The organism is Pareuzebyella sediminis (genome assembly GCF_008367235.1).
GTDB classification, from domain to species: domain Bacteria; phylum Bacteroidota; class Bacteroidia; order Flavobacteriales; family Flavobacteriaceae; genus Pareuzebyella; species Pareuzebyella sediminis.
Genome location: NZ_VTZS01000006.1, coordinates 288,358 through 332,057 on the forward strand (window position 1 = coordinate 288,358; position 43,700 = coordinate 332,057).

The window sequence follows — 43,700 nt, forward strand, 5'->3', positions numbered from 1 at the left end:
CTTAAAGATTATGGAGATTGCATTTCCCTAATTATTAGAGCCGCTAGGGCCAGCTTCATCTAATGAAGGAAAATTAGGGAGTCATCGCATTGCCGTCAGCAAGAATGCTATGATAACGAAATATATTCATTGCTTGAAGATGTCTGGGAAGAAGCCCTGCCCTCGTTCTTTGAGTAGAGGTCTTGTAAGGCAACGCAAATATTGGGATGGGTAAAAACGAACCCCTCCTCCTCTATTTTTTTTGAGCTCACACGCTGACTGACAAATAGGATGTAAGCCATTTCACCCAATATGGTTTTCATCACAAATTTTGGAATATTGGGTAAAAGCAAAGGCTTTTCGAGTACATTGGCAATTTCCTTTACGAGTTTGTTGTTCGTGACCGGATTTGGCGCCACCCCATTGTATACTCCGTTCAATCGATGGTCAAGGGTGAATAAAAAAATACGTGCAAGGTCTGCAATATGTATCCATGATTGCCATTGTTCTCCACTACCGAAAGCCGCTCCCACATAATTTTTAATGGGTTTGGCCATTTCAGGCAGTGCCCCACCTTCTGTTGACACTACGAGGCCGATCCGAATCTTTGCCACACTAAAATCGAATGCTTTAAAGGCATCGACCTCTGCTTCCCATTCCTCCACCACCTTTCCCAAAAAACTATCATCGACGGCCTGTTCCTCTTCCGAATAGTAGTTTGATAATGAATCAGGATAAATACCTATGGCAGATGCCGAAACAAACGAAGTTATACTTTTGGCATTCTCTTTAAGCAACCCCTTCTTAAGGGTCTTTAGCGTATTCACTCGACTAGAGCGTATTGTTTTCTTATAAGAAGAAGTCCATCTTTTTGATATACTTGCTCCGGCCAGATTGATGATCGCCGTTACGCCTTCGAAACAATTGGTATCAATTTCCTCTGTTTTCGGATTCCAATAGAAGCCTTGATACCCTGGTTTTGACACCATCTTATCCTTGCTTGTTGTCAAATAATTGACCGGAATATTTTGGTTCATGCAGTGAGTAACAATTTCACTACCCACTAATCCTGTTGCTCCGGTAATCAATATTTTCATAGCACAAAGATAGTATAATGCTTTACCAAGTGAATGGCATTTAATTTCGATTTAACACTATTGGAACAAGCCCAGAGCAAGTAAAAAATCTATTTACAGGCACGCAACATTTCCCGCTTTCCCGGGGGACCCTCTAACCGTTCAACCCGAAAACCTACATCTTGCATTGCCCTTCTTACACTACCTTTTGCGGCATAGGTTACCAAAACTCCACCTTTTTTCATCGCCCTATACATCTTTGAAAATAAGTCTTCCGTCCATAACTCAGGCTGTACCCGGGCACCAAACGCATCAAAATAGACTAAATCATACATACTTTCATCGTCAATCGCAGTAAAATCAATTCTCCGCTTATGAAGATGAAAGGCCTTCGATATCTTTGTAGCCTCCTCCCATGGTGCTTCATGCATTGCCAAGAATAGCTTATCACTCGTTTCGGCTTTAAGCCGTGCCACGTAGTTTAGTTGCTTTATCTCTTCGATACCTACAGGATATAGTTCTACCCCTGTATAGTGTATCGAAATATTTTTCTTTTGGGCTTCAATAAATGTGATAAATGCGTTTAGGCCAGTACCAAAACCTATTTCCAAAATAGAAAGATCCCCGCTGGGGAAAAGTGAAAGGCCATTCTTAATGAACACGTGATACGCTTCTTGAATGGCACCGTGTTTCGAATGATACTGTTCGTTCCAATCCAAAATCTGAATCGTATGGGAACCATCTGCTGTGGTTATAATCTTTCGTTTCACCCTATTGTTGTATCAAGACTACCCCATCGGCCTCAAAACTCAATATTTTTTTGGGTTCAGAAATCTTGTTGATTTCCGATTCGGCCAGGCCGGCATCTTTTGCATAATGCTTTTGATCCTCGACCGACATGGACTCCACATATGCCAATCCGTTAACGATTACCTCTTTTCCAGCGATGTCCATGGGAACAAAAAAACCGTAATCCTTAAAACGAACCATGGTTTCTTGCCCATTTTTCAACTGTAATTTCATCCAACATCCTTTGGCTTGACATACGTCGGTGACCGTAGCCCTAAACTTTTTTGGGATCGTATCACTTGAAGACAATCTTTGATATACTTCCGTCATTTTGACATCGGAAAGTGCATCATTAAATTGAAAAAACGTCCCAAAAGTAGCATGCTCGGCTGATAGTTCTTTAGAGCCTGTGCCATTCTCCTTATTTTTCTGGGCATAAGAGACAAAAACAAACATCAAAAATGCAACTAAAACGTTAAATCTTTTCATATCTATTAAAAATGAGATCTTGTATACAAAATTGGACAATTTTGAACGAAAAAAGAATAATGGGTTGGGATAAATAATTAATTTTAATACTTCTAAGCTAAAAAAGATGAGTACGACCACAGAAAACATCCACATTGAGCGAATTGAGCATTCGAAAATAGATCAGGTAGATTTTAAAAATCTTGCTTTCGGCAGCGTATTTACCGATCACATGTTGGTCTGCGATTATAAGAACGGAGCTTGGGAAACCCCAAAAATCATTCCGTACCAACCAATTAGCCTAGAACCATCGGCCAAGATTTTCCATTACGGGCAGTCTATTTTCGAGGGAATGAAGGCCTACAAGGACAAAGATGATGAAGTATGGCTCTTTAGACCATTGGACAACCATAAGCGGTTGAACATCTCTGCCAAGCGGATGGCAATTCCGGAATTACCCGAGGAATACTTTATGGAAGGTTTAAAAGCCTTACTCGACCTTGATAGGGAGTGGATCCCGAAAAAAGAGGGGAGCTCTATGTATATCAGACCATTTATATTCGCTTCGGGCAAAGGTTTTCATGCCTCACCGGCCGACGAATACAAATTTGTAATCTGCCTTGCACCATCGGGTTCTTACTTTTCAGGAAAAGTCAAAGTTCTCATCGAGGAAAAATATTCACGCTCTGCAGATGGTGGTGTAGGTTTTGCCAAGGCAGGTGGAAATTATGCGGGTCAATTCTATCCTACCCAATTGGCGGTTGAAAAAGGTTATAATCAGGTGATCTGGACCGATGACCACAACCATGAATACATTGAAGAGGCAGGTGCCATGAACATTTTTATACGCATTGATGACACTTTGCTGACCGGCCCTACAAGCGACCGCATTCTCGATGGTATCACGCGAAAAAGTATTTTGCAGATTGCGGAAGAAGAGGGAATACCTACTGAAGTACGTAAAATTACCGTACAAGAGGTCGTAGAGGCGGCTAAAAAAGGCACTTTAAAGGAAATGTTCGGAGCTGGTACAGCGGCCGTGGTCTCCCCGATTTCGACTTTTGGTTATCGTGGTATCGATTATGACCTGCCCGAAGTTGAAACCAGTTATGCCTCCCGTCTTAAAAAGAGAATCACCGACATTCAGTTTAATCGAGGGAATGATCCGTTTGGGTGGCGTTTGAAAGTATAGCTAAGAAAATGAGAATAACAAAACGCGGATAGTAACTGTACGTTTGGAGCACTGCACCTTTTTCTAGTTATCGTTTACGAATAAACCCATGGGATTTTTGCTCATCTAAGCGGAGAGACTAAACCGACATGGGGCGCCATTTGGCACCCCAGTATTCATATAGACTATTTATCGAGTACGCCCTTTATGTCCGGTTTAAAATAGTTAGGTCCTTTTAAAACCTTACCATCTTCTCTATAAATAGGCCTACCATCACTACCTAATTTGCTCATATTGCTTCGCTGAATTTCGTTGAAAACCTCTTCTATTTTGAACTGCATGCCGTGTTCGAGAATGGTACCGCATAAAATGTACAGCATATCACCCAGCGCATCGGCCACTTCTACAATATCATTGTTGTTCGCAGCTTCCAGATATTCTTTATTCTCTTCGTCCATTAAATTGAATCGCAGTAAATTCTTTTGGGCACCCAGGTCCGCCTGCAAATTATTGGAAACTCCAAGTCCAAATGACTTATGAAATTGTTCAACGGCACTGATTTTGTCTTTCATATCGTATCCTAATTTTTAGTGACGAAAGTATATTTCCCTTTTTAAAATGTAATTTTGCCTAAAAATATGGATAATGTTCAGTACCGGACAAATCATTTTTGCATGCGTTTTCGCTTTAGGTTTCGTTATAATTCTCTTCTATGCCTATCACAAGGACAAAAAATTGCACTTAAAAAATTATAAAGGAGTCAAATGGGTTGCTCTGGTTTTCCTCTTTTTCATAATAATATTGTTCATTCTTAAGTACTTCCTGAAAAATTAGCCCCTTCAATTATACAATCGATAAAAGTTACGTTTTCTAAGACAATCTGCCGTTTTATCACGTATATAACAACAAAACGCATAATTTTGCGTTATCAGTAAAAGGGGCAAATAAAATGACTACTTTCTTTACCATATTACTTATTTTGATCGGGGCCAATGGTCTTTTCATGGTATTCAGCCTCGGAAATTTCCAGATGGGGTTCAAGAGCCATAAGAAACAGGCTTCGGAAACGACTTCCAATTCGAAAGTTTACCCATTGAACGAGCTTTCCTCAAAGTATAAAAAAGCCATATAGTTTCATTTAAATTCATGGACAATCTGACGGATTAATTATGTAATTTGCGCAGATGAAGCCATTTTTACTTGTTTTTTTCGGTGGAGGATTAGGTAGTTTGTTACGCTATATTATATCTAAAGCTTTAAACGGGTATTTTCAACATTTTTTCTTGGGCACTTTTTTGGTCAATAGTATCGGATGCCTACTTATAGGGCTAATTTTAGGGCTTTTCGTCAAGGGCAGTTTTTCAGAAAACCAAATTCTTTTATTTGCCACAGGATTCTGCGGAGGCTTTACTACCTTCTCTACTTTCGCTTTTGAAAAACATTCACTTCTCGATTCAGGCCAACTTCTTTACTTTTCGTTTTACACCCTCTCTAGTATTCTCGTTGGTATTCTGGCAGTCGCTTTAGGGTTATGGCTGTCCAAATTGTTGTAGCTAAAACATTACTTTTTGTTTTTGATAGATTTGTCAAAATATCACCTTTTCCCTAGTAACTACTAACATTTTTTCAAGGTTATTTCATTTTTACCTCATTATTTTTAAAATTTTGAGCATTTTCTTCATTTCAAATCATTAAAAATTCATTTATATCCTTTTTTGTTTCATTACCCTAAAAAAATAGGGGGGTATTATTGTCATAAATATAAAAATACCCATTAGTACCCCTATAAAATTAGGGTGATAATATTATTCATATATATTTGCCCTAGTAATCAATAAAAGTATTATGAAACAAATCGAGGCAATTATTAGAAAATCCAAGTTTGACGACGTCAAGAAGGCGTTGCATGATAACGAGGTCAACTTCTTTACCTATTGGGATGTAACTGGAGTTGGGAATGAGAAACAAGGCCACGTCTATCGTGGTATTTCGTACAGCACTTCTGATATTCAGCGTAGATATCTCTCCGTAGTGGTATCCGACGAATATCTTGAAAGTACCGTTAATGTTATTCTGGAAACCGCTTTTACCGGAAACGTTGGAGATGGTAAAATATTCGTTTGTGACGTTCTAGAAGCATATCGAATTAGAACCAAAGAAAGCGGTCACGCAGGAATCAACTAAACATACTACTAACTAAACTTTTTATAAAATGGACGCAGGATTATTTACGGCAAATAATGTATGGATGATGTTGGCTACCGCTTTGGTATTCTTCATGCATACAGGTTTCGCATTTTTAGAAATCGGTTTGACCAGACAGAAAAACACGATCAACATACTATTTAAGAACATATTTATTATCACCGGTGGGCTGTTGCTATACTACGCTTGGGGCTTCAATATGATGTACCCAGGTTTTGAGGAAGGATCATCCGGTATTTTCGGGTTCGCAGGATTCGGCATCGGTGCACCTGAGGGAGGTATGACACCTGAATACGCCGATGGTGGGTATACATGGTGGACAGATTTTCTTTTTCAGGGAATGTTTGCAGCTACTGCTGCTACAATAGTCTCAGGAGCCGTGGCAGAGCGTATCAAAATAGGATCATTTATGATTTTCACCGTTATCTACGTCGGCTTGGTTTACCCCATAGTGGGTGCCTGGAAGTGGGGCGGTGGATTTTTAGATTCATGGGGCTTTTATGATTTTGCCGGTTCAACCTTGGTACACTCCGTTGGTGGCTGGGCAGCCCTGGTCGCTATATTTTTACTAGGCTCCCGTATCGGTAAATTTGACGACGACGGAAAGCCCAAGGCGATTCCAGGCCATAGTATACCGATGGCCACAGCAGGGGTGTTAATCCTTTGGTTGGGATGGTTCGGCTTTAACGGCGGATCCGTTCTCTCTGCAGATCCTGAATTGACCTCTCTAGTGTTGGTCACTACAAGTTTGGCCGCAGCAGCAGGTGGATTCGGAGCTTTTTTCCTTTCTACGGTACTCTATAAGAATTTAGATCTCACCATGTTCTTGAACGGAATATTGGGTGGTTTGGTAGGTATTACGGCTGGGGCGGATTTAATGTCGCCCAATGAAGCTGTAATCATTGGTTTCTTGGCAGGCCTTATTATCGTACTAGGAGTAGCCTTCATTGACAAATTGAAGCTTGACGACCCCGTAGGTGCCGTAACGGTTCACTTGATCTGTGGAATATGGGGAACGCTTGCCGTAGGTCTATTCGGTGATAAAGCAGGAATGGGTCAATTCATGACCCAATTATATGGCGTTCTGATCATAGGCGCCTTCTGCGTCATTTGTTCCTTCATTATCCTCGGTGGATTAAAAGCCATTATGGGACTACGTGTAAGCAAAGAGGAAGAAATGGAAGGCCTTGATATACATGAGCACGGTATGGATGCCTATCCTGATTTCACTAACGACTAATTAAAAAATAGGAACGGAGCGTTTGGCAGAACGCTCCGTTCTATAACCCTTTCGATTACTAAATACTGACAATACTGTCTTTAAATCGGACAGTTGAATAAATCAACAGGATCGTCCATAAGGACCACTAAAAACAATATAGATGAAAGCGATTATACATACAAATTACGTAAAAATTCTTTTTTTATTTACTTTACTCCTTTCGACCACGGCAATTCTTGCCCAAGATGACGAGGAGAAAAAGAAATTTACTTTCAGTGGCTCTATCGATGCTTATTATCGAGCCAATTTGAATGCACCCAATGGCGAAAATGCCCAAGCTCCTGGAAGTTCGTTCGCCAATTTACCAGGTTTTGCCCTAGGCATGGCCAATGTCATCGCCGGATATGAAGGTGAAAAGGTCGGATTCGTTGCCGACTTGGTTTTCGGACCAAGGGGTACGGATGCCATTTTTGCTTCCCCTATGTACTCGGCTACGGGGAATATCGTAAACCAGTTATACGCCTATTGGAACGTTTCTGAGAGCGTAACCTTGACCTTCGGTAATTTCAATACATTTTTGGGCTACGAGGTTATTTCTCCAGTAGCGAATTTCAATTATAGTACCTCATACCTTTTCTCTTACGGTCCCTTCTCCCATACGGGGTTGAAAGCCGATTTTGCCTTATCAGATGATTTTAGCTTAATGCTTGCTGTGATGAACCCGACCGATTTGACCGAGTTTAACCCAACAGGCCAGTACGCTTGGGGTGCTCAATTGGGTTATAGTGGACAGTATTTGAACCTTTTGATCGACAATGGTTCTTACGAACTGGATTTCACTGGTGGTTTTGATCTTTCAGACTCTTTCTTCCTCGGTATTAACGCTGCATATTTCGACGGCGACGAAGAAGATGGGGTAGGAAGCTTCGCTGGTGTTGCACTCTACCCACAACTGGCCACTTCAGATAACTTTACCATTGGTCTTCGCGGTGAGTACTTTTCTGAAACTGATGAATTTGGCGCCATAGGAGACGTATTCGATACGGATGGAAGCGCAAGTGTATTCGCAATTACCTTAACCGGAAGTGCTACAATAGGAGATTTGATGATCAAGCCGGAATTGAGGTTGGATAGTGCTTCGGAAGAAGTGTTCATAGATTCGGATGGAGTTCCTATGGGAGGATTATCTTCCTTTGTGCTAGCGGCCATCTATTCTTTCTAAGGTATTAAATTAATTGAGTGTTTATAGTTTTTAACAGTTTGAAAGTCCCGTTCATAGCGAACGGGACTTTTAATTTTCACCTGGTTTGAAAGCCTTTACCCCCGCCAAAACTTCGGTGTTCAAAGCATTTACGCTGGGCACAATAGGGCATGAGTATTTCTTATTATAGGCACAATAAGGATTATAGGCTTTATTAAAATCAATTCGTATGGAATCTCCTTTGGGAATGGTTAAATCGATATACCTTCCCCCATCATAAGTCTCCTGACCATTCGTCAGGTCGGTAAAGGGTAGAAAAAGATAATCTCTGTACTTTTCCTGAAGCATCAGTTCTTGGTTTTGATATATCTCCAACCGGTATTCTTTGCCTTTCAAGGTAAAATAAGCTCTACCATAGACCACCTCATTAGATTTTCTTTCCGTCGTCGTAGGCATTAAAAATGGAAGTGCTTCAGGCGTTCTTTCAAATCGTGCCGTAACGGAATAAGTTGTATCGGGAGGAAAAAAATCGAGACCCTCAAAGTTCATTCTATAACGGTCGGGCAAAGGAGATGTTTCAGGGTTCTTATATTCTGCGTTAAGTTCGGATTGGAATTTCAGAATATCGGCCAAAACTTCTGTTTTAGGCATTTCTATTTTGTCTTGAACACGATCATGGTACTTTTTTTCTTCTTTGCAGCCGATAAGACATAATACTATTAAAATTAAGTATCTCATTCTCACTAATTTTTGTTGTAAAAATACGATGGAAGTACCAAATAATCACCTACAGCGGAATACCCGCCTACAAAAAGAACGGTTTTTTCCAAAGTTATCCGAAGCACCTGGAGCTATTCTTCAATAATATCGTATCTCGCCTTTTCAAGGTATTTTTCAACAATTTCATTAAACTCAGGCGTAATTCTTAACAAGGCCGTATCCTCAAGGTTATATAGTTTCAATCTATCGGCGTACCCATTTTTTAAAAGTTCTTCGAGATAAAAGAGTGCGGTACCGTAATCATCAATTTTAGCGTTATACGAAATAATTTTCAGATAATTTTCGTAGGCCTGCGGATCAATAATGGTATTGAGCATCCAAAGAAAATTCAGAGCTTCGGTATCTTGGGGTGCTGTTGCCTTAATCGCATCAATATTATCGGCCACTAGGGCCTTGATATATCCCTCTAAACGCCTCCCCATTTGCTGTTGCAAAATATTTGGGCTTTTCTGAAACTTTTGTAGTTCTTCCATCTGATAGTTCCACCATCCCAAGTTATTGTAATTATAGGTAATTACGTCTTCCTCTAAATAATACTCATAGTCTTCTTTAATAAGCTCTTCTTTAAAAAAAAGAGCATTCTGCTCTCGGCTACGTGTCTTGAACAACCTACTTTTTCTTAAGGTCTTTCTACTGTCCTTTATAGAATCGGTATCCTTGAATGGCCTATAGATCTCGAGCATTTCCCCCAGAAGGTTATCCGCAAGCAAAGGCATGTTGTTGGTATATAACTCATTAACATACGCTAAATCTTTTTGATACTTGTTTTGAACGAACATAGAATCTTTGGGAATATGGCCCCGCGCCATGGCCTCTAGCGTGAAAACCTCCAGGGCATTGGAGATATCCACAGGAGGAGGCCAGGTCTGCCCTCCTTCGAAAATCAGTACTTCGTTCGGAAATTTCATTCGATCAAGTACTTTTTTCGCGACCAATACTTGAGGGTAGTTATAGTCTGAGTTACCGACTATACCCACAAAATGAAAGGGATTTCTACTGCTTAGCACATCAATATTTCCCAAGGTGGCCCCACAAGCCAAAACTCCGGCTATACTGTTCACAAAGGTCGGCACCAGCGTCGAAAATCGACCACCATGCGAAAAGCCTCCCGTATATATTCTCTTCTTATGTATCGGTATGAGAGAAAAGACCGCATCGAACATTCGACTCGTTACCAATAAATTTTTCGATAACGGTACAGAGTCTTGAAGATTATTGGAAGAAGCCAGCACATAGCCCTGCTCTTCGGCCGCCTTTGCAAACATACTCAAGGCCTGCTTGCCCCTTCCCTGCATGTCAAAAACAAAAAGCACCGGCCAAACTTTTGAAACTTCAAAATTAGTAGGCAGATACAACGAAAATGTCTCTGAAATAGAATCGTTTACAGGAAGGGAATCGATAATCAAACCCTTTTTTAAAGTCATTTGCTGGCCTGATACGGAAAGGGCTATACCAACGGCCAGCACGGTAAAAATTCTTTTCATAGCTTTTAAATCATCAAAAATCTAGCCAAAAAACAGCTATTCCCAGTACAAAAGAAACTCAGGGCAAAGCAACTACAATACAAGGTAGTTGCATCATTCATTTTTTTAAACATTGATCTACTGATAAACGTCTCAATCTCCAATTCGGCCGAACTCAACACCTTCGGAGTACGCTATTTCAATATTATGAGTATTAAAAGCCCTTTTTATAGCCGTATGAGCATTAAAAGTAACTTCCCAAAAATCATCTGGTTCTACATAAGGTCGTACAGTAATTACAATGTTGTGGCTATCGAAGGTCAGTATCCCTACCTCCGGTGCTGGGTCTTCCAAAATATTAGAAACTTCTTTTAAGGCATCTAGTAAAATTCGTTGCACCTTGGGAAAACTTTCACTATAGGGCATGCTTATTTCAAGTTCAAGGCGTATCATACCCTTCTCCGAATAATTGGTTACGACCGATTCGGTAACCATTGAATTCGGAATAATCAATATCTTGTTGCCCGGCGTAAGTACATCGGTACTGAAAATTCCTATTTCGACCACCTTACCGAATTTATCCCCAACATCGATCCAATCCCCAATCTTATAAGGTTTTAACGTAAGGATCAATATACCTGAAGCAAAATTTCCTAAACTTCCTTGTAACGCCATTCCGATAGCGAAGGCTGCAGCAGCAAGAATAGCGAATAAGCCGGTAAGATCCGCACCTAAGATCGTTGCGATGATAAAAAGCACGGTTCCCTTCAGGATAATACCAGCGGTGGAGGAGAGAAAGGGACGAATAGTTTCCGAAAAACCCGTTTTCTCCAGGGCTTTTTTAATAACACCTACCACCTTTTCGGCAACCTTGAAACCGATCCAAAAGATAAGACCTGCCAGTATGATACGAGGCAAATAAAATACCGCTTTATCAATCGCAATTTGCAGGTATTCATTAAGTTTTTCCCATTCCATAGGCTAAATTTAATAAATTGAGGGTTTCAAAAAATAGTAGGAATAATTTAATACACTTTTTCTTACTAAAAAACAGCTGTTCAACTTTAGTCAAATCAATACTGGTCTCTGTCGTTCCGCTACTGGGAAGAAACGAAATTTGGGTTTCAAATACTATGCAACACAATGCCCACCATCGGGTATAACCTAAATTTATTTCCTTTAGCCTTCCTTCAAGATCGGGGCATTCGATATGACATTAGATAAAATGATGTGCGTACGTGTCTCCCCATATTGAATTAGTTTGTCGATAAAACCTTCAAGATGAAACTGGTCTTTGAGAATTACTTCCATGATTATATTCTCATTTCCAGTGATGCGGTAGCAATTGATGACCTCGTCAAAAGACTTGACCGTTTCCAAAAAGGGCTTTAATTTACCCATAAATGCCCTTAATGTAATAATGGCCCTCAGCTGATAACCGGCCCTGGCATGCGAGACTTTTGCCTTATACCCTTCAATAATTCCCATATCTTCCATTTTCTTTATTCGTTCGGCCACCGCAGGTGGTGTTAGCCCCACTTTTCTCCCGATTTCCGCAAAGGTTTCCCTCGCATTATTTTGAATGCATTGGAGTATTTTCCAGTTTAATTCGTCAATTTTTACTTTCAATCTTAAAATGGTTTAAAAAAATTACTATCTATAGTAAATATAACAATTTGCCTTGGATTCGAAAGTAAATAATGGCGAACACCACGTAACTTTATATAACTAATGTTTTTTGGAAAAGAAAAATGTCTTATAATAACCTAGGTGCCCTTCCGGTATATAGAAAAGCGCTTGAACTCTGCCGAATGAGCAGGGAAATAGCTTCCTACGTTACTTTTAACAAAGACTTACTTAAGCTTTATCAGTCCAACAGTCTTAGAGATGCTATTGCTGATTCGCTTTTGACCGATTCGATACTCATCCCCCAAAAGATAGCCTCGGCAGAATCTTCCGGTTCCCATAGCGAACGTCTAAAGAGTGCAACCTACATCAATATTATGATACGGAATATAAATTCGTATTGTACAGGGCTTGAAAAAGACGGGGTGAAAGAAAAAGAATACCTTAATCTCTTACGTAAAGAAATAAAAAGCTTTCGCAAATCTTTCATAAAATGGCGTCGCTCTTTTCCTGATGGCGGAGGTAATTACTGGAACTAAATTCCGTTTCTATTCTTGATTACAATAAAGTAGTGCGTTTTTTGTTATAAAGTTCTAATTTTGAACGCTAAAATAACTACTTTGAAAGCCACCATACTCATCCATTGCCCCGATCAATCTGGAATAATAAGTGCTGTTACCGGCTTTATTCATCGGCAAAGGGGAAACATTATTTACCTTGATCAACATGTCGATAAAGAAGCGAACGTATTTTTCATGCGTTTGGTAAGTGATTTTGATGCCGGTAATTTCACTTTGGCTTCATTTAAAGAAAAGTTTCAATTAGAATTGGCCGATCCATACGGTATGGAATGGAGTATTCATGAAGATGGTATACTCCCCAAAATGGCGCTATTTGTTTCGAAGTATAACCATTGCCTCTACGATTTGTTAAGCCGTTTTAGGTCTGGTGAACTGGAAGTCGACATCCCTTTCGTTGTAAGCAACCATGAGGATCTCAAACCCATTGCCGATCAGTTTGAGGTTCCCTTTTGTCATATTCCCGTCAGTAAAAAAAATAAGGATGAAGCTGAAAATGCCCAGTTGGCTCTTTTAAAGGAAAACAATATTGATTTTATCGTTTTGGCAAGATACATGCAAATTGTTAGTCCTAAAATCATTGATCACTACACCAATAAAATAATAAATATTCACCATTCCTTTCTACCTGCTTTTGCCGGAGCAAAGCCCTATCATGCGGCTTTCAAGAGGGGTGTAAAGATTATCGGCGCCACAAGTCACTACGTGACCGAAGAGCTCGATGCCGGCCCTATAATCGAACAAGACGTTACCACGGTAACACATTCGCACCGCATTAAAGATTTCATTGCCAAAGGCCGTGACCTTGAAAAAATAGTACTGGCGAGAGCTGTACAACTTCACGTTCAACGAAAAACAATGGTATATAATAATAAAACCGTTATTTTCTCTTGATAAAAAGCCTCATAGCGCTGCCTATTTCAGTATGATATTAAACACCCGAATTTCAAAACGTTAGTTTAACCCTACTTCCAAACAATATTTATGAAAAAAGCAATCGCCTTTATTATGGTATTTCAATTCATTTCATGTGGAGAACTGCAACAGGTAGTCAACCAATTACCTCAGGACGGATCGGAAATCGGTAGCACACAAATTGCGACCGCACTTCGAGAAGCGCTTGACAAGGGCATTGACGAGCAAGTGAGCAAACTCACTAAAGAAGATGGTTTCTTTAAAAACGAAATGGTTAAAATAGTACTTCCCGAAGAGTTACAAAAAGTAGATAAAACACTTAGGGACATTGGGCTAGGTAACCTTGCCGATGAAGGTCTGAAGGTGCTCAATCGCGCTGCAGAAGATGCTGTAGGTGAAGCCACCCCTGTTTTTATCAATGCGGTCAAAGATATTACCTTCACCGATGCCAAAACTATACTGCTCGGCGAAGATGATGCCGCCACCCAGTATTTGACAGTAAAAACGCGTACCGATCTTTATAACAAGTTCAATCCAGTTATAAAAAAATCGTTCCAAAAAGTCGGGGCAGATCAAATTTGGAAAAATCTTATTACAAGGTATAATAGTATTCCGCTCACTAAAAATGTAAATCCTGATTTAACGGATTACGTTACCCAAGAAGCTCTTAAAGGTGTCTACACTATGATAGCTATTGAAGAAAAAGATATTCGCACCAATATCTCCGCCCGAACTACCGATCTTCTTAGGCGTGTTTTTAGGCTTCAAGACTAAATTTCAAAAAATTATGCTTTGCAACAATAACTTGAAAATTAAGCCGTTAAAAATATGAGCGATGTTCTCAAATTCTTGTGATCCGGATTACAGTCCGATGCAATTGATTTTAAGAACAGAAAATTAGAGCAAGTACTATTTTTGAGTTAGTTAGTTTAAAAACCGGTGGGAGCACCGGTTTTTTTTTGTCAAAATATTACTCATCCACATTTTATTCATAGTACATACCCTGTATAAATCCGCTCAAAAAATATTCTCTTCAGCCAAAAAATGGAGTAAACTATTATCGGCGTTTACCTCTTTTAAGATTTTTTTAAGACCTCGCTCTCCATTATTTCTTAATTTAAACCAAGCTAATTCATCAATCATCACATTATGGGTAGTCCCATAAATCTAATCGCGCTTCTATTTTTTTATACCCTTTCGATATCTGCCATACATATTCCTATTGATCCCGAGGGTCATGAGGTTTGGCTAGATTCGCAAGAGTATAGGAACTTGCTTAAAAAAGCCGATAGTTTTTATCTTGAACATAAGTATGCCGATGCTATAAAGGCATACGATTTAGTACTGAAGACGCATACCGAGATCAAGGCTCCTGTACTAAAAAAAATTGCCTTAAGTCATGCCGCGCTTGACCATATCGATGCGTGTGTAGACTATATTGAACGATCGCTACATTTTGAATTTGATCCGGTAATCTTACAGGATGAAAGGTTTGACTCTGTACGCGAAACCAAAGCTTTTAACACCCTCTACAAAAAATACGACCCATCTTTTGACGTTTGGTCCCTTATCTATTTCTATGTATCCTTGATCGGGTTTTACATCGCTATCGTAATCAACTTCAATAAAAAAATCGATCGTATAGCCCGAACGTTGATCAGTTTGTTCATTTTCATACACTCTTTCTTCATTCTACACATCTGCGTATCCATCACGAACTATGAATATGTATTCCCACATTCGTACATGATGTCCACTATTTTTTCCCTTTTATATGGCCCGCTTCTTTACTTTTATTTTAAAAGAACCACCCAAGAGTACTTTTTCAAAAGGATTGACCTATTACACTTGGTACCCACTATTTTACTCTCTGTATATCTCATCCCAATTTACTTACTTGATGCCGAAGAAAAACTGGCTTTGCTTTTTCGGGATGTGGAAGAGGGTTTTTCAATGGCCAATTTCGCAGTTACTGCCTTAAAACTGACTTCATTGATAGGCTATGGCTATTTTATTCGAAGGCTATACGTAAAAAGCAAAAAAAGTGGGGAACTATCCAAACAAACGGCACTTTGGCAAAGAAATCTATATTATATCCATTTCATGTATATCGCCTCGTACCTGCTTTATTGTATTTTTATTAGCAATGGTCTAGCGCTATTTCATTCACAAGTAATCTGTATGGCCTTAATGGTTTTATATATAGGGTATTTTGCCAGTGTTCAGCCCGATGTTTTCAGTGGTGTATTTTCGCTCAACAACCAAGTTCTTTTTAAATACGAAAAATCAGGGCTCACCGAAAGTCTCTCAAAAGAGCTTATGGAAAATCTAAGGAAACTTTTCGATATAGATAAAATTTACAAAGAGAACGATATATGCCTAGAAATGATAGCCGAGCGATTGAATACTACCAGACACAATGCATCTCAGGTCATCAATGAACATTTCGATATGAACTTTCATGAACTTGTCAATAAGTACCGAATTGAAGAGGCCAAATCTATGTTATGCAAGGACCGTAAAAACAATTTGAATATCATCGATATCGCCTATGAAGTAGGTTACAACAACAAAGTAACTTTCAACAAAGCCTTCAAAAAGGATACCAAGCTTACACCCAGCCAATATCAAAAGAAAGTTGTCTCCTCCTAAGTACGCCAGCGACCTTAGCTCTATAAATTTATCGTAAGACTCTGTCGGAATGGTAAATTTTGATAGGCCTTCACCCGTAATTGGTAAAAAGCTATTTTCTTTGATTGTTCATCGATCATCACTTTAATTGCAGCCTTGGGTGCTTAGACTTCCAAATAGTTGAAGTTTTCTTATTGAGCATTTTCGAATTAGTCATTCATACCATCCCCAGGGCTGCTTTTACAAACTTTTATTCACCCTACCTTAAATCCATTCCTCGTCTATTAGGCTTAAAATTTGTTATCATTCTTATGATAGTGCGGATGGATCTTTTAAGAATACCTACTTCATAACTACGCACTAACAATACTGCAATGTTCTATATGATGAGCGTGGTTTCCTACGAATTGTAAAGAAAGGGTAAGCATTTATCGGGATAGTAAACGTTTATAAGAGTTTCCTGAAATCTTGTTTAGAGCCCGTTTCTTTGCATCGGGACTAATGAAAAATAATTAAGTAGCAGCGAGACGGCTACTTTTAAAATTCTTGTAAAGAAAAGCCTCAAAACACATTTTTTAGCCCATACAAGATAAGTATATCTTGAATGTCGGCCACTTGGGCACTTCTTCGTTTATCCACAATTAACGTATAAAAACGCTACGCATGAAAAACTTTTGCACTCAAGTGCTTATCCTGCTTATAATGGGGATTTCCTTTTCCCATGCACAGGAAAAAACGGTGACCGGCACCATTATTGATCAAGACGGTATACCACTACCCGGTGTAAGCATTCTAGTAAAAAATACGACAAGAGGTGTACAATCCGATTTTGACGGAAACTATACCATTCAAGCTTCTGAAGGTGAGGTTTTGGTTTTTTCGTATTTAGGCCAAAAAACGGAGCAGCGTACTATAAACAGCTCCAACACTCTTAATGTGCAAATGGAGCAGGATGCACAGGCCCTTGAGGAAGTCGTAGTCACCGCTTTCGGAAAAACGAAACAGAAGAAATCATTAGGCTATGCCACTGTATCGGTAACTGCAAAAGATCTAACCGAGGTAACGAATACCAATCCCTTCGAATCCCTTTCAGGAAAGGTAGCGGGCGTTGATATTACTGTTCCCGCGCAACCAGGAGCATCGGCCAAAGTCATTTTAAGGGGGTTTAGTTCACTGGGGTCCAATTCTCCGTTGTATATCGTAGACGGATCACCGATAAGCAATGCCAACAATAGAGGAAGCAACCCCAATAATCTCAGCACGGATGCCACCCGTACGTATGATGCCGGTAACGGGCTTAATGATATAGACCCTAACAATATTGCAAGTATGACTGTTTTAAAAGGTGCAGCGGCTGCAGCTATTTATGGGTCAAGGGCTTCCAACGGGGCTATCATCATCACCACAAAAAGAGGACTTGAAGGTCAAAAACTACGCGTCGATATCTCGACGGCAACGGACTTCTCAGAGGTCGGACGGCTACCCAATTATCAGAACGATTTTGGCCAAGGGTGGGCAGGACAAAGCTATTCAAGGGGAACCGATGCCAGTAATGAAAATGGCTCATGGGGTGCCCCTTTCGATGGCAAAATAAGAACATGGGGAAATATTGTTGACAATGCCCAGCAAATCAAGCCCTATGTGGCCTTAGAAGATAATGTAAAAGACTTCTTTGAGGTCGGAACCGCCTTCACCAATTCCGTGCGTTTGAGCGGGGGAGGCGAAATAACCAACTATTCCTTAATATTTACAGATACTAACAGCGACGGGGTTATACCTACGGAGACGGATGCCTTCAACCGAAAAGTTTTTAACCTCACTGCGGGAATCAAGGGAAAGCGCTTTAGGGCACGAACCGTCGCCAATTACATTACCCGAGACCAAAATATAGTAAACACCGGCCAGAGCGATAATGCCGGCGAAGGTGAGAACCTCGTACAAGAAATCATTCAAATACCTCGAGATATCAGTATTTTGGATTTAAGGGATTATGAAAACAATCCCTTTAATACAAACGACAATTTTTATACCCCTTATTCGAGAAATCCATGGTGGACCATCAACGAGAACAAAACATTTTTTGAGACCAATCGATTTTTCGGTAATGTCAATTTGGCTTACGACCTTCTTCCCAATCTGGTACTTACGGCGCAAGTCGGTGCGGATATTAGCAACAATACCCTCAAAAGCTATGGAGCGATTATCACCTACACCCCAGGTTCACCAAATGCCATTGATGGTGCCACCAACAATGCCGGCGGTGTGACCGAAGGTAAAAATGATAGAAAGGAATATGATTCTTTTGTGACCCTCGATTACAATTCCGTTTTTTTTAATGATTTCTCCTTTAATGCAACCTTGGGTGCTGCCTACAACGAAATTTCAACGAACTTTCTTAGTGTCTCCATTACCGACCTAAGTGTTCCCAATTTCTATGAGCTTACCAATACAGCTGGCCGTCAGGTCGCTACCCAATCCGACACTAAACGCAGAATTTATGGCCTCTTCGGTTCGGCTGAAGTGGGATATAAGGATAGGGTATTTTTAACCCTCACAGGACGAAATGACTGGTCTTCTACCTTACCCGTCGATGCCAATTCGTACTTCTACCCATCGGTAGCGCTGAGTGGGGTAGTTATTGAAAATGATAACACTTTCGCTAAACTAAGGGCCTCCTACGCAAAGGTCGCTAAAGATACGGGGCCATATGCCACGGCCAATACCTTGATACAAGCCGGAGTACTATTCGATTTTGGCCAAATCAACTTTCCCATTGCAGGTCAAAATGCTTTTGAACTGAGTGGAATTCTAGGAAACCCCGACCTAAAACCCGAAATCACCAGGGAATATGAATTTGGTGCCGAAATCGACCTATTCAACCGACGGGTAAATATAGATGCCGCCTACTATAATAAAGATACCGAAGGAGTAATCATTAATCGACCTTTGGCCCGAAGTACAGGTTACCTGTCGACCACTGGAAACTTTATCGACCTGAATAACAAGGGTATTGAGTTGAGTTTGGGGATAGTACCCGTGCAAACCGAAAATTTCTCTTGGAATCTCAACTATACGTTTACTAAAAATGAAAATGAAGTGACCGACATAGCCGAGGGTCTTTCGGAAATACTGATCAATAGTGCATTTGCCGTAAACTTCTATGCCGAAAAAGGAAGACCATTAGGGGTGTATAAAACCAGGGTCGCCTCTACCACTCCAGATGGACAAATCATTGTCGACCCCGCATCCGGTATTCCTGTACAAACTGATACCGAACAAGAAATCGGTACCTCCCAGCGCGATTTCATTATGGGACTCAAGAATTCCTTGCGATACAAAAACCTAACCTTGGCGGCCAGCCTCGATTGGAAACAAGGCGGCGAAATGTACTCTTACACCGCCCGATTGTTAGGTTTTACAGGAAATTCAATTCCGACCATCTACAATGAAAGATCCCCGTTCATCGTACCGAATTCGGTCAATGACAATGGCGATGGAACGTATTCTGAAAATGTGACCCCTATTGATTATATCAACGTCACCGGCTTCTATAGTTCCTCAAATAATGGAAGCATTGAAGAATCCCACGTTATAGACAAGACTTTTGTCCGACTTCGGGATATGTCCTTAACCTATACTATTCCAAGAGATTTTGTGGAAAAATTGGGAGTGAGTGCCGCCTCGTTCAGCGTATACGGGAAAAATTTGGCCCTATGGACACCGAAAAGCAACCCCTACATAGACCCCGAAGTATCTACCTTCGGCGATGATCTGGCCAGTGAATTTGGGGAATTCGCAGGAAATCCGACCCAACGTACGTACGGATTCGCATTTAAAGTTTCCTTTTAACAATACCTAAAAATCAGATAATGATGAAAATTATACTTCGCTTTCTCGTGCTAATGACCTTTTTGGTTTCTTGCGAGCAACAATTGGATATCAATAGGGACCCCGATCTGCTGGACCCTGAGGGAGTGGCTATATCTTCGGAAATCGCGGCCGGCATCATTGGCGTGGCAGGTGCCCATGCGTCATCTATTTCGTTTGTCGGAGGGGTCTGGTCACAATTCTGGTCGCAAAGTCTTTCTTCAAGCCAATACAGGAACGTTGATAACTATACGGTGGGCACTAATGATTATGAAAGGGCCTGGTCAAATAGTTACGATGCCTTGAGTGATATAAGGAATGCAAAAAAAATTGCGTTGGAAAGGGAAAATTGGAACTACTATCTTATCGCTACCTGTCTAGAAAACTACACCTTCCAGATTTTAACGGACTTTTATGGGGACATTCCTTATGAAGAAGCAAATGATCCGACCAACTTTACCCCTCATTTTAATACTGGGGAAGAAATCTACGATTTGATGATTGTAGAACTCAATGATGCCCTAAGCCGTAATTTAGAATCTTCATCCTTACCTGCCCCCGGCAGCGATGACTTCATTTTTGGAGGAAATATGGCCCATTGGATTGAATTCGCCAATACCCTGAAGCTCAAAATATTTCTAAGACAGACCGAAGCCAGACCCGATATTGCGGCTACCGGAATTACTGCCATGATCAATTCCAACGCCCCATTTTTGACAGTGGATGCCGGTATAGGGCTAGGAGGTGATGTTTTCATAGATGAAGCCAGTCTTAGTAATCCGCTCTATGAAAGCGACAGGCGACAATTGAATACCCAGAACAATTTAAGGGCAAGTACCACCATGTGGTCATTCTTGAGTGAAAATATGGATCCAAGATTAGAGGCTTTTTACCAAACGGAAGATACCGCTGGAGACCCTCTTGGACCATTAGATCAAGGCGATTACAATAGTTTGGCACCTCCGGCAACCATTTCCTTGGCCGACATTAGCCCATTATCTCCCGTGTATTTCATCAGTGCGGCCCAAAGCTACTTTATGCAGGCCGAGGCTATGGAACGATATAATGGGGGGGCCGGTGCCAAAGAACTCTACGACGCCGGTGTTCGGGCAGCCTTTGAAAAAAGTCCGAATTTCTATGATAATTCAAAGGCAGAGGCCAGCCAGACCTGGGTCTTTTCAGAACCCTACGACAGTTCCGTCTTCATAGCTCCTGGAGGGGCGTACGAATATCCGAGTACGGGTACTTTTGAGGAAAAATTGGAAAACATCATCGTACAAAAATGGATTTCTTGCTATCCCGATCAAGGCTATGAATCTTTTTTCGAGCAACATAGAACAGGCTATCCTGAAATTTCTCCAGTACCACAATCCGATGAAAACTATGTGGCGGGCGAATGGGCCTATTCGGTAGAAGGGTTGACAGGAGGGGTTTTTCCCCAAAGATTGGTCTATCCGAATACGGAAATCTCAAGAAATTCGAATGCACCGGCAATTGTAGCAATTACGGTTCCTATTTGGTGGAATGATTAATGTAAAATTAAAAAGAATGAAAAAACTATGCATAGCACTGTCGTTTCTTGGTCTAGCCTTCAATATTGCATGTGATGGTGAAGAAACGAACGATGTCAGTCTTGTCACTAATTATGCGACCGTAGAAATTATAGGCAACAGAACGACGGTAATCAATGTTGGCGAACCCTATACCGATCCGGGTGCCACCTCTGAAATTGCCGGAACCCCTGCCGAATATACGACTAGCGGAACCGTTGACACTTCGACACCTGGCGTATATACCCTAACCTATGAAACTATCAATGTGGACGGTTTTGCCGCATCTGCCAGACGGGTGGTGGTGGTTCTGGACACCGAACCCAGTGCGTTTGATCTAAGCGGGAGTTGGGCAAGAACCAATGGTAGTCCCGCCACTATCGTAAAGATTTCGGATCGTGAATATACCCATAACAATGCAGGAGGTGTGGAAGGAGAAAATCAACTAATGGTAACTTTCTATAATGTTGACGACGACCTGCTCTATATCCCCTATCAAGAAAATGCATCGGCTTCCGGCATAAGTGTAGAAAGTCTTGATGGCGTATTAGTAGATAATAATAACTTCACTTGGGACTTAAATGCAAGTGCTTTTTATGGCACTTTTACCAGGGTATTCGAGAGACAATAAAAATAGAATCATATGAAAAAAGTAATCAGAATATTTCTTTTGCTTGGCACTATACACCTTTTTATTTCTTGTGATGAGGGAGGAGATCCCGATCCCGGGGCCACAATGGTCGTCGCCATGTCGGGCGATTGGTTCGTACAAACTTTCGTTGGTGAAACCTTGGTCGCCGATTATGCGCGAATCTCGACCTATAATACCTCAGCCAACGACGGAACAGAAATATGGATCGATGATCATGGGAACATATGGGACTTTAAGGTTAAAAGTCCGATCAACCTAAGCGATTTGACCTTTTCAGGCGACGACTTGAACAGTGATGTCGATGGGTATGTGGTATCGGTAGACATCTCTAATGGAACTATTGTAGAAGACGGGGCTACCACGACCGGTGGGAATACTGCCGACCGCATCGCTTTCGATGCAGAGTTTTCCGATGACCCTGGAACCGTCTACACCATGATAGGATACAAACGAAATGGGCTATTGGAAGATGAGCATTAAAACAACAATGGTGCTATTAGTTCTGACAATATATAGTCGTTCGAAACCGTTAGCATCTTATAAGGAAAGCCTGAGTAAATATCCGTCGGAAAAGTAAATGTTGATAAGTGCTTCCTGTCTTACGTAGAATATTGCCTTACTTTACATAAAAATAATCAACTTAATACCTGTAAAGCAACCCTGAAAATACTTCTAAAAAAATCTTCAGTCTCATTTTTTAGGGTACATTATTTGAATTAGCTATCAAAATAAATTCAGGGTTGCATTTTACATTTAGCGGGAAATCATAGGTATTGTACTATTCTATTTTATGATACAGCCCGTCGAATAACACCGTAATAACCTGCCCTTCCTCCAATACCTCCCATTGCTGGCGTACCGTTCCGTTATCGTTCAACGTCCAGGTTATTCGATTCTTAACGATTTGGTCTTCTGGCGTACTTTTTTCTTCTGAGGATAATATCATCTGATTCCCCTTTCTATTACCACTTAATTTTAGATGACCTCCAGAGTTATCGATCCAAAGCTGTTCCCATTGTTCATTTTCACCATTGTAGAAATTAAGACTGGTACCTGTAGATTTTCCATTAGAGGAGATCCACCTTTCCCTAAGCGCACAACCACCTTCCACCTTTTCAATCGTATTTTTTCCGACAAGGTTCCCGTTGGAATCAGTCACCGTCCAGGTACCCACCCAAAAATCAAATGAATGATAAGCATCGGAGCAGCAAACACAGGCATCCTTCTGACTGAATGCAATGGCCCCGTAGGTCATAAATAATATAACAATCAGCTTTTTCATAATGTGTCTAAAACCTAGCGAAAGATACTAGTTCTTGAAACTTGACACGTACCCGATTACAAATTTGTTGAAGAAATCAGGTTGTTCCACGTTGACCACGTGACCGCATTGTTCAATAGTCAACAAACTAGATAGACTCTGTTTTTTAACCATTTTTTTCACCGAGGAAAGAAAGAGATAATCTTCCCCTCCCATTACATAGAGGGTCGGAATCTTTATATCTGCCGTTCTAAAAAGTCGTAATAAAGGACCTATCTGCGATCCCATGCGGTACCATCGTATAAATTCTTTCTGGTATAATTTCTTCGCTTCCCTTACGAACAACAAGCGAGATTCTTTATGGTTGCTATCGGGCATTATGGCAAATGTAAAAAGCTTATAAAGCCATATGTAGGGCACCATGGATTTAAACATATTTCCAAAGACCATCAACATTCTAAAACGAAGGTCTAAGCGAATAATAGCACCTCCCATAACCATACTTACTACTCTATTAGGGTGCCGCTCGGCGAGGTTTCGTATAAGCACCGTACCCAGCGAAATCCCCACAAAATGTGATTTTTCTATATGAAGATGATCGAGAACCTCGACGATATCTTCGGTAATATAGTCAAACGTATATTTTGAATTGAATGCATCGCGTATACCGGGTTGTGAATCACCGTGTCCCCTCAAATCGAGCAACAAAACATTAAAATGAGTCTTGAACTCGCGAACTTGCTTGTACCATATAGAAGAACTTCCTCCGGCGCCATGTATAAAGGTCACCCAAGTGCTTGATTCTTGGTGTAAATAAGTGGTGTAATTAAGCAAAATGTTCTCGTAAATTCTTCCCAATAGGAAACCTTGCAATGTATTAAATCTTTCGATTCATTTTTAATCCAAATAGAAAATAACATCGCTTTAACGTATATATTGAATACACAGGCCGTAAAACGTAAGATAACACCTATTAAATTGAAGGTCAGCATAGTAGTTCGCAGTAAAGTGTCGAAAGGCCCAACTTGGGCTTGAATGGATAAAAAGCTGATTTTTAACAAAAAAACCGAGTCATTTCCATTTCAAGTGTCATCCCACTGTTAAAAAATCATCAATAGAACCGATTTTTAATCAAATACGACGAATTGAAAGATCCAAAAGTAGTATTACGCCGTATATTTGAAAGAATCATTTGTAAGACTATGGAAAATCAATATTGTAAAGTAGGAAGTGTTACCCCTATTGCTGCCAATAGAAATGCTATAGCGCTATTGGAATACCAATACAAAAACTTCTTGGAAAAGGCTAGCAGCTTAGAGTATACCGATGCCAAATTGGTGGAGTTTTTTGAACATAAAGCTCAAAAAATCAATAGAATATTAGAGAATATGATGAAGTAAACACTTCCTCAATTACATAAACGAAGCCATCTGATTTTGTAGCTTCTCAGCTTCTTTAGCGGCCTGCGCCGCAAAATCTTTTTTGTTAGAGGCATAAATGATTCCTCTTGAAGAATTTATAAGTAACCCAATATTTCGGGTCATACCATATTCGCAAACCTCCTTTAAGCTCCCTCCTTGCGCCCCGACCCCAGGCACCAATAAAAAGCTATCCGGCACTATTTTTCTTATCTCCTTCAAGAAATCGGCTTTGGTAGCTCCTATCACGTACATTAAATTTTCAGAATTCTTATATGTTTTTGAAGTCTCAAGCACCTCCTTATAGAGTTCCTTTCCGTCGACAATTTTAGTTTGAAAATCAAACGCTCCTTTATTAGATGTCAATGCCAGTAAAATGGTGTGCTTGTTTTTGAAAGCTAAAAAAGGTTCTACCGAATCACGCCCCATATACGGGGCAATGGTAATCGAATCAAAATTCATTTCTTCAAAAAATGCCTTGGCATACCTTGTAGACGTATTGCCGATATCGCCCCGTTTGGCATCTGCTATTGTAAAAATTTCAGGGTAGGTATCGTTGAGGTATTCAATAGTTTTTTTCAAAGACTGCCAACCCTTGGTTCCGTACGTTTCATAAAAGGCAGTATTGGGCTTGTAGGCCACACATAAATGATGTGTCGCATCGATTATCGCTTTATTGAAAGCAAAGATAGGGTCTTCAAGCTCCAGCAGGTGCGCCGGTATTTTCTCCATATCGGTATCAAGACCGATACATAAAAATGATTTCTTTTGATATATCTGCGAAATAAGCTGTTTTAATTCCAAAATTTTGGCTTGAGGTTTTTGTTCGATTACCGTGGATCGTGGTTAAAAGATTTCGGAAGCTTCTTTTAATTTTTCGGTATTCTCGACCAGACTTAACTCATCGATGATTTTTTGTATGTCACCGTCAATAATATTCTGAAGGTCATAAAGGGTCAATCCTATACGATGGTCCGTCACTCGGCCCTGAGGATAATTGTAGGTTCTAATTTTCGCAGAGCGGTCTCCGCTACTTACCTGTGAATTTCTTTTGGCCGCATCTTCTTCCTGCTTTTTTGCCAGCTCCAGGTCATATAGACGAGAGCGCAAAACCCTAAAGGCCTTTTCTTTGTTCTTATGCTGTGATTTTTGGTCTTGACACTGAGCCACCAACCCTGTAGGAACGTGTGTCAACCGCACCGCCGAATACGTGGTATTTACCGATTGTCCCCCAGGCCCTGACGAACAGAAATAATCAATACGCACATCTTTGGGGTCTATCTGTACGTCAAAATCTTCAGCCTCGGGAAGCACCATAACCGTAGCGGCGCTGGTATGTACCCGACCTTGGGTTTCCGTTTGGGGTACCCGCTGTACCCGATGGACACCGGCCTCAAACTTCAAGGTACCGTACACATCTTGCCCATTGACCTCGAATTGAATTTCTTTGTACCCCCCACTTGTACCTTCACTAAGGTCGATGACATTGGTCTTCCAGCCCTTTGATTCGCAATATTTGGTATACATACGGAAAAGGTCACCTGCAAAAATACTAGCTTCGTCCCCTCCCGTACCGGCACGAATCTCAACGACGACATCTTTGGCATCTTCGGGATCTTTAGGAATGAGCATCATCTTTATCTCTTCCTCAAGATTGGGCAGTTGGGTCTTGGCTTCTTCATATTGCATTTTTGCCATTTCGAGCATTTCGGTATCGCTCCCGTCTGCTATAATCTCTTCCGCCTCCCTTAAATTATCGGTCACCTCAATATACTGATCGCGCTTTGCTACCAGATCCTTTAGATCGGAGTATTCCTTCGTCAATTCAACATACCGCTTCTGATCGGCGATAATATCCGGCTGGATAATCAGGTCGGAGACCTCATCGAACCGTTGTTTTACAATGTTGAGTTTATCTAACATAGTCTTTCTTCACTTAAGGAGCGAATTTACGATAAATTTGTACATTTAATGATATCCGTACCAACGGATACTTTCCTCTAATCTGCAACAAAGGTAGTGCCCAAAGTCATGATAAAGGCATTTAGGCCCGTATTTCTATTGTAGGTATTCAAGCGTAAATCGAGGGTTTTCAACCCAAAACCCAACACTTTGGCACGGGTGAAGATGTCACTATAACGAATGCCGATACCGTATTGATGTGAACTGTATTTCGAGAGATCGTAATCTGACGTATAAAAATCATATAGCGAAATTGCTCCTTCTTTTTCGAAAAAATAGTCCGCCGCGCGCTGTGTATAGAACCGGTACAACGGGTAGAGTGTAAAGGAATCGTTCAATTGAACGGGTACTTCCAAGCTCGCCGTATGTGATGTAATTCCCCAATCATCATAATAGAACCGGTAATAGCTTCGTAAAATAAAGGTGTCGGACAAGTAATAGTTCAAGCGGGCCCCAAATGGTATCTTAAAGCGATGGTCTGGCAGCCGTTCGACATCATCGGCCAATTGAAATTCTTCGATAAAAAAAGCAGAAGTATCACCAAAGTAGACCCTCTGAAATGGAGTGCTTAACAAACCGTTCTGCAAGACAACGTCCATGAATATCGCTCCCTGAATTTTTTTCCCAAGAATTTGGGAAAGTCCTAAAGAAAGGGCGTAGGTATTTCGTTTTTCATTTGAAAAAGGGACAAAGTCAGGGGTGTATGTACCCCCCCCGACGATTCGAGAATCGAAAAACCCATCTCTCAGTTCTATAGGATACTGGGGGTTCCACGTGTCGAAATAGACCTTGGCACTTACTGAAAATTCCGTGTTTTTTTCATTAAACAACCCGATATAACCTCCTCCCAAGCCCAAGGAAAAATAGTCATATTCAGAAGAGACATACCCATTTGCCGACCATACCGAATTTCTATTTTCGGAGGTATGCTGGTAAGACGGATTGAAATGCACCAAGACGTCTTGCTTCGAGGCTCCGGAGGAAGCACTAAACGGACTTACCGCTCGGTTGGCATCACCATCAAATGGATTCACATTGCTCGATGAAGCGGAAGTATAGGCAGAGATTCCGATATCAGCGGTCAGTACATCATCTGCATTCAAGGGTATTTTAACTATAATACTAGATGTGGCATCATTTAACTTCTCGGTACCCTCCCCACCGGTAACTGCTGCGTTGGCACCATCTTGGCCGTAGTAACTAAAGAGCAAATCAACTTCAGCGGCCTCTAACACTCTTTTTTTATAGGAAGTATCCTCTTGGGCCAAGCCCATCCAAAAACTGAGGAAAAAAATAACTTGAAAGGTCTTTCTCAATGTGATGCGTTTCATTTTAGTACTCAAAACCCCCTATTTCCAGTTAATTACAGCCACAGCCACCTCCGGATTTGCCCCCATTCGCGCCGGAAGCCGCCTCTCGGTAAACATGAAAGTTCGTCTCAAAACGTTCCGAAGCCTTTGCCGATAATTGCATTTCATCATCATTGACATACACTTTTTCATATTCCTTAACAGCTACACATGAGGTAGCGAAAATGGCGATAAGAAGAAATAATAAAATTCTCATGGGCTAAAGGTACATTTTACTATTGAACTGAAATAGCCGCATTATATTTTGCGGTTCCTCAAGATTAAATTTTAATTTTCGCTTCTCCATCTTGTTTTAAGCGAGATATAATCGTTCCTACATTTTTTTCGTCGAACCATCCTATGACCTTCAAGATATACCTTAAAAGTTTTGAGCGGGGGCTTTTTATCATGGCACCGAGCTTCAATACCAACCGATCTATTTTTTGAATGGCCACAGCCTGTTCACTCTCTAAGGCCCAAAGTAGGTTGGCACTGTTCCAAGATTGCTGTCTAGCCTTTCGCATACTGAAGTCAATAATCTTTTCATCCGTATTCTTTCCTGCCCAATCCAGTAAAAACAGTAATGGAGAGACTTTGCCCAGCCTGTCCTGCATCTCGTTTACAATATTGAAAAGCACATCGTTGACGTGATTAAAATCACCCTCAATTTCCGAAATCTCATATCCTTTCATACTAGAGCTTGTCGCAATGGCCAAGTCTAAATTAATGTGGGTATTCATTCCCAGCATGATGTGCTGTAAAATCGTCAAAGGTTCTTTGTTGCTAGAAAACGCAAATTTCCAAGCGTCGCTTACTTGTTCTTGGTCGTGATACGCCTGATAGGCTTTCAAATATAGATTCGCAAACACCACATCCATTCTTTCGAGGCGATCCGCATCCTCAAAACTGCCCGCCCGTATTTCTTTTTGGATTTCGGCGGTAGTTCTTCGATACACAAAGGCGAAAATTCCAGCACGATCGTTGTTGGCTATGGCATCATCGATAATTATATCCAAATGATCAAGAACTTCTTGAATAGATTGAGGTTGGGTCACGGTGGCAGCTTATTTTTCAAACAGCCATAAATTAGACATATCCAATGAATTATGCACCTTTTCCCTTACATTTTCAATTCTCTTTTTCTAACAGTATGCCACTACTTTTATGAATTTTATTGTCACTATCGACCAAAATGACCTCGGTACCCCCAAGCTGATTGATTAATGAGAGACCGGCATCTTTGCCCATAATATAGACGGCAGTGGCCAGGGCATCGCATAACTCGGCACTTTTGGCGAAAATGGAAACACTGTTGATACCAGATGACGGCCAGCCCGTTCTAGGATCTATGATATGCGAATACCTAATACCATTAAAAATGACGAACTTCTCATAATTACCCGATGTGGCCACGGAAGATTCTACAATGGGCAACCACGAAAAAATTCTGTCTTTGCTCAACGGATTCGCGATACCGATGAGCCACTTTTCACCTGAAGCTTTTGTACCCCAAGTCGTCAAGTCACCTGCCGCGTTGATTATTCCGGCAACCACCTGTTTCGATACCAAAAGTTCTTTGGCCTTATCTGCGGCATATCCTTTTCCGATGGCGCCAAAAGCAATCTTCATGTTCTTTTTTGCCAAGAAAACGGTCTGCTGGTCCTCGTCGAGAATTATTTTATGATATCCCACGTTGGCCACGGAAGCCTCAATCTCGGCATCTGTTGGAATCGACTGCATCGATCCATCGTATTTCCATATCTGATCCATTGAGGCATATGAAATATCAAAGGCCCCATCGGTAAGTTCTGAAATCTGTTTGGCCCTTTCAATAAGTTTAAAAAGTTCAAGACTTACTTGAACCGGTTTGATGCCTGCATTTCTATTGATTTCGGAAGTCTCCGAGTCCGGGTTCCATGCCGAAATCAAATTTTCGATACGTTGAATTTCTGCGGTGGCCTCGTCGATATTTATATACCCGATATCTTCATTTTGCGCAACAACGGTAATATCGAAACGCGTTCCCATCAATTTCAATGTCTTGTGTACCGTCACAAGGTTCTGGTCTTGGCCATACCCCCAAAAAAGGACAAAACAAAAAATTAATGAAATCACCTGTCTCACTTTAGAAGATCATTTAGATGGGTGATATACGCCTCCGCCGATAATTTTTTGTAGCCCGTTGTAGCCAACACTTCACCCTTCTTGTTCAATAGGACGACCAATGGAAAATGACCCTTTGGGTTATATTTTTCGGCCAATTTTCCGTTTTCTTCGGCAACATCATCGTTCAAACGATTCGCCTTTTTTCGTGGAAAATCAGCCTTGTACAATACAAAGTTCTTATCGGCATACGCCTTGAACTCATCGGACTGCCAAACGTCTTTATCTAACTTAATACAAGGTGCACACCAATCAGACCCAGCGAATACCAGTATCAAAACCTTGTCTTCGTCTTTTGTAATTTCGAGGGCTTCTTCAAAACTTTTCTGCCAGCTTTGAGCAGAAAGAAGTGTAGTTGAGAAAATAATAAAAAGGGCTATATAATACTTCATAACTCTGAGTAGGCAAAAGTGATGCCATTCATTCAAAAACTCGAAGAATCGTATCTGTAAGTTCTGTTTTGAAAATTTTTAAAGGTCGCGCCGGACTGCTATCTACTTGATTCAAAGGGCTACCATTCTGTTCGAAGCGGGAGCCGTGCACATCACAGTAAAATATACCGCCATCTTGAGGTATGAAGCGCACCTCATCATAACCTTCATGACTGCAAACCTGGCTCGCAGCAACAAAATCACCTTCGAGATTTCGAACCACGACCACAGAATTCTTCAAAATAAAACCACCGTTCTCAGCCAATTTTTCAGCATCGGAAGATGTTAAATCAATCGTAAAATCAACTCCAGAAGGAACTGGTATATTACCTGCTGTATCTCCGTTTTCACTGGAACAGCCATTTAGACAGGGAAAGGTAATGGCAAATGCCGCCCCTGCACCTAGTGTTTTTAAGAATTGCTTTCTTTCCATAGCTATTGGTATACAAAGAAAACGTCTTATTTGAGCGAATATTATGTGCTAATATTCGAACTCGCCAAACTCACTTTGAATCGTCAATTTTTTGGAATCACTGGCCTCGACACGCCCTACTATTCGGGCATCAACGCCAAAAGACCGTGAGATTTCCATCAGATCTTCTGCTACCTCAGGATTTGTATAGATCTCTAATCGATGACCGCAATTAAAGACCTGGTACATTTCTTTCCAATCTGTGCCCGATTGCTCTTGAATAAGTTTGAACAAAGGAGGGATAGGGAATAAATTATCTTTGGTCACATGCAAGTTCTCTATAAAGTGTAGAATCTTGGTTTGGGCACCTCCACTGCAGTGCACCATCCCGTGAATATCTTCGGCCGTATATTTATCTAGCATCTTCTTTACAATAGGAGCATAGGTTCGGGTCGGCGACAGCACCAATTTGCCTGCATTCAAAGGGCTTTCAGTTACGGTATCTGTAAGTTTCATACCTCCAGAATATACCAATTCATCGGGTACTGCGGCATCATAGCTTTCCGGATACCTTTTCGAAAGATATTTGGCGAAAACATCGTGCCTTGCCGAGGTCAGACCATTACTGCCCATACCTCCGTTATATTCTTTTTCGTAGGTAGCTTGCCCGAATGAGGCCAGACCGACAATAACGTCTCCATGCCGAATATTCGCATTATCGATAACATCAGTCCTTTTAAGGCGTGCCGTAACGGTGGAATCAACAATAATGGTACGCACCAAATCGCCCACATCGGCGGTCTCACCCCCCGTCGAATGGATGGTTATGCCATGTAATGCCAAATCGTCTATAAGTTCTTCGGTACCGTTAATGATGGCTGAAATGACTTCGCCGGTAATCAAGTTTTTGTTCCTTCCGATGGTCGAGGAAAGCATGATATTGTCCGTTGCGCCCACACAAATTAAATCATCGATATTCATGACCAATGCATCTTGTGCAATTCCCTTCCAAACGGAAGAGTCGCCCGTCTCTTTCCAATACATATAAGCCAAAGAAGATTTCGTACCTGCACCATCGGCATGCATGACCAAGCAATATGAATCGTCATTCGTTAAATAGTCGGGTACGATTTTGCAAAATGCTTGTGCAAAGAGACCTTTGTCAATATTTTTAATAGCATTATGTACATCTTCCTTGGAGGCTGAAACCCCTCTTTTCCCATATCTTTCACTCGCAGACGAACTCATTTGTGGATATTTTCGGCAAAAATAAGCCATTCATTTTACTAAAATCGGACTGACCCTATAAACTTTGAAACTTGATGTGCTCATCGAGCAACTACTTCCATTATTACAGGGGCCAACTTGAAGTATTGATTACATAAAAAGCAGCTCTCGATATTTGGCAAGGGGCCAGTGGCCGTCATCGACCCAACGCTCCAAATTATCGCAATGGGTTCTGATCTCATCAAAATAGGGCTTGACACTTTCACTATATGCCGACGCCTTTCGCTGAATATCAGAAAGGTTATTGGCCTTTTTACGTATTTCATTCATCGCATCTGTTTTCTTCTTCAAGGCCGCTATATTTTCCGCAATAATTTCAATAATACCCGATGGCCCTTCCGTAAGTTCTTTATGGGCCGCCCCATAAATTTCCTTCAACCCTAACACACTATCTATCAATGATTTTTGGTACGTTATGGCCGATGGAATGATATGATTGAATACTAATTCATTGTAGAGCCTACCCTCAATTTCAAGATGCAGTGTATATGCTTCGAGTTCTACCTCTAGTCGGGCCTTGACCTCGGTTTCACTCAGGACTTCCATGGACGCGAACAAAGCCAAACTTTCTTTTGAAGTCAGTACCTTAAGTGCTTCGGGCGTGGTTTTATTATTGCTCAGCTTTCTTCTTTTGGCTTCTTTCTGCCAATTGTCACTATACCCATCACCATCAAAGCGAATGCGCTTAGATGTTTTTATATATTCCCTTAACACATTGAAAATAGCCTCATCTTTTTTGAGGTTCTTCTTATCGATGAGCAGGTCGACCTCTTTTTTAAAGTCACGCAATTGCTTGGCCACAATCGTATTCAGAATGGTCATGGGCTTCGCACAATTGGTCTTTGCCCCTACCCCGCGCATTTCGAACTTATTACCGGTAAAGGCGAAAGGAGAAGTTCTGTTCCTATCGGTATTGTCTAACAGAATTTCCGGAATCTTACCGACTACATTGAGCTTGAGCTCCGTTTTTTCTTCAGGGGAAAGCTTCCCTTTTGACACTCCTTCCAACTCATCGAGCACATTGCTCAATTGTTCGCCGATAAAAATGGAGAATATGGCCGGAGGGGCCTCGTTAGCACCCAAGCGATGGTCATTGCTGGCCGAGGCAATCGACGAACGTAAGAGTTCTTCGTAGGTATCTACCGCTTTAATGGTATTAATAAAAAATGTCAAAAACTGGAGGTTCTTCATGGGCGTAGAACCCGGACTCAGCAGGTTGACCCCGGTATCAGTGGCCAAGGACCAATTGTTATGCTTACCGGAACCGTTGATACCCGCAAAGGGCTTTTCATGGAAAAGCACCTTGAAATGATGCCTATCGGCAATTTTGTCCATCACATCCATCAAGAGCAAATTATGGTCGACTGCAAGATTGGCCTCTTCAAAAACGGGGGCAAGTTCAAATTGATTCGGTGCCACTTCGTTGTGCCTGGTCTTTACAGGAATACCTAAACGGGTACATTCGATTTCAAGGTCTTTCATAAAACGTATGGCCCGCTGGGGGATCACCCCAAAATAATGATCGTCGAGCTGCTGTCCTTTCGCAGCAGAACGGCCGACCAGTGTACGTCCGATAATGCTTATATCGGGTCGGGACTGGGCCAGTGACTTGTCAATGAGGAAGTATTCTTGCTCCCACCCCAAGGTGGCGTTGACCTTCGCTACATTCTTGTCAAAGTACTTCGCAACGGCCGTAGCCGACTCATCGATGGCATGTAGCGCCCTTAAAAGCGGTGCTTTGTTGTCTAGGGCTTCTCCGGTATACGACACAAATATCGTTGGTATACAAAGGGTGGCATCATAAATAAAGGCCGGACTGGTAGGATCCCATGCCGTGTATCCCCTAGCCTCGAAGGTGTTGCGTATACCCCCGCTCGGAAAACTCGATGCATCCGGTTCTTGTTGTACCAACTGGCCGCCCCCAAATTTTTCAAGGGCCCGTCCATCGGGCAAAAGATCGAAAAAGGCATCGTGCTTTTCGGCGGTAGCGCCTGTCAACGGTTGAAACCAATGTGTATAGTGGGTAGCTCCCATAGAAATGGCCCAACCCTTCATGGCCTCGGCCACTTGGTCTGCAATTTTGCGTTCTATTTTCGAGCCCGAAAAAATAGCACTTTGAACACTTTGAAGTGCATCTTTGGTCAGATACTGCAGCATACGCTCTTCATTAAAGACGTAGGTAGCATGTAACGCCGAGCGTCTGCCCGATTCTTCTACCGGAATACGGGTTCTATTTCTGCTCTCGGAAATGGCATCGAATCGCTGTCTTGACATAGGTAAAATCGGTTAATTTCGGCTAAAGTAATAATTAAGGATTTAATAAAAAATAAGGACAAAAATTAGTTAAAATCAAAATACCCTAAAAATTTTGGGGTTATTTGAAATAATATGTTGATTTTTCAATTTTAACCCCTGAAAAATTAGGTAAATTGGTCAAAAAACATATTTTTGTTCGTCTGAAAATTTAAAAATTAACTACCAAGATTATGAGCAAAACGAAATTAGAGTATATCTGGTTAGATGGATATTACCCAACGCAAAACTTGCGCAGCAAGACCAAAGTGGTCAACAATTTTGATGGAACTTTGGAAGATTGCGATATGTGGTCTTTCGATGGAAGTTCGACCCAACAAGCCGAAGGAGGCTCTTCAGATTGTCTTTTGAAACCTGTTGCCCTTTTTCCAGATCCCGCAAGAAAGGATGGCTGGTTGGTAATGACCGAGGTCTTAAATGCAGATGGCACTCCTCACGAATCAAATGGTAGGGCTACGATTGACGATGATGACAATGACTTCTGGTTCGGTTTCGAACAGGAATATTTTATCATGGATACCGCTACCCAACTACCTTTGGGTTTCCCCGTAGGTGGATATCCTGCTCCTCAAGGTATGTACTATTGCTCCGTGGGCGGTAAAAATACACATGGCCGTGACATCGTCGAAGAACATGCGGATTTGTGTATTGCAGCAGGCTTGAATTTTGAAGGTATCAACCAAGAAGTTGCCTGTGGCCAATGGGAATTTCAATTATTTGCCAAAGGCGCCAAACTGGCCGGCGATGAACTTTGGGTGGCTCGCTACCTTTTAGACCGCTTGACCGAACAATATGGCTACTATATCGAGTATCACCCAAAACCTCTTGGAAAAGATATGGACTGGAACGGTTCCGGTATGCATGCCAACTTCTCTAACACCACCCTACGTACGGCCGGTTCAAAAGAAGTGTACGAAAAAATATGTGAGGCTTTCCGACCTGTGGTCAAAGAACACATCGAAGTTTACGGAGAGTTCAACGACCAGCGTTTGACCGGTAAGCACGAAACAGCTTCCATTCATGATTTCTCCTACGGAGTGTCTGACCGTGGAGCTTCTATCCGTATTCCGATCGCAACCGTAGAAAGCGGATGGAAAGGTTGGTTAGAAGATAGACGACCAGCCTCTAACGGTGACCCGTATAAAATCGCCGGAAGAATCGTTAAGACCGTGAAGTCTGCTAAGATTTAAAACTTAGGAAGATACTTCTTCAAACTAGAACCGTCTTTGGAAGAGTCTAAAGGCGGTTTTTTTATTCCCCTACTTTTTGCAATGGTGTATTCATCCAATAGGTACTTGGCCTGTTCGCACCCTGAATGGGTTGGTTCAAAAAAATCGGGCGGTTCTTTTTCATGAACAACGCACCCGTAGGAGGCTTTTCATCCGGTTTCGTTTCCTGAACAAAAAACTCACGAAATTGATTCGCCTCTACGAGCTTCGATTCATTGAATTTTTGTCCATTTATATCTTCGAGATTGCGAATGTCAAATCGAAAATCATTTTTTCCCAAGGGGTCGGTAGTTTTGGAGAACAATTCAAACGAATCGTCTTTCTTCGCATTCGTGAACAGATCGTTCTCCCTACTTCCCAATTCAAGTTTGGGAAAAAGCAACACTTTACGGCCCAACACTTCGACCTTTCTAATTTTTGATTTTTTCCCCTTATAGTAGATGTTATATCGACTTAATTTTTTAGCCTCTTTTTTATTGGGCATTCTCGTAAAATCTAACGTATAACATTTTCTTTCCGGGTCGATATCAAAAGACTTGATGGTAAATTCAGGAAGTTCGTCGACCCTAAAAAAGTTGTTCACCGAAATATAATTGAGGTACATTTTTTTTTGATGTCTTCGATACTCCAACTTGATATCCACTATCTTCCTTAGATTGCCATCCTCGCGTGAAAAAATCTTTGAAGTAGCTCCGTCCTCAAGTTTAAATAGGCTATAATCCAATCTATAAATGCTAAAATCCCTTCTGGAGATATAGATGCGGCCCTCGGCCCAAAAACTTCCCTCATTCCTAAAAAAGGCTACCACATACAGCCCTTCGTTTCCGGTAGAGGTTTGAGGCTTTAGTTCAAAACTATGGTTTCGTTTGAAGTCGACATCCAAGCGATTGACAAAGTCATAGGCATTGATCGCATGATTTCGCACGGCATCGTGGACCCTCAGAATCATAAACTCATTCCCCCCGTAATTCTCTAACCGAGCTCCAGGAATACGTTTCCCAAAGGCCTGCCCGCCATAGGGCATTTCAGCGACAGTATCTCTTGGAAACGCGTTATTACGCTTGTAATCATAGATCATCACCTTCGAAGTGGTCTGCTCGATAGCGCCAAAACCACGATCGAACACCTCGATGATGGCCTCGTTGAGATTGTAGTATTCATTCCCCTTCAATTGATAATCCCTATAATACCCCACGTAGGAGAACGGTACATACGGATAGTTTTCAGGAATGGCGGCGATGGCCCTGTTTATAATCTCCGCTGAACCCAAACTTTCTTTCGACCTTCTTTTCCTTACCACCACTTCGTTCAATTGTTCTACCGACGGATAAAGTTCAATGGTATTGGTTTCATTCAAGGTGAAGTTGGAAAGTAATAGGTCTTTGGTGCTATACCCCATACAGGAAATCTCGAGGGTATCACCGACCTCTTTGAATGTAAGGGGTACCTTGAACGACCCGTCCATATTAGAGATAACGCCCATGGCCCTATTTTTGACACGAACCGTAGCGAATACAACGGCCTCCCCGGTAGCCGCATCGACCAACCTGCCTTGTATAAATTCTCTGTGCTGAGCCCCACACTGCAGGGTAAAAAGAATGGCAAGTATACCCAAACAAAGTGCTGCCCTACCCATTTTATGAGACCGTTTTATGTTATCGTAAAATACACAAAAGTTAGGTACACTATAGCCAATACCAGGCCATCGCGCCAGCCCAGGCGCAAACCTTTTGGAAAAAATACCAAAGGAAGGATTAAAAAAGAAATACCGAGCATCCAGAAAATATCATTTTCAAGCAGGCCTTGATCCATCACCTTGATAGGCGTAATAATCGAGGTGATACCAAGTACGGCCAGAATGTTAAAAATGTTCGACCCGATAAGGTTACCCAAAGAAATAGCCTTTTCTTTCTTGATTACCGCAATTATCGAAGCGGCCAGTTCGGGGATGCTCGTACCTACCGAAACAACCGTGACGCCAATGACCCTTTCACTGACCCCATAATTTTCGGCCAGACCCACTGCGCCCGATATCAAAAGTTCAGATCCGCCCCATAGTGCTATGCCGCCCAATCCTAAAAAGAGAACAATCTGGTACGCCGGCAAGGGGCGATCGTCTTCGGGCAGTTCATCGATTACCGCAGGTTTCTGAAAGCGCAACAAATACACCAAAAAAAGAAAGAGGAGAACCACCATAATGATACCCTCATACCGCAGTAAAACGCCATCGAAATAGATAAAAGCAAAAAATAATATAGAGGCCAACATCATTACCGGCCAGTCGGTGGTGTAAAAACTCTTGTTCACATCGATACTACCTAAAATGATGGTCACGGCCAGCACCAGCCCGAGATTGGCAATGTTCGAACCTACGACATTGCCCAAGGCCAAATCGGGAAAACCTTCGAGCGCGGACTTAATACTGACAATAAGCTCGGGTGCAGAAGTCGCAAAGGAAACCACTGTCATTCCAATTACAATTTTCGGAATACTCAGTTTTAGGGAAAGGGCTACGGCCGATTTTAATAACCAATTTCCTCCCGTAATTAGAAGTACGAGGCCTAGAACAATAAAAAGAATGTTTTGCATCTAAAGGTTTTAACAAAGATATGGCAAGAATACGAACCCTTAATAAAGGAAAAGAGGTTTGCGTTCAACTAGACAACTATAAGTACAGTTAATTAACTATATTTATAGTTGTACTACTAATTTTTTAGTTGTATATTGCACTTAAAAGAAGGAATATGATGCGCTTGACACCTAGGGAAGAAGAAGTAATGAAAATTCTTTGGCGGCTGAACAAAGCTTTTGTCAAAGAAATCAGGGCTGAACTTCTAGACGAAAAACCCCACTATAACACGCTTTCCACCATAGTTCGCAATCTAGAGGAAAAGAATTATGTGGCCCATGAGGCCTTTGGAAACACACATCGGTACTACCCCTTGGTATCGAAGAACGCCTATCGTAAAAAATTTATCAATAGTACGATTATGGACTATTATGACCATAGTTATAAAAGTCTGGTATCTTTTTTTGCCAAGGAAGAGAAAATATCGGTGGCGGAACTCAAGGAAATCATTGATCAGATCGAAAAAAATAAATAGCATGGAAGCCTTTCTGATCTACCTTCTAAAATCGGCTATTTTGATTGCATTGGTCTGGTCATGCTACCAGCTTTTTTTAGCGAATGACACCCATTTTTCGGCACACCGATGGTTCTTGATTATAGGGCTGCTCATTGCTACCGTACTCCCTTTGATCACCTTTACCCAAACGATATATTTAGAGGCAAGCCCCATCGGCGAAACCCTATCGGAAATATCAAGCCCCGCTACACGGGAGGCTTCTGTAAATTGGTTGTATTATTTCGGAGTGTTATACGTGCTGGGAAGCTGTTTCTTTTTGGGCAGGACACTTGTACAGTTTGCCTCAATGCACCGGCTGATCGCCTCGGGCCGTACTTTCAAAGAGAATGGTGTATATTATGTGGAAATCGAGCGGTCCGTCTCCCCCTTTTCGTTTCTAAATTATATTGTATACAACCCCTCTCTCTATGCCCCAAAAGAGTTAAAGGCCATCATGGAACATGAGCGAATTCATGTTAAAGATTACCATTCCATGGATGTTTTTCTCACCCTTGCCCTACTCGTCCTACAATGGTTCAACCCTTTCGCTTGGCTTTTTAAAGGAGCGGTACAACAAAATCTAGAGTTTATAGCCGATCGGGACACCCTTAACACTGGTGTCGGATCAAAAGAGTATCAATATTTGCTGTTAAAAGCGCATTTCAACATCAACCAGTTTTGGGTCAGTACTACCTTTTTCAATTCATTAATCAAAAAAAGAATTCATATGATCAATAAAGATCGGACTTCGTCTACACGTCTTTTTAAATATGGTATACCCTTTCCCTTTTTGATCGCCTTTATTGTTTTGTTCAACATAAGAACGGAGGCCAAGATCGGTGTACCTGCACCCGAAAACCAATTGGTTGCCCATTCAACGCTATCCGCACGCACGTACCGTATTACGAAAACCACCTCCGACGTCGAATTGGAAGCCTTGGCAAAAACGATCAAAGAAGAAAACGGTTCGTTAACCTTAAATAAACTTCAACGGAACGAAGCGGGTGAGATCATCGAACTCGCACTTGAATATAGACTTGGCCCCGATCATTTTGTCACTGGTAGTTACGCCGAAGCTACCGGAATTTCTACCGTATACTTTGGCGTTAATAAAGAAGGTGGCATATTTGTCTCTACCATCAAAGATTCGGATTCGGATTCCAAACCAGGTCGTTCGACCTTTAACTTAAGTGGGGATTCAGCGAACGGTAAAGCACATGCATTGGGCGTGTCGACAGGCATACCTTCCTTTGAGGCCATGCCTACGGTTGTCCTGGACGGAAAAGAGGTACCCCATGCTACACTACACTACGCTACATCGGAAGAAATACCACATATAAAAGTTTTGAAGGACTCATATCCGACGGGGAAATACGGTGAAAAAGCCAAAGATGGGGTCATCGAAATCAGGCCATATAATGGAGATGCCAAACGGCCGGTAGAACATCCACTAGTAATTATCGATGGGGAAGTTTCTTCGAAATCGGTCTTAAAAGAATTGGACCCTGACCGCATTAAAGCGATGCACGTACTAAAAGGTGCGGATGCCCTTCAAAAATACGGGAACAGGGCGAAAGATGGTGCCATTGAAATCACTACGGTCAAAGACTAACTTGCCTTTTCTATTGGTGATCTGTGGGTATGTCATTTCTTTTTTGCGGCTCTTAGGGCTCCAGTAATCAATGGAATTGACAAAAAAGGCCTTTTTAACCATGTCATTTCCCTTGAAAATTATTTTCAGGGTAAAAAATGCCCTTCACTTATTACATATTGTAATATAATATATCATATATAGTTTCATATGTAAACATAAACTAAGGAATACGTATTACACATAACAATAATATTCGTTTTTTTGATTATAAATATGTATCCACTTTCATCAATTTAACAAAAAATTCTTGTAGCAAAGGCCCTAATTGCCCTATCTTCTTTTTGAAAAACAATCTAGGAGTACGATGTACCCATCCCTTTACGCCTTATTAATGAGGTAGGGATTCACCTAAAAACCCTTATAATGATTACACTTGCTAAAATTCTAGTACTGCTGCTACTGATGCTGATCACATTGGTATTTTGAGTTGAATCATATAGGCCTATCATGACGAAAGACTGCATTATCGCAGTCTTTTTTGTTTGATTTATAAGTAGTTATATTTGTAATATTACCGCATAAAAGTGCATCTGAATGTACGATGCCATGGTAAGAGAGATACGGATCTTATTTTTTTATCGGAATGGTGCGGTCGCACAGGGCAAAATAGGTCACATGGTTATAGGTGGCCCGACCAAATAAATTTACAAAAATGAAAAAGGCGCTCTTTAAATTCTTGGCAAAGCTGAACAAGTTCTTGCTTCCGTCCTATTCGAAAAGGCAGCTGGACCTATCGCGGGCCTCGAAATTTCAAATGGCGCTCATAGGCTGGCGGTACTACGTGACCACAAGGGCATTGGACTAATAGTGCAGTAGCGAAGCCACTTCGTATTTATTTAATTTTTCTCGGCCACGAAGAACATCAAGTTCGATCAAAAAATTGCATTGTACGATTTCTCCGCCAAGACGTTCGATCAGCTCACAAGTAGCACTGGCCGTGCCCCCCGTCGCCAGCACATCGTCATGAACCAATATTTTTTCTCCCCGAAGGATACTGTCTTGATGTATTTCGAGACTATCGGTACCGTACTCAAGGTCATAGGTCTGTCTTATTTTTTCGGCCGGTAGCTTTTTGGGTTTACGAATGGGCACGAACCCGGCATTCAATCGGACGGCCAACAAGGGCGCAAAGAAAAAGCCCCTACTCTCCATTCCGACGACCTTATCAATTTGCCGATCTGCAATTAGGGCGAGTAAGCGTTCGGTAGTTTCTTGAAGGGCGGCCGCATTTTTTAGCAGAGGCGTAATATCCCTGAATACGATACCTTTGACAGGGAAGTCGTTGATATCACGGACATAGTTTTTTAAATTCATTCAATTAGATTAAAGTTCGTTTGCCGATAAATTTAAAAAGAAATATATTTGCACCCCATTATTGGCCTCGTGGCGCAACTGAATAGCGCATCTGATTACGGCTCAGAAGGTTGCAGGTTTGAATCCTGCCGAGGTCACGAATATATCGTTCAATATAAAAAGACGCCAAGTTTACTTGAGCGTTTTTTTGTTTGGGCTATTTTCAAAGCGGAGCTTTGTCAGGAAGTGAAACAATTCTCCCAAGGTCGGGTTATCATACCAATGGCCGACATGGGCCAAGGCCCTTACTAGGGTCAAAGACACCATCACGCTTTGGGCTCCATATACTCCTGCCACATCACCAGTACATATTTCTGCTTCCCGTTCTCGGATCTTTTTAAAAACCCGTTACATTACATACCTTAAGGCACAGTTTCGCCACCCATCGTTTGGAAAGCGGTACGGACCTAAGGCATATTCAGCTGCTGTTGGGTCACAATACTACCAAGACAACGGAAATTTACACCCATGTGGCGGACCGATCTTTCATGAATATCAAAGATCTGTTATCTTAGTCCTATAATGGATATATCATCAATGATCATATTCCTACGTTAGCGAACATTGCGCCCTAATAATTCTTTGGACCGTTCCTTTTTGCCAGAATCATTTGTTTCCCCAGTGTCCGTAGCTCGTACACAGAATTCGTCTCCCTTAAAATAAAAATGTAACCTCCGTGGCAGGCCCCCTTCTCGAAAAGCGGTTTTCGGGACGCGCGGCTTTGTTGCGATGTATCGGCCAGGATCCACGGACAGGGCGTTTCTATCGATCGCGGAAGGACATAAAAAAACCTTTTTCGAGAAGGCCAAGGGAAATGGCAGGCGGGGGCGGTCGGCCTTCCCCGTGGCCAGGGCGCCGCACGGTTCGCTAACAATGGCTACAATTTATGGCTTTCCTACCGCCTTGTCATGAAAATCAGCCCATTGGGCGCCCCGATTTGCACGTAGGAATTTACAGCCGTAAATTCCAGCAACAAATCGTAGCCGAACCGTTACCATACATTAATCTATGATTGTAACATCACAACCAAATCTTACAAGGCGAATCATTGCGGGTTTAGTGGATTATGTTCTCATTTTCTGTTTCACAATTATTTACACATATACAATTGGAGAACCCAACGAAGAGGGCGGATATGGAGTGAGTGGGTTTTTAGCGCTGGGACCGGTACTCATTTGGGGAGTAATGACAGTTGGAATCGAGCAATGGTTTGGGAGAACTATTGGCAACTCATTGGTGGAATTAAAGCCAAAATCCATAAACGGCCTTGTGGACTCGCCAATTTTTCTCCAATCTTTGCAAAGGCACTTGCTTGACCCTATCGATATGTCCTTTCTTGGAATTGTCGGAATAATTTCAATCAATGCAACCGAAAAGAATCAAAGGCTCGGGGACATCTGGGCTAAAACGGTCGTTGTCCGGACGGACAATAAAGAAAATGAATAACGTATGGTAACAAAGAACTGAGCTAAAAAACAAATGAAATTTAGCTCAACCTACCCACATAATTTCGATCATAATCCATACCTGATTTTGATATTCCATAAGCTTGTTTAATAAGTTTATTACA

Annotated in this window: 44 protein-coding genes, 1 tRNA gene and 1 pseudogene; 22 read left to right on the forward strand and 24 right to left on the reverse strand. The window is 41.5% G+C overall.

Translation table 11 applies throughout. The annotated features are described in order from the left end of the window. Window positions 1-107 precede the first annotated feature (107 nt). From F2B13_RS19080 to F2B13_RS19090, 3 genes are all read right to left on the reverse strand, one after another. Window positions 108-1,076: a TIGR01777 family oxidoreductase gene (locus F2B13_RS19080; protein WP_149275153.1), complete on the reverse strand. Its 969-nt coding sequence runs from the start codon at window positions 1,074-1,076 to the stop codon at window positions 108-110. A gap of 89 nt (window positions 1,077-1,165) precedes the next feature. Further along, window positions 1,166-1,825, reverse strand: coding sequence for a tRNA (5-methylaminomethyl-2-thiouridine)(34)-methyltransferase MnmD (mnmD, locus tag F2B13_RS19085; protein WP_149275152.1), 660 nt, complete (start codon window positions 1,823-1,825; stop codon window positions 1,166-1,168). A 1-nt stretch (window position 1,826) separates the two neighbouring features. Next, entirely contained in the window at window positions 1,827-2,333 is a 507-nt protein-coding gene (locus F2B13_RS19090) for a DUF4920 domain-containing protein (protein ID WP_149275151.1), read from the reverse strand. 106 nt (window positions 2,334-2,439) lie between these two features. On the opposite strand from F2B13_RS19090, the gene F2B13_RS19095 reads away from it, so the two are divergent. After that, window positions 2,440-3,504, forward strand: a complete 1,065-nt coding sequence (locus tag F2B13_RS19095; protein ID WP_149304860.1) for a branched-chain amino acid aminotransferase — start codon at window positions 2,440-2,442, stop codon at window positions 3,502-3,504. 164 nt (window positions 3,505-3,668) lie between these two features. Here the strand turns inward: F2B13_RS19095 and F2B13_RS19100 are convergent, their stop codons facing one another. Then, window positions 3,669-4,055 carry a pyrophosphohydrolase domain-containing protein gene (locus F2B13_RS19100; RefSeq protein ID WP_149275149.1) on the reverse strand — a complete coding sequence of 129 codons (387 nt, stop codon included), beginning with the start codon at window positions 4,053-4,055 and terminating at the stop codon, window positions 3,669-3,671. Between the two features lie 377 nt (window positions 4,056-4,432). Here F2B13_RS19100 and F2B13_RS19110 point away from each other — a divergent pair, with 377 nt between their 5' ends. From F2B13_RS19110 to F2B13_RS19130, 5 genes are all read left to right on the forward strand, one after another. After that, window positions 4,433-4,615 carry a hypothetical protein gene (locus F2B13_RS19110; protein ID WP_149275147.1) on the forward strand — a complete coding sequence of 61 codons (183 nt, stop codon included), beginning with the start codon at window positions 4,433-4,435 and terminating at the stop codon, window positions 4,613-4,615. A 52-nt stretch (window positions 4,616-4,667) separates the two neighbouring features. Next, a complete protein-coding gene (gene crcB / locus F2B13_RS19115) occupies window positions 4,668-5,036 on the forward strand; it encodes a fluoride efflux transporter CrcB (protein WP_149275146.1) in 369 nt (122 codons plus the stop codon). A 292-nt stretch (window positions 5,037-5,328) separates the two neighbouring features. Continuing rightward, the gene (locus F2B13_RS19120) at window positions 5,329-5,667 is read left to right on the forward strand and encodes a P-II family nitrogen regulator (protein WP_149275145.1); all 339 of its coding nucleotides are present in this window, start codon (window positions 5,329-5,331) and stop codon (window positions 5,665-5,667) included. 28 nt (window positions 5,668-5,695) lie between these two features. Further along, entirely contained in the window at window positions 5,696-6,928 is a 1,233-nt protein-coding gene (locus tag F2B13_RS19125; protein WP_149275144.1) for an ammonium transporter, read from the forward strand. A 142-nt stretch (window positions 6,929-7,070) separates the two neighbouring features. Next, window positions 7,071-8,132 (forward strand): porin, encoded by a 1,062-nt coding sequence (locus F2B13_RS19130; RefSeq protein ID WP_149304861.1) that lies wholly within the window; start codon window positions 7,071-7,073, stop codon window positions 8,130-8,132. Window positions 8,133-8,201: 69 nt separating this feature from the next. Here the strand turns inward: F2B13_RS19130 and F2B13_RS19135 are convergent, their stop codons facing one another. From F2B13_RS19135 to F2B13_RS19150, 4 genes are all read right to left on the reverse strand, one after another. Further along, a complete protein-coding gene (locus F2B13_RS19135) occupies window positions 8,202-8,849 on the reverse strand; it encodes a DUF1684 domain-containing protein (protein WP_149304862.1) in 648 nt (215 codons plus the stop codon). 113 nt (window positions 8,850-8,962) lie between these two features. After that, window positions 8,963-10,375 carry an alpha/beta hydrolase gene (locus F2B13_RS19140; RefSeq protein WP_149304863.1) on the reverse strand — a complete coding sequence of 471 codons (1,413 nt, stop codon included), beginning with the start codon at window positions 10,373-10,375 and terminating at the stop codon, window positions 8,963-8,965. Between the two features lie 132 nt (window positions 10,376-10,507). Continuing rightward, entirely contained in the window at window positions 10,508-11,332 is an 825-nt protein-coding gene (locus tag F2B13_RS19145) for a mechanosensitive ion channel family protein (RefSeq protein ID WP_149304864.1), read from the reverse strand. A 201-nt stretch (window positions 11,333-11,533) separates the two neighbouring features. Beyond that, complete coding sequence (locus tag F2B13_RS19150) at window positions 11,534-11,983, reverse strand: Lrp/AsnC family transcriptional regulator (RefSeq protein WP_149304865.1); 450 nt, start codon at window positions 11,981-11,983, stop codon at window positions 11,534-11,536. 122 nt (window positions 11,984-12,105) lie between these two features. Here F2B13_RS19150 and F2B13_RS19155 point away from each other — a divergent pair, with 122 nt between their 5' ends. The 8 genes from F2B13_RS19155 (at window position 12,106) to F2B13_RS19190 (ending at window position 22,653) form a co-directional block, all read left to right on the forward strand. Beyond that, window positions 12,106-12,519 (forward strand): hypothetical protein, encoded by a 414-nt coding sequence (locus F2B13_RS19155; RefSeq protein ID WP_149275138.1) that lies wholly within the window; start codon window positions 12,106-12,108, stop codon window positions 12,517-12,519. A gap of 81 nt (window positions 12,520-12,600) precedes the next feature. Continuing rightward, window positions 12,601-13,452 carry a formyltetrahydrofolate deformylase gene (purU, locus tag F2B13_RS19160; RefSeq protein WP_149275466.1) on the forward strand — a complete coding sequence of 284 codons (852 nt, stop codon included), beginning with the start codon at window positions 12,601-12,603 and terminating at the stop codon, window positions 13,450-13,452. Between the two features lie 90 nt (window positions 13,453-13,542). After that, window positions 13,543-14,247, forward strand: coding sequence for a DUF4197 domain-containing protein (locus F2B13_RS19165; protein WP_149304866.1), 705 nt, complete (start codon window positions 13,543-13,545; stop codon window positions 14,245-14,247). 375 nt (window positions 14,248-14,622) lie between these two features. After that, the gene (locus tag F2B13_RS19170) at window positions 14,623-16,125 is read left to right on the forward strand and encodes a helix-turn-helix domain-containing protein (protein WP_149304867.1); all 1,503 of its coding nucleotides are present in this window, start codon (window positions 14,623-14,625) and stop codon (window positions 16,123-16,125) included. Between the two features lie 642 nt (window positions 16,126-16,767). Further along, window positions 16,768-19,953 (forward strand): SusC/RagA family TonB-linked outer membrane protein, encoded by a 3,186-nt coding sequence (locus tag F2B13_RS19175; RefSeq protein ID WP_149304868.1) that lies wholly within the window; start codon window positions 16,768-16,770, stop codon window positions 19,951-19,953. Window positions 19,954-19,973: 20 nt separating this feature from the next. Then, window positions 19,974-21,503: a SusD/RagB family nutrient-binding outer membrane lipoprotein gene (locus tag F2B13_RS19180; RefSeq protein ID WP_149304869.1), complete on the forward strand. Its 1,530-nt coding sequence runs from the start codon at window positions 19,974-19,976 to the stop codon at window positions 21,501-21,503. A 16-nt stretch (window positions 21,504-21,519) separates the two neighbouring features. Beyond that, window positions 21,520-22,152 (forward strand): DUF5011 domain-containing protein, encoded by a 633-nt coding sequence (locus F2B13_RS19185; RefSeq protein WP_198440165.1) that lies wholly within the window; start codon window positions 21,520-21,522, stop codon window positions 22,150-22,152. A 12-nt stretch (window positions 22,153-22,164) separates the two neighbouring features. Further along, a complete protein-coding gene (locus F2B13_RS19190) occupies window positions 22,165-22,653 on the forward strand; it encodes a lipid-binding protein (protein WP_149304871.1) in 489 nt (162 codons plus the stop codon). 298 nt (window positions 22,654-22,951) lie between these two features. Here F2B13_RS19190 and F2B13_RS19195 read toward each other — a convergent pair whose 3' ends face one another. Beyond that, window positions 22,952-23,455: a hypothetical protein gene (locus F2B13_RS19195; RefSeq protein WP_149304872.1), complete on the reverse strand. Its 504-nt coding sequence runs from the start codon at window positions 23,453-23,455 to the stop codon at window positions 22,952-22,954. A gap of 27 nt (window positions 23,456-23,482) precedes the next feature. Further along, window positions 23,483-24,268: an alpha/beta fold hydrolase gene (locus F2B13_RS19200; protein WP_149304886.1), complete on the reverse strand. Its 786-nt coding sequence runs from the start codon at window positions 24,266-24,268 to the stop codon at window positions 23,483-23,485. Between the two features lie 311 nt (window positions 24,269-24,579). Here F2B13_RS19200 and F2B13_RS19205 point away from each other — a divergent pair, with 311 nt between their 5' ends. Further along, window positions 24,580-24,834, forward strand: coding sequence for a hypothetical protein (locus tag F2B13_RS19205; RefSeq protein WP_232622952.1), 255 nt, complete (start codon window positions 24,580-24,582; stop codon window positions 24,832-24,834). Between the two features lie 12 nt (window positions 24,835-24,846). Here F2B13_RS19205 and pyrF read toward each other — a convergent pair whose 3' ends face one another. From pyrF to F2B13_RS19255, 10 genes are all read right to left on the reverse strand, one after another. Next, entirely contained in the window at window positions 24,847-25,656 is an 810-nt protein-coding gene (pyrF, locus tag F2B13_RS19210) for an orotidine-5'-phosphate decarboxylase (RefSeq protein WP_149275130.1), read from the reverse strand. A gap of 42 nt (window positions 25,657-25,698) precedes the next feature. Continuing rightward, window positions 25,699-26,775, reverse strand: coding sequence for a peptide chain release factor 1 (gene prfA, locus F2B13_RS19215; RefSeq protein ID WP_149275129.1), 1,077 nt, complete (start codon window positions 26,773-26,775; stop codon window positions 25,699-25,701). Between the two features lie 77 nt (window positions 26,776-26,852). Continuing rightward, window positions 26,853-28,145: a DUF3570 domain-containing protein gene (locus F2B13_RS19220; protein ID WP_149304873.1), complete on the reverse strand. Its 1,293-nt coding sequence runs from the start codon at window positions 28,143-28,145 to the stop codon at window positions 26,853-26,855. 28 nt (window positions 28,146-28,173) lie between these two features. Further along, complete coding sequence (locus tag F2B13_RS19225) at window positions 28,174-28,380, reverse strand: DUF4266 domain-containing protein (RefSeq protein WP_149304874.1); 207 nt, start codon at window positions 28,378-28,380, stop codon at window positions 28,174-28,176. 64 nt (window positions 28,381-28,444) lie between these two features. After that, window positions 28,445-29,218 (reverse strand): DUF5995 family protein, encoded by a 774-nt coding sequence (locus tag F2B13_RS19230; RefSeq protein WP_149304875.1) that lies wholly within the window; start codon window positions 29,216-29,218, stop codon window positions 28,445-28,447. A gap of 73 nt (window positions 29,219-29,291) precedes the next feature. Continuing rightward, a complete protein-coding gene (locus F2B13_RS19235) occupies window positions 29,292-30,287 on the reverse strand; it encodes an FAD:protein FMN transferase (RefSeq protein WP_232625269.1) in 996 nt (331 codons plus the stop codon). Beyond that, window positions 30,284-30,718 (reverse strand): thioredoxin family protein, encoded by a 435-nt coding sequence (locus F2B13_RS19240; protein ID WP_149304876.1) that lies wholly within the window; start codon window positions 30,716-30,718, stop codon window positions 30,284-30,286. Before F2B13_RS19240 ends, F2B13_RS19235 begins: the two co-directional genes overlap by 4 nt. Before the next feature lie 28 nt (window positions 30,719-30,746). After that, entirely contained in the window at window positions 30,747-31,190 is a 444-nt protein-coding gene (locus F2B13_RS19245) for a QcrA and Rieske domain-containing protein (protein WP_149275124.1), read from the reverse strand. A gap of 48 nt (window positions 31,191-31,238) precedes the next feature. Further along, window positions 31,239-32,417 (reverse strand): AIR synthase related protein, encoded by a 1,179-nt coding sequence (locus F2B13_RS19250; protein WP_149304877.1) that lies wholly within the window; start codon window positions 32,415-32,417, stop codon window positions 31,239-31,241. A 129-nt stretch (window positions 32,418-32,546) separates the two neighbouring features. Then, window positions 32,547-34,730, reverse strand: a complete 2,184-nt coding sequence (locus F2B13_RS19255) for a glutamine synthetase III family protein (RefSeq protein ID WP_149304878.1) — start codon at window positions 34,728-34,730, stop codon at window positions 32,547-32,549. Between the two features lie 212 nt (window positions 34,731-34,942). Here F2B13_RS19255 and F2B13_RS19260 point away from each other — a divergent pair, with 212 nt between their 5' ends. After that, entirely contained in the window at window positions 34,943-35,959 is a 1,017-nt protein-coding gene (locus F2B13_RS19260; RefSeq protein WP_149275121.1) for a glutamine synthetase beta-grasp domain-containing protein, read from the forward strand. Window positions 35,960-36,020: 61 nt separating this feature from the next. On the opposite strand, the gene F2B13_RS19265 is transcribed toward F2B13_RS19260, so the two are convergent. Continuing rightward, window positions 36,021-37,634, reverse strand: a complete 1,614-nt coding sequence (locus F2B13_RS19265; protein WP_149275120.1) for a carboxypeptidase-like regulatory domain-containing protein — start codon at window positions 37,632-37,634, stop codon at window positions 36,021-36,023. 14 nt (window positions 37,635-37,648) lie between these two features. After that, window positions 37,649-38,587: a calcium/sodium antiporter gene (locus tag F2B13_RS19270; RefSeq protein WP_149275119.1), complete on the reverse strand. Its 939-nt coding sequence runs from the start codon at window positions 38,585-38,587 to the stop codon at window positions 37,649-37,651. A gap of 155 nt (window positions 38,588-38,742) precedes the next feature. On the opposite strand from F2B13_RS19270, the gene F2B13_RS19275 reads away from it, so the two are divergent. From F2B13_RS19275 to F2B13_RS19285, 3 genes are all read left to right on the forward strand, one after another. Further along, window positions 38,743-39,102, forward strand: a complete 360-nt coding sequence (locus F2B13_RS19275; protein ID WP_149275118.1) for a BlaI/MecI/CopY family transcriptional regulator — start codon at window positions 38,743-38,745, stop codon at window positions 39,100-39,102. Between the two features lies 1 nt (window position 39,103). Next, window positions 39,104-40,735, forward strand: coding sequence for a M56 family metallopeptidase (locus F2B13_RS19280; protein ID WP_198439750.1), 1,632 nt, complete (start codon window positions 39,104-39,106; stop codon window positions 40,733-40,735). Window positions 40,736-41,429: 694 nt separating this feature from the next. Further along, window positions 41,430-41,582: an SsrA-binding protein gene (locus tag F2B13_RS19285; RefSeq protein ID WP_149275116.1), complete on the forward strand. Its 153-nt coding sequence runs from the start codon at window positions 41,430-41,432 to the stop codon at window positions 41,580-41,582. Here the strand turns inward: F2B13_RS19285 and F2B13_RS19290 are convergent. Next, window positions 41,579-42,091: an adenine phosphoribosyltransferase gene (locus F2B13_RS19290; protein ID WP_149304879.1), complete on the reverse strand. Its 513-nt coding sequence runs from the start codon at window positions 42,089-42,091 to the stop codon at window positions 41,579-41,581. The genes F2B13_RS19285 and F2B13_RS19290 overlap by 4 nt on opposite strands. Window positions 42,092-42,154: 63 nt before the next feature. Here F2B13_RS19290 and F2B13_RS19295 point away from each other — a divergent pair. Continuing rightward, a tRNA-Arg gene (locus F2B13_RS19295) sits at window positions 42,155-42,228 on the forward strand. 34 nt (window positions 42,229-42,262) lie between these two features. Here F2B13_RS19295 and F2B13_RS20695 read toward each other — a convergent pair. Beyond that, entirely contained in the window at window positions 42,263-42,427 is a 165-nt protein-coding gene (locus tag F2B13_RS20695; protein WP_232625270.1) for a hypothetical protein, read from the reverse strand. A 47-nt stretch (window positions 42,428-42,474) separates the two neighbouring features. Here F2B13_RS20695 and F2B13_RS19300 point away from each other — a divergent pair. Both F2B13_RS19300 and F2B13_RS19305 read left to right on the forward strand, forming a co-directional pair. Next, window positions 42,475-42,645: pseudogene (locus tag F2B13_RS19300) on the forward strand (tyrosine-type recombinase/integrase); the annotation flags it as partial. 493 nt (window positions 42,646-43,138) lie between these two features. Continuing rightward, window positions 43,139-43,576, forward strand: coding sequence for an RDD family protein (locus tag F2B13_RS19305; protein ID WP_149275113.1), 438 nt, complete (start codon window positions 43,139-43,141; stop codon window positions 43,574-43,576). The last annotated feature ends 124 nt before the right edge of the window (window positions 43,577-43,700 follow it).

Excerpts from the sequence above, each read along its gene's own strand:
- F2B13_RS19080 (WP_149275153.1), bottom strand. The coding sequence starts at position 1,076 with ATGAAAATATTGATTACCGGAGCAACAGGATTAGTGGGTAGTGAAATT.
- F2B13_RS19090 (WP_149275151.1), bottom strand. The coding sequence starts at position 2,333 with ATGAAAAGATTTAACGTTTTAGTTGCATTTTTGATGTTTGTTTTTGTC.
- F2B13_RS19095 (WP_149304860.1), top strand. The coding sequence starts at position 2,440 with ATGAGTACGACCACAGAAAACATCCACATTGAGCGAATTGAGCATTCG.
- F2B13_RS19100 (WP_149275149.1), bottom strand. The coding sequence starts at position 4,055 with ATGAAAGACAAAATCAGTGCCGTTGAACAATTTCATAAGTCATTTGGA.
- F2B13_RS19110 (WP_149275147.1), top strand. The coding sequence starts at position 4,433 with ATGACTACTTTCTTTACCATATTACTTATTTTGATCGGGGCCAATGGT.
- crcB (WP_149275146.1), top strand. The coding sequence starts at position 4,668 with ATGAAGCCATTTTTACTTGTTTTTTTCGGTGGAGGATTAGGTAGTTTG.
- F2B13_RS19120 (WP_149275145.1), top strand. The coding sequence starts at position 5,329 with ATGAAACAAATCGAGGCAATTATTAGAAAATCCAAGTTTGACGACGTC.
- F2B13_RS19125 (WP_149275144.1), top strand. The coding sequence starts at position 5,696 with ATGGACGCAGGATTATTTACGGCAAATAATGTATGGATGATGTTGGCT.
- F2B13_RS19130 (WP_149304861.1), top strand. The coding sequence starts at position 7,071 with ATGAAAGCGATTATACATACAAATTACGTAAAAATTCTTTTTTTATTT.
- F2B13_RS19135 (WP_149304862.1), bottom strand. The coding sequence starts at position 8,849 with ATGAGATACTTAATTTTAATAGTATTATGTCTTATCGGCTGCAAAGAA.
- F2B13_RS19140 (WP_149304863.1), bottom strand. The coding sequence starts at position 10,375 with ATGAAAAGAATTTTTACCGTGCTGGCCGTTGGTATAGCCCTTTCCGTA.
- F2B13_RS19145 (WP_149304864.1), bottom strand. The coding sequence starts at position 11,332 with ATGGAATGGGAAAAACTTAATGAATACCTGCAAATTGCGATTGATAAA.
- F2B13_RS19155 (WP_149275138.1), top strand. The coding sequence starts at position 12,106 with ATGTCTTATAATAACCTAGGTGCCCTTCCGGTATATAGAAAAGCGCTT.
- F2B13_RS19165 (WP_149304866.1), top strand. The coding sequence starts at position 13,543 with ATGAAAAAAGCAATCGCCTTTATTATGGTATTTCAATTCATTTCATGT.
- F2B13_RS19170 (WP_149304867.1), top strand. The coding sequence starts at position 14,623 with ATGGGTAGTCCCATAAATCTAATCGCGCTTCTATTTTTTTATACCCTT.
- F2B13_RS19175 (WP_149304868.1), top strand. The coding sequence starts at position 16,768 with ATGAAAAACTTTTGCACTCAAGTGCTTATCCTGCTTATAATGGGGATT.
- F2B13_RS19180 (WP_149304869.1), top strand. The coding sequence starts at position 19,974 with ATGATGAAAATTATACTTCGCTTTCTCGTGCTAATGACCTTTTTGGTT.
- F2B13_RS19185 (WP_198440165.1), top strand. The coding sequence starts at position 21,520 with ATGAAAAAACTATGCATAGCACTGTCGTTTCTTGGTCTAGCCTTCAAT.
- F2B13_RS19190 (WP_149304871.1), top strand. The coding sequence starts at position 22,165 with ATGAAAAAAGTAATCAGAATATTTCTTTTGCTTGGCACTATACACCTT.
- F2B13_RS19195 (WP_149304872.1), bottom strand. The coding sequence starts at position 23,455 with ATGAAAAAGCTGATTGTTATATTATTTATGACCTACGGGGCCATTGCA.
- prfA (WP_149275129.1), bottom strand. The coding sequence starts at position 26,775 with ATGTTAGATAAACTCAACATTGTAAAACAACGGTTCGATGAGGTCTCC.
- F2B13_RS19220 (WP_149304873.1), bottom strand. The coding sequence starts at position 28,145 with ATGAAACGCATCACATTGAGAAAGACCTTTCAAGTTATTTTTTTCCTC.
- F2B13_RS19225 (WP_149304874.1), bottom strand. The coding sequence starts at position 28,380 with ATGAGAATTTTATTATTTCTTCTTATCGCCATTTTCGCTACCTCATGT.
- F2B13_RS19240 (WP_149304876.1), bottom strand. The coding sequence starts at position 30,718 with ATGAAGTATTATATAGCCCTTTTTATTATTTTCTCAACTACACTTCTT.
- F2B13_RS19245 (WP_149275124.1), bottom strand. The coding sequence starts at position 31,190 with ATGGAAAGAAAGCAATTCTTAAAAACACTAGGTGCAGGGGCGGCATTT.
- F2B13_RS19250 (WP_149304877.1), bottom strand. The coding sequence starts at position 32,417 with ATGAGTTCGTCTGCGAGTGAAAGATATGGGAAAAGAGGGGTTTCAGCC.
- F2B13_RS19255 (WP_149304878.1), bottom strand. The coding sequence starts at position 34,730 with ATGTCAAGACAGCGATTCGATGCCATTTCCGAGAGCAGAAATAGAACC.
- F2B13_RS19260 (WP_149275121.1), top strand. The coding sequence starts at position 34,943 with ATGAGCAAAACGAAATTAGAGTATATCTGGTTAGATGGATATTACCCA.
- F2B13_RS19265 (WP_149275120.1), bottom strand. The coding sequence starts at position 37,634 with ATGGGTAGGGCAGCACTTTGTTTGGGTATACTTGCCATTCTTTTTACC.
- F2B13_RS19270 (WP_149275119.1), bottom strand. The coding sequence starts at position 38,587 with ATGCAAAACATTCTTTTTATTGTTCTAGGCCTCGTACTTCTAATTACG.
- F2B13_RS19275 (WP_149275118.1), top strand. The coding sequence starts at position 38,743 with ATGATGCGCTTGACACCTAGGGAAGAAGAAGTAATGAAAATTCTTTGG.
- F2B13_RS19280 (WP_198439750.1), top strand. The coding sequence starts at position 39,104 with ATGGAAGCCTTTCTGATCTACCTTCTAAAATCGGCTATTTTGATTGCA.
- F2B13_RS19285 (WP_149275116.1), top strand. The coding sequence starts at position 41,430 with ATGAAAAAGGCGCTCTTTAAATTCTTGGCAAAGCTGAACAAGTTCTTG.
- F2B13_RS19290 (WP_149304879.1), bottom strand. The coding sequence starts at position 42,091 with ATGAATTTAAAAAACTATGTCCGTGATATCAACGACTTCCCTGTCAAA.
- F2B13_RS19305 (WP_149275113.1), top strand. The coding sequence starts at position 43,139 with ATGATTGTAACATCACAACCAAATCTTACAAGGCGAATCATTGCGGGT.